The 56,408-nt window shown below is 69.4% G+C and carries 56 protein-coding genes and 1 pseudogene (2 of these 57 running past the window's edge); 12 read left to right on the top strand and 45 right to left on the bottom strand.

Going from position 1 to position 56,408, the window contains the following annotated elements; genetic code table 11:
* The 4 genes in view from JNO54_RS04900 to rarD are tightly spaced (at most 47 nt apart) and all read left to right on the top strand, a layout consistent with a single transcriptional unit that may run on beyond the window.
* A protein-coding gene (locus tag JNO54_RS04900; protein WP_204142891.1) for a 2-oxoacid:acceptor oxidoreductase subunit alpha crosses the window boundary here: on the top strand, positions 1-112 show its 3' portion. Its footprint begins 1,790 nt before the window's first position; 112 of the gene's 1,902 nt are visible here — the last part of the coding sequence; its start codon lies beyond the left edge, outside the window; it ends in the stop codon at positions 110-112.
* Complete coding sequence (locus JNO54_RS04895) at positions 109-1,254, top strand: 2-oxoacid:ferredoxin oxidoreductase subunit beta (RefSeq protein WP_204142890.1); 1,146 nt, start codon at positions 109-111, stop codon at positions 1,252-1,254. The genes JNO54_RS04900 and JNO54_RS04895 overlap by 4 nt, the downstream gene beginning before the upstream one ends.
* A gap of 47 nt (positions 1,255-1,301) precedes the next feature.
* Entirely contained in the window at positions 1,302-1,982 is a 681-nt protein-coding gene (locus tag JNO54_RS04890) for a class F sortase (protein ID WP_204142889.1), read from the top strand.
* A 43-nt stretch (positions 1,983-2,025) separates the two neighbouring features.
* The gene (gene rarD, locus JNO54_RS04885; protein WP_204142888.1) at positions 2,026-2,961 is read left to right on the top strand and encodes an EamA family transporter RarD; all 936 of its coding nucleotides are present in this window, start codon (positions 2,026-2,028) and stop codon (positions 2,959-2,961) included.
* On the opposite strand, the gene JNO54_RS04880 is transcribed toward rarD, so the two are convergent.
* The 18 genes from JNO54_RS04880 to JNO54_RS04795 form a co-directional block, all read right to left on the bottom strand.
* The gene (locus JNO54_RS04880; RefSeq protein ID WP_204142887.1) at positions 2,931-4,091 is read right to left on the bottom strand and encodes an amino acid deaminase/aldolase; all 1,161 of its coding nucleotides are present in this window, start codon (positions 4,089-4,091) and stop codon (positions 2,931-2,933) included. The two genes, rarD and JNO54_RS04880, sit on opposite strands and share 31 nt — an antisense overlap.
* Before the next feature lie 143 nt (positions 4,092-4,234).
* Entirely contained in the window at positions 4,235-5,239 is a 1,005-nt protein-coding gene (locus tag JNO54_RS04875) for a polyprenyl synthetase family protein (RefSeq protein ID WP_204142886.1), read from the bottom strand.
* Positions 5,240-5,244: 5 nt separating this feature from the next.
* Positions 5,245-6,825 (bottom strand): NADH-quinone oxidoreductase subunit NuoN, encoded by a 1,581-nt coding sequence (nuoN, locus tag JNO54_RS04870; protein ID WP_204142885.1) that lies wholly within the window; start codon positions 6,823-6,825, stop codon positions 5,245-5,247.
* Entirely contained in the window at positions 6,825-8,459 is a 1,635-nt protein-coding gene (locus JNO54_RS04865) for an NADH-quinone oxidoreductase subunit M (protein WP_204142884.1), read from the bottom strand. The genes nuoN and JNO54_RS04865 overlap by 1 nt, the downstream gene beginning before the upstream one ends.
* Positions 8,459-10,387, bottom strand: a complete 1,929-nt coding sequence (nuoL, locus tag JNO54_RS04860; RefSeq protein WP_233703470.1) for an NADH-quinone oxidoreductase subunit L — start codon at positions 10,385-10,387, stop codon at positions 8,459-8,461. The genes JNO54_RS04865 and nuoL overlap by 1 nt, the downstream gene beginning before the upstream one ends.
* 21 nt (positions 10,388-10,408) lie before the next feature.
* The gene (gene nuoK, locus JNO54_RS04855; RefSeq protein ID WP_204142882.1) at positions 10,409-10,708 is read right to left on the bottom strand and encodes an NADH-quinone oxidoreductase subunit NuoK; all 300 of its coding nucleotides are present in this window, start codon (positions 10,706-10,708) and stop codon (positions 10,409-10,411) included.
* Positions 10,705-11,478, bottom strand: coding sequence for an NADH-quinone oxidoreductase subunit J (locus tag JNO54_RS04850; protein WP_204142881.1), 774 nt, complete (start codon positions 11,476-11,478; stop codon positions 10,705-10,707). Before JNO54_RS04850 ends, nuoK begins: the two co-directional genes overlap by 4 nt.
* Positions 11,475-12,083, bottom strand: a complete 609-nt coding sequence (gene nuoI, locus JNO54_RS04845) for an NADH-quinone oxidoreductase subunit NuoI (RefSeq protein ID WP_204142880.1) — start codon at positions 12,081-12,083, stop codon at positions 11,475-11,477. Before nuoI ends, JNO54_RS04850 begins: the two co-directional genes overlap by 4 nt.
* Positions 12,076-13,494 carry an NADH-quinone oxidoreductase subunit NuoH gene (gene nuoH, locus JNO54_RS04840; protein WP_204142879.1) on the bottom strand — a complete coding sequence of 473 codons (1,419 nt, stop codon included), beginning with the start codon at positions 13,492-13,494 and terminating at the stop codon, positions 12,076-12,078. The genes nuoI and nuoH overlap by 8 nt, the downstream gene beginning before the upstream one ends.
* Complete coding sequence (locus tag JNO54_RS04835; protein WP_204142878.1) at positions 13,491-15,881, bottom strand: NADH-quinone oxidoreductase subunit G; 2,391 nt, start codon at positions 15,879-15,881, stop codon at positions 13,491-13,493. The genes nuoH and JNO54_RS04835 overlap by 4 nt, the downstream gene beginning before the upstream one ends.
* The gene (nuoF, locus tag JNO54_RS04830) at positions 15,878-17,197 is read right to left on the bottom strand and encodes an NADH-quinone oxidoreductase subunit NuoF (RefSeq protein ID WP_204142877.1); all 1,320 of its coding nucleotides are present in this window, start codon (positions 17,195-17,197) and stop codon (positions 15,878-15,880) included. The genes JNO54_RS04835 and nuoF overlap by 4 nt, the downstream gene beginning before the upstream one ends.
* Position 17,198: 1 nt before the next feature.
* Entirely contained in the window at positions 17,199-18,116 is a 918-nt protein-coding gene (gene nuoE, locus JNO54_RS04825; RefSeq protein ID WP_204142876.1) for an NADH-quinone oxidoreductase subunit NuoE, read from the bottom strand.
* Positions 18,113-19,468 carry an NADH-quinone oxidoreductase subunit D gene (locus JNO54_RS04820; RefSeq protein WP_204142875.1) on the bottom strand — a complete coding sequence of 452 codons (1,356 nt, stop codon included), beginning with the start codon at positions 19,466-19,468 and terminating at the stop codon, positions 18,113-18,115. The genes nuoE and JNO54_RS04820 overlap by 4 nt, the downstream gene beginning before the upstream one ends.
* Positions 19,468-20,301, bottom strand: coding sequence for an NADH-quinone oxidoreductase subunit C (locus JNO54_RS04815; RefSeq protein ID WP_204142874.1), 834 nt, complete (start codon positions 20,299-20,301; stop codon positions 19,468-19,470). The genes JNO54_RS04820 and JNO54_RS04815 overlap by 1 nt, the downstream gene beginning before the upstream one ends.
* On the bottom strand, positions 20,298-20,885 hold the full coding sequence (locus tag JNO54_RS04810) for a NuoB/complex I 20 kDa subunit family protein (protein WP_204142873.1): 588 nt from the start codon (positions 20,883-20,885) through the stop codon (positions 20,298-20,300). The genes JNO54_RS04815 and JNO54_RS04810 overlap by 4 nt, the downstream gene beginning before the upstream one ends.
* Before the next feature lie 18 nt (positions 20,886-20,903).
* A complete protein-coding gene (locus JNO54_RS04805) occupies positions 20,904-21,266 on the bottom strand; it encodes an NADH-quinone oxidoreductase subunit A (protein WP_204142872.1) in 363 nt (120 codons plus the stop codon).
* A 71-nt stretch (positions 21,267-21,337) separates the two neighbouring features.
* Entirely contained in the window at positions 21,338-22,663 is a 1,326-nt protein-coding gene (locus tag JNO54_RS04800) for a geranylgeranyl reductase family protein (RefSeq protein WP_307818066.1), read from the bottom strand.
* An 84-nt stretch (positions 22,664-22,747) separates the two neighbouring features.
* A complete protein-coding gene (locus tag JNO54_RS04795; RefSeq protein ID WP_204142871.1) occupies positions 22,748-23,446 on the bottom strand; it encodes a demethylmenaquinone methyltransferase in 699 nt (232 codons plus the stop codon).
* Between the two features lie 79 nt (positions 23,447-23,525).
* Here JNO54_RS04795 and JNO54_RS04790 point away from each other — a divergent pair, with 79 nt between their 5' ends.
* Positions 23,526-24,842 carry an isochorismate synthase gene (locus JNO54_RS04790; protein WP_204142870.1) on the top strand — a complete coding sequence of 439 codons (1,317 nt, stop codon included), beginning with the start codon at positions 23,526-23,528 and terminating at the stop codon, positions 24,840-24,842.
* A gap of 13 nt (positions 24,843-24,855) precedes the next feature.
* Here the strand turns inward: JNO54_RS04790 and JNO54_RS04785 are convergent.
* The 4 genes and pseudogenes from JNO54_RS04785 to JNO54_RS04770 form a co-directional block, all read right to left on the bottom strand.
* Positions 24,856-25,434 (bottom strand): annotated as a pseudogene (locus JNO54_RS04785) (carbohydrate ABC transporter permease); the annotation flags it as partial.
* 3 nt (positions 25,435-25,437) lie between these two features.
* Positions 25,438-27,198 carry a 2-succinyl-5-enolpyruvyl-6-hydroxy-3-cyclohexene-1-carboxylic-acid synthase gene (gene menD, locus JNO54_RS04780; protein ID WP_204142869.1) on the bottom strand — a complete coding sequence of 587 codons (1,761 nt, stop codon included), beginning with the start codon at positions 27,196-27,198 and terminating at the stop codon, positions 25,438-25,440.
* A gap of 34 nt (positions 27,199-27,232) precedes the next feature.
* Positions 27,233-28,771 carry a hypothetical protein gene (locus JNO54_RS04775; RefSeq protein WP_204142868.1) on the bottom strand — a complete coding sequence of 513 codons (1,539 nt, stop codon included), beginning with the start codon at positions 28,769-28,771 and terminating at the stop codon, positions 27,233-27,235.
* The gene (locus tag JNO54_RS04770) at positions 28,768-29,073 is read right to left on the bottom strand and encodes a hypothetical protein (protein WP_204142867.1); all 306 of its coding nucleotides are present in this window, start codon (positions 29,071-29,073) and stop codon (positions 28,768-28,770) included. Before JNO54_RS04770 ends, JNO54_RS04775 begins: the two co-directional genes overlap by 4 nt.
* Before the next feature lie 104 nt (positions 29,074-29,177).
* On the opposite strand from JNO54_RS04770, the gene JNO54_RS04765 reads away from it, so the two are divergent.
* Positions 29,178-29,774 (top strand): LURP-one-related family protein, encoded by a 597-nt coding sequence (locus tag JNO54_RS04765; protein ID WP_233703180.1) that lies wholly within the window; start codon positions 29,178-29,180, stop codon positions 29,772-29,774.
* 1 nt (position 29,775) lies between these two features.
* Here JNO54_RS04765 and JNO54_RS04760 read toward each other — a convergent pair whose 3' ends face one another.
* Genes JNO54_RS04760 through JNO54_RS04750 form a run of 3 tightly spaced genes read right to left on the bottom strand, consistent with a single transcriptional unit; the run spans position 29,776 to position 31,558 of the window.
* On the bottom strand, positions 29,776-30,762 hold the full coding sequence (locus JNO54_RS04760) for an o-succinylbenzoate synthase (RefSeq protein ID WP_204142865.1): 987 nt from the start codon (positions 30,760-30,762) through the stop codon (positions 29,776-29,778).
* Entirely contained in the window at positions 30,759-31,163 is a 405-nt protein-coding gene (locus JNO54_RS04755; RefSeq protein ID WP_204142864.1) for a VOC family protein, read from the bottom strand. Before JNO54_RS04755 ends, JNO54_RS04760 begins: the two co-directional genes overlap by 4 nt.
* 53 nt (positions 31,164-31,216) lie before the next feature.
* Positions 31,217-31,558 carry a DUF2200 domain-containing protein gene (locus tag JNO54_RS04750; protein ID WP_204142863.1) on the bottom strand — a complete coding sequence of 114 codons (342 nt, stop codon included), beginning with the start codon at positions 31,556-31,558 and terminating at the stop codon, positions 31,217-31,219.
* Positions 31,559-31,614: 56 nt separating this feature from the next.
* Here JNO54_RS04750 and JNO54_RS04745 point away from each other — a divergent pair, with 56 nt between their 5' ends.
* On the top strand, positions 31,615-32,991 hold the full coding sequence (locus tag JNO54_RS04745) for an MFS transporter (protein WP_307818065.1): 1,377 nt from the start codon (positions 31,615-31,617) through the stop codon (positions 32,989-32,991).
* Positions 32,992-33,112: 121 nt separating this feature from the next.
* Here JNO54_RS04745 and JNO54_RS04740 read toward each other — a convergent pair whose 3' ends face one another.
* Both JNO54_RS04740 and JNO54_RS04735 read right to left on the bottom strand, forming a co-directional pair.
* A complete protein-coding gene (locus JNO54_RS04740; protein ID WP_204142862.1) occupies positions 33,113-34,042 on the bottom strand; it encodes a hypothetical protein in 930 nt (309 codons plus the stop codon).
* A gap of 155 nt (positions 34,043-34,197) precedes the next feature.
* Entirely contained in the window at positions 34,198-34,698 is a 501-nt protein-coding gene (locus JNO54_RS04735) for a thioesterase family protein (RefSeq protein ID WP_204142861.1), read from the bottom strand.
* 57 nt (positions 34,699-34,755) lie between these two features.
* On the opposite strand from JNO54_RS04735, the gene JNO54_RS04730 reads away from it, so the two are divergent.
* Positions 34,756-35,283 (top strand): thioesterase family protein, encoded by a 528-nt coding sequence (locus tag JNO54_RS04730; protein WP_204142860.1) that lies wholly within the window; start codon positions 34,756-34,758, stop codon positions 35,281-35,283.
* 4 nt (positions 35,284-35,287) lie between these two features.
* Here the strand turns inward: JNO54_RS04730 and JNO54_RS04725 are convergent, their stop codons facing one another.
* Positions 35,288-36,205, bottom strand: a complete 918-nt coding sequence (locus JNO54_RS04725; protein ID WP_204142859.1) for an EamA family transporter — start codon at positions 36,203-36,205, stop codon at positions 35,288-35,290.
* 102 nt (positions 36,206-36,307) lie between these two features.
* On the opposite strand from JNO54_RS04725, the gene JNO54_RS04720 reads away from it, so the two are divergent.
* From JNO54_RS04720 to JNO54_RS04710, 3 genes are read left to right on the top strand one after another with little or no spacing between them, the layout of a single operon-like run.
* Complete coding sequence (locus tag JNO54_RS04720) at positions 36,308-37,102, top strand: enoyl-CoA hydratase-related protein (RefSeq protein ID WP_204142858.1); 795 nt, start codon at positions 36,308-36,310, stop codon at positions 37,100-37,102.
* A 6-nt stretch (positions 37,103-37,108) separates the two neighbouring features.
* Positions 37,109-38,245, top strand: a complete 1,137-nt coding sequence (locus JNO54_RS14925; protein WP_204142857.1) for an acyl-CoA dehydrogenase family protein — start codon at positions 37,109-37,111, stop codon at positions 38,243-38,245.
* 26 nt (positions 38,246-38,271) lie between these two features.
* Positions 38,272-39,168 (top strand): SDR family oxidoreductase, encoded by an 897-nt coding sequence (locus JNO54_RS04710; protein WP_204142856.1) that lies wholly within the window; start codon positions 38,272-38,274, stop codon positions 39,166-39,168.
* Positions 39,169-39,272: 104 nt separating this feature from the next.
* On the opposite strand, the gene JNO54_RS04705 is transcribed toward JNO54_RS04710, so the two are convergent.
* From JNO54_RS04705 to JNO54_RS04625, 17 genes are all read right to left on the bottom strand, one after another.
* Positions 39,273-40,232, bottom strand: coding sequence for a phosphotransferase family protein (locus tag JNO54_RS04705; protein WP_204142855.1), 960 nt, complete (start codon positions 40,230-40,232; stop codon positions 39,273-39,275).
* A gap of 69 nt (positions 40,233-40,301) precedes the next feature.
* Entirely contained in the window at positions 40,302-41,129 is an 828-nt protein-coding gene (locus JNO54_RS04700) for an enoyl-CoA hydratase/isomerase family protein (protein WP_204142854.1), read from the bottom strand.
* A 5-nt stretch (positions 41,130-41,134) separates the two neighbouring features.
* The gene (locus JNO54_RS04695) at positions 41,135-41,941 is read right to left on the bottom strand and encodes an enoyl-CoA hydratase/isomerase family protein (RefSeq protein WP_204142853.1); all 807 of its coding nucleotides are present in this window, start codon (positions 41,939-41,941) and stop codon (positions 41,135-41,137) included.
* Entirely contained in the window at positions 41,938-43,164 is a 1,227-nt protein-coding gene (locus tag JNO54_RS04690; protein WP_204142852.1) for a CaiB/BaiF CoA transferase family protein, read from the bottom strand. The genes JNO54_RS04695 and JNO54_RS04690 overlap by 4 nt, the downstream gene beginning before the upstream one ends.
* Positions 43,161-43,862 (bottom strand): ABC transporter ATP-binding protein, encoded by a 702-nt coding sequence (locus JNO54_RS04685; RefSeq protein ID WP_204142851.1) that lies wholly within the window; start codon positions 43,860-43,862, stop codon positions 43,161-43,163. The genes JNO54_RS04690 and JNO54_RS04685 overlap by 4 nt, the downstream gene beginning before the upstream one ends.
* Complete coding sequence (locus tag JNO54_RS04680; RefSeq protein WP_204144552.1) at positions 43,859-44,560, bottom strand: ABC transporter ATP-binding protein; 702 nt, start codon at positions 44,558-44,560, stop codon at positions 43,859-43,861. The genes JNO54_RS04685 and JNO54_RS04680 overlap by 4 nt, the downstream gene beginning before the upstream one ends.
* On the bottom strand, positions 44,557-45,600 hold the full coding sequence (locus JNO54_RS04675; RefSeq protein ID WP_204142850.1) for a branched-chain amino acid ABC transporter permease: 1,044 nt from the start codon (positions 45,598-45,600) through the stop codon (positions 44,557-44,559). Before JNO54_RS04675 ends, JNO54_RS04680 begins: the two co-directional genes overlap by 4 nt.
* 97 nt (positions 45,601-45,697) lie before the next feature.
* Entirely contained in the window at positions 45,698-46,549 is an 852-nt protein-coding gene (locus JNO54_RS04670) for a branched-chain amino acid ABC transporter permease (RefSeq protein WP_204142849.1), read from the bottom strand.
* Positions 46,550-46,630: 81 nt separating this feature from the next.
* Positions 46,631-47,863 (bottom strand): ABC transporter substrate-binding protein, encoded by a 1,233-nt coding sequence (locus JNO54_RS04665; protein ID WP_204142848.1) that lies wholly within the window; start codon positions 47,861-47,863, stop codon positions 46,631-46,633.
* Between the two features lie 178 nt (positions 47,864-48,041).
* Positions 48,042-48,839, bottom strand: coding sequence for an enoyl-CoA hydratase/isomerase family protein (locus JNO54_RS04660; RefSeq protein WP_307818064.1), 798 nt, complete (start codon positions 48,837-48,839; stop codon positions 48,042-48,044).
* Positions 48,840-48,892: 53 nt separating this feature from the next.
* On the bottom strand, positions 48,893-49,642 hold the full coding sequence (locus JNO54_RS04655) for an SDR family NAD(P)-dependent oxidoreductase (protein WP_204142847.1): 750 nt from the start codon (positions 49,640-49,642) through the stop codon (positions 48,893-48,895).
* A 48-nt stretch (positions 49,643-49,690) separates the two neighbouring features.
* Complete coding sequence (locus JNO54_RS04650; protein WP_204142846.1) at positions 49,691-50,605, bottom strand: hydroxymethylglutaryl-CoA lyase; 915 nt, start codon at positions 50,603-50,605, stop codon at positions 49,691-49,693.
* 46 nt (positions 50,606-50,651) lie between these two features.
* Complete coding sequence (locus tag JNO54_RS04645; protein WP_204142845.1) at positions 50,652-51,899, bottom strand: acetyl-CoA hydrolase/transferase family protein; 1,248 nt, start codon at positions 51,897-51,899, stop codon at positions 50,652-50,654.
* On the bottom strand, positions 51,899-53,095 hold the full coding sequence (locus JNO54_RS04640) for a thiolase family protein (RefSeq protein ID WP_204142844.1): 1,197 nt from the start codon (positions 53,093-53,095) through the stop codon (positions 51,899-51,901). Before JNO54_RS04640 ends, JNO54_RS04645 begins: the two co-directional genes overlap by 1 nt.
* A gap of 1 nt (position 53,096) precedes the next feature.
* Complete coding sequence (locus tag JNO54_RS04635; RefSeq protein WP_204142843.1) at positions 53,097-53,849, bottom strand: SDR family NAD(P)-dependent oxidoreductase; 753 nt, start codon at positions 53,847-53,849, stop codon at positions 53,097-53,099.
* Positions 53,849-55,015, bottom strand: coding sequence for an acyl-CoA dehydrogenase family protein (locus tag JNO54_RS04630; protein WP_307818063.1), 1,167 nt, complete (start codon positions 55,013-55,015; stop codon positions 53,849-53,851). The genes JNO54_RS04635 and JNO54_RS04630 overlap by 1 nt, the downstream gene beginning before the upstream one ends.
* Positions 55,016-55,134: 119 nt before the next feature.
* Entirely contained in the window at positions 55,135-56,220 is a 1,086-nt protein-coding gene (locus JNO54_RS04625; RefSeq protein ID WP_204142841.1) for an acyl-CoA dehydrogenase family protein, read from the bottom strand.
* Positions 56,221-56,300: 80 nt separating this feature from the next.
* On the opposite strand from JNO54_RS04625, the gene JNO54_RS04620 reads away from it, so the two are divergent.
* Positions 56,301-56,408 carry the 5' end (the start) of a FadR/GntR family transcriptional regulator gene (locus JNO54_RS04620; RefSeq protein WP_204142840.1) on the top strand. It continues 660 nt past the right edge of the window, so only the first 108 of its 768 coding nucleotides appear in the window; its start codon is at positions 56,301-56,303; the stop codon falls past the right edge of the window.

The raw sequence follows: 56,408 nt of genomic DNA, 5'->3' as shown, positions 1-56,408 counted from the left end.
CGACGTCCAGTCGTACACCTCGGTCCGGGGCCTGCCCTTCCGGATCGCCGACCTCGTCGAGGTCATCACCACTGCGCTGGACGAGACCACGACGACGGAGGCCCCCGCATGAGCATCGAGCTCGGCATCCCCACCACCCGCGGCACCGACGGCGTCCCGGCGCTGCCCGAGGGCCAGACCCAGACCCGCAAGGACTTCGCCTCCGACCAGGAGGTGCGCTGGTGCCCCGGCTGCGGCGACTACGCGATCCTCGCTGCCGTCCAGGGCTTCCTGCCCGAGCTCGGGCTGCGCAAGGAGAACATCGTCTTCGTCTCGGGCATCGGCTGCTCCAGCCGATTCCCGTACTACCTCGACACCTACGGCATGCACTCGATCCACGGCCGCGCGCCGGCAATCGCGACCGGCCTGGCGACGAGCCGGGGGGACCTCTCGGTGTGGGTCGTCACCGGTGACGGCGATGCGCTCTCGATCGGCGGCAACCACCTCATCCACGCGCTGCGCCGCAACGTCAACATGACGATCCTGCTCTTCAACAACCGGATCTACGGGCTCACCAAGGGCCAGTACTCCCCCACCTCGCAGCCGGGCCTGGTCACGAAGTCCTCGCCGATGGGTAGCGTCGACGCACCCTTCAACCCGATCTCGCTCGCGCTCGGCGCCGAGGGCACCTTCGTCGCCCGGACGATGGACTCCGACCGCAAGCACCTCACCGCGGTCCTCAAGGCCGCCGCCGCGCACCGCGGCACCTCGATCGTCGAGATCTACCAGAACTGCCCGATCTTCAACGACGGCGCCTTCGAGCTCATCAAGGACATCGAGGAGCAGCGGGCCCGCCTCGTCCACCTCTCGGACGGCGAGCCGGTCGCGGTGGGCGAAGGGGAGGACCGTCAGGTCCTCGTCCGGGACGAGCGCGGGGCGCTCGGCTTCGTCGCCGAGGGCGAGATCAGCGCGAAGGGGTGGGCCGACCGGGTGGTCGTCCACGACCCGGGCAACCCCGACCCGAGCCAGGCCTTCGCGATCAGCCGTCTCGACAGCGAGTCGATGACCCATGTCCCGATGGGGATCTTCCGCTCGGTCGAGCGGCCGACCTACGACGACCTCACCCGGGCGCAGGTCGCCTCGGCGATCGAGACGGCCGGCGGACCGGCGGGCGACGACGACCTCACCGCCCTGCTCCACGGCAACGACACCTGGTCCGTGCTCGTCGACCCGTCGGTGACCTCCACGGACGAGACCCTGCAGGACGCGGACTGAGCGCCGCACGCACCCGCACGAGGACGACGCTCGCCGTCACGGCGGCGATGGTCCTCGTCGCGCTCGCCGTGTCGTTCTTCCTCCTGACCCGTGGGGAGGCGAGGGTCGCCGGATCTCCCGGCACCACCCCTTCGTCCGCCGGTGGCACGACGGCGACCGGCTCCGGACCGACGGTCACGGGCGAGGCCTCCCCCGACCCCGAGGTCGAGGTCACCCGGCAGCCCGACGAACCGCAGAGCGCGGCCGCGCGTGCGGCCGGGCTGCGGGCCGCCGACGCCGAGGCGTCGGCCGTCACCCTCTCGGTCCCCTCCGTCGGACTGACCACCTCGATCGAGCCGCAGGGGCTGCGCGACGGCAAGGTCAACCCGCTCGCCCAGCAGGTCATCTGGTTCACGGGGTACGACCGGGTGCGCCCGGGCGCCGAGGGGACCTCGATCATCGCCGGGCACGTCGTCTCCCGGGGTGGCCCGGAAAAGTTCGCGCCGCTGGAGTACGTGAAGGAGGGCGACGGGGTCGTCCTCACCTACCCGACGGGTGAGACCCTCCGCCTCGAGATCACCCGGACCGACATCGTCGGCAAGACCGACCTCCAGGTCGACCAGGACGTATGGGGCGCCAACGACTCGAGCCGCCGCGTCGTGCTCGTGACCTGCGACGACCGCCTCGGGTTCCGCGAGGACGGGCACCGCGAGGCGAACTTCGTCGCGGTCGCCGAGATCGTCGACTGACGGCCGGTCGGGAGCCGGTCCGGCGCGGTCGTATGCTCGCCCGGTGACCCCAGACGACCCCGACCGCCGCCACCGGCTCGGGCTCCTCGCCGCGTGGGGCGCGTACGGCATCTGGGGCCTCTTCCCGATCTACTTCCACGCGCTCAAGCCCGCCGGTGCCTGGGAGATCCTCGGTCACCGGATCGCCTGGACGCTCGTCCTCTGCGTCGGTGTCATGCTCGCCCGCCGGGAGCTCGGCGCCCTCATCCGACTCCTCCGCCGCCGCCCCAAGCTCGCGCTCGGCGTCACCGCGGCGGCCTACACCATCGCGGTCAACTGGGGCGTCTACGTCTATGCCGTCGGCGAGGGCCGGACCCACGAGGCCGCGCTCGGGTACTTCCTCAACCCGATCGTGACGGTCGCGCTCGGCGTCGTCGTGCTGCGCGAGATCCTCCGGCCCCTGCAGTGGCTCGCCGTCGGGATCGGCGCGCTGGCGGGGCTCTACCTCGCGGTCGTCGCCGGGTCGGTCCCCTGGATCTCGATCGTCCTCGCGCTGTCCTTCGCCCTCTACGGGCTCATCAAGAAGAAGCTTGGTGTCTCGCTGCCCGCGCTCCAGTCGCTGTCCGCCGAGACCATCGCCCTCGCCCCGCTCGCGGTCGCGATCATCGGGTGGCTGACGTGGACCGGGGCCTCGACCTTCACCCTCGACGCCCCGCTGCACCCAGCGCTGCTCGTCGTCTCCGGGCTCGTGACCGCCGTGCCGCTGCTGCTCTTCGCGGAGTCGGCGCGCCGGATCCCGCTCGTGACCATCGGGCTCATCCAGTTCAGCACGCCCGTGATCCAGCTCGTCGTCGGGCTGGCCCTGCTGGGTGAGCACATGCCGAGCTCCCGGTGGGTCGGCTTCGCGATCGTGTGGGTCGCCCTGCTCGTCCTGTCGGTGGACTCGGTGCTCGCCACCCGCCGGGCGCGTCAGCCGAAGCAGGTCCCCTCGCCGCGGTAGGTCGGGACGACGTCGACGACCTCGCCCCCGCGGAGCAGGACGACCTCGTCGAAGCGCTCGCACACCTCGCCGGCCTTGGCGTGACGGAACCACACGAGGTCACCGATCGCGAGCCGGTCTGCGGCATCTCCCTTGAGCGGGGTCTGGACCTCGCCGGTCCCCTCGGTCCCGACAAGCTCGAGCCCGGTGGGCCACACGGGTACCGGCACGCGGTCCTGCCCGGCCGGACCCGAGGCGATGTAGCCGCCCTGGAAGCAGGTGACGTAGCCGCTGGCCGGCCGGCGCACGACGGGCAGGGCGAAGGCCATCGCCGGGCGCGGCTCGAAGCTGTCGTAGCCGTCGAAGAGCGTGGGGGTGAAGAGGCCTGAGCCCGCGGCGAGCTCGGTGAGGCTCGTGTCCTCGTGCGTGACGTGCAGGCTGCCGGTGCCGCCGCCGTTGACGAACTCGAGGTCGGTGACCTCGCGGACCGCCGCGACGACCGCCGAGCGGCGGGTGCGGAGCTCGGCGTCGGAGCGTCGCTTCATGATGCGCACGGCCGGCGAGGAGTCCGGGACACCGGCGATCTGGGCGTCGTAGAACATGATGCCGACGACGGCGAGCCCCCGGTCGGCGGCGGCCCGGGCGACCCGGGCGGTCTCCTCCGGGGCGCGAAGGGGGGAGCGTCTCGCCCCGATGTGCACCGGACCGACCCGCAGGGAGGCATCGACGTCGACGGCGACGCGGACCCCCTTCGCACCGAGGCGGTGGAGGAGGTCGACGAGCTCGATGGAGTCGACGGTGAGGGTGACGCGGGACCGGAGGGTCGCGTCGCCGGCGAGCCGGGTGATCGCCTCGGCGTCGACGCTCGGGTAGGCGATGTAGACGTCCTCGATGCCCTGCTCGGCGAGCCAGAGGCCCTCGCGGATGTTGTAGCCCATGACACCGGCGAAGCCGTCCATGCCGAGGGCACGCTCGACGAGCGAGCGGACGCGCACGGACTTGCTCGCGACCCGGATCGGCATGCCGGCGGCCCGCCGGACGAGGTCGGCGGCGTTGGCGTCGAAGGCGTCGAGGTCGACCGCGAGCAGCGGCGCGCGTCGGCCGACGACGGCGGCGGACCAGGCGGAGAGATCGAGGGTGGGCGTGCTCACGCGCTCAGGCTACGCGCCGGTCACCACAGCTGCCTGGGCACGGTTCACAACCACCCGGGTTCCTGTCCCTCCTGTTCGCACGAGCCAAGGCTCGTGCGAACAGGAGGGGTACGAGCCTTGGCTCGTGCGAGAGGACGGGGTGGTCAGCCGGCGCGGTGGACGACGCCCTCGGCGAGCGCGAGCAGGGCGCTCTTCGCGTCGCTGTCGGGCAGCGGGGCGAGGACCTCCTTGGCTCTCTGGCCCACGGCGAGGGTCTCCTGGCGTGCGTCGGCCATCGCCTGGTGCGGGCGGAGCAGCTCGAGCGCCCGCGCGAGGTCGGCGTCCTCGCGCAGGTCCGACACGAGCAGCCGCTGCAGCTCGGCGTCGGCCGGGTCCTGCGAGGCGAGCGCGTTGAGCACCGGAAGGGTGCGCTTGCCCTCGCGCAGGTCGGTGCCGGGCGTCTTGCCGGTCTCGCCCGACTGCGAGGCGATGTCGATGAGGTCGTCGGCGAGCTGGAAGGCGACGCCGAGGCGCTCGCCGTACTCCGTCGCCATCGCCACGACCTCTGGCGAGCAGCCGCCGAACATCGCGCCGTAGCGGGCCGCCGTCGCGACGAGCACCCCGGTCTTGTCGGCGAGGACGCTGCGGTAGTACTCGCGGGCGTCCGTGCCCTCGGGGCACGGCCGGTCGTCGCGGATCTGGCCGGCGCAGAGCCGGATGAAGGTCTGCGCCTGGATCTTCACTGCGGCCGGGCCGAGGTCGGCGATGATGTCCGACGCGCTGCCGAAGAGCAGGTCGCCGACGAGGATCGCCGTGGAGTTGTCGTACTTCGCGTTGGCGCTCGGGGCGCCGCGCCGCATCTCCGCCTCGTCCATGACGTCGTCGTGGTAGAGGCTCGCGAGGTGGGTCAGCTCGACGCCCGCGGCGGCCGCGACGACGTCGTCGTTGATCCCCTCCCCCAGCTCGGCGACGAGCATGGTGAGCATCGGCCGGAAGCGCTTGCCCCCCGCCTGGGCGAGGTGCAGGTTGGCCTCCGTGATGAAGTCGTCCTCGTGCCGCGTGCGCTCGACGATGACGCGCTCGACCGCCTCCAGCCCCTCGGCGAGACGAGCGCTCAGCGCATCGCTGGCCCCAGGGACCGCGATGACACCGGGCGTCGCGCTCGTCACCGAGGTCACCGGACGAAGACGCTCGAGGACGCCGCGAGGTCGAGGAGCGGACCGGGGAAGACGCCGAGGAGGACCGTCAGGACGACACCGACGGCGACCGCGACGACCGACATCGTCGCCGGCTGCGCCAGGGTGACCTCGCCCGAGGGCTCGGTGAAGTACATGAGGACGATGACCCGGATGTAGACGAAGGCGGTCACCGCGCTCGCGAGGACACCGATGACGACGAGAACGACGCCGGAGAGGCCACCGTGCGCGACGGCCGGGAGGAAGGCCGCGACCTTGGCGACGAAGCCGGAGGTCAGCGGGATACCGGTGAAGGCGAGCAGCAGCAGCGCCATGGCGGCCGCGACCCACGGGTGACGACGGCCCAGGCCCGCCCACTGCGAGAGGTGGGTGGCCTCGGAGCCGCGCTCACGCACCATCGCGACGAGGGCGAAGGCGGCGATCGTCGAGGCGCCGTAGGCGACGAGGTAGAAGAGCACGCCCTCGACGGCCGTGACGTCGAACGCGAGAACACCGACGAGGATGAAGCCGGCGTGCGCGATCGAGCTGTACGCGAGCAGGCGCTTGATGTCCGTCTGCGTCACCGACATCACGGCACCGACGACCATCGTCAGCGCGGCGATGACGACGACCCCCATGCGCCACTCCCAGCGCGTCGCCTCGAGACCGACGTAGACCAGCCGCAGCAGCGCGCCGAAGGCGGCGATCTTCGTGCAGGCGGCCATGAAGCCGGTGACCGGGGTCGGGGCGCCCTGGTAGACGTCCGGGGTCCAGGAGTGGAAGGGGACGGCACCGACCTTGAAGAGCAGGCCGACAAGGAGCATCGCGACACCCGGGAGGAGCAGGCCCTCCATCTCGCCGGTCGACGTGGACGCCGCCTCGGCGATCGCGGAGATCCGCACCGAGCCGGCGTAGCCGTAGAGCAGGCCGGCACCGAAGAGGAAGAACGCCGAGCTGAACGCGCCGAGGAGGAAGTACTTCAGCGCCGCCTCCTGCGAGAGGAGGCGACGGCGACGGGCCAGGCCGGTCATGAGGTAGAGCGGCAGCGAGAGGACCTCGAGCGCGACGAACATCGAGAGCAGGTCGTTGGCCGAGGTGAACATCATCATGCCGCCGAGCGCGAGGAGCGTCAGCGGGAAGACCTCGGTGGTCGAGCGGCCCGCGCGGGCGGCGGCGGCCTCGAGGTTGGAGCCCGGGGACGCGGCACCCATCGGGGTGAAGGTGTCCGGTCCGTCACCGCCGAAACGGTCGGCCATCGCGAGCAGGGCCGCGAGGCCGAGGACGAGGAGCGCCCCCGAGAGGAAGCGGCTCGGCCCGTCGATCGCCAGGGTCCCGGCGACCGTCGTGCCGACGACGTCGGCGGAGTCCGGGAGGACGAGGACCGCGAAGGCAGCCAGGAGGGAGAGCACCGCCAGACCCAGCTGGAGCGGGTAGCGGAGGCGGCGCGGGGCGAAGGCCTCGACGAGGACCCCGATGACCGCACCGGCGAAGACGATGATCATCGGCGCGAGCGCGAGGTAGTTGAAGTCGGCGACCTCGAACTCACCCGCGGCGGGCAGGATGCGCAGCGCGGCGCTCATCAGTGGTTGCTCCCGTCGGTCGAGGCGGCGGTGTCAGCCGGGGCGTCGGGCGCCGGGTCGGTGACACCGACGTACTGCAGGGTCCGCTCGACCGCGGGGTCGAGCACGTCGAGGACCGGCTTCGGGAAGAAGCCGATGACGAGGAAGCTCGCGATGAGCGGCGCCACCACCGCCTTCTCCCGCCACGAGAGGTCGCGCACCGGGCCGATCCGGGCGGGCGTCACCCCGTCGTCAAGGTCGGCACGCACGTACGGCAGGTCCTGCCCGCCCTCGTCGTGACCGATGACCGTCTCGGCGCCCTCGACGATCTCCGGCGGCGGACCGGTCATGATCCGCTTGTACATGAGCATCACGTACAGGGCCGCGAGGACGACACCGAGCGAGGCGATCGCGCCGGCCACCGGGTACCGCTGGAAGGTGCCGGTGATGACGAGGAACTCGGAGACGAAGGACGACAGGCCCGGCAGCGCCAGCGCCGACAGACCGGCGATGAGGAAGGTGCCCGCGAGGACCGGGGTCACCCGCTGCCAGCCGCCGTACGCGTCGATCCGGCGGCTGCCCCGACGGGCGATGAGCATGCCTGCGATGAGGAAGAGCGCAGCCGTGCTGAAGCCGTGGTTGATCATGTAGAGGTTCGACCCGGCGTGCGCCGTCGACGTCAGGGCGAAGATGCCCAGGACGATGAAGCCGAAGTGGCTGATCGAGGTGAACGCGATGAGGCGCATGAGGTCGGACTGACCGATCGCGAGCACCGCGCCGTAGAGGATCGACACGAGCGCCAGGGTGATGACGACCGGCGTCGCCCACTGGCTGGCCTCCGGGAACATCTGGAGGCAGAAGCGGATCATCCCGTAGGTGCCGACCTTGTCGAGCACGCCGACGAGCATCGTCGCGACCGCCGGCCGCGACTCGGCCGCGGCGTCCGGGAGCCAGGTGTGCACCGGCCACATCGGCGCCTTGATCGCGAAGGCGATGAAGAAGCCGAGGAAGAGCCAGCGCTCCCTGCTCTGACCGAGCTCGAGGCCGGTGAGGCGCTCGACGAGGAAGCCGTCGGCACCGCCCGGTCCGTAGACGTAGAGGGCGATGACCGCGACGAGCATGATGAGCCCGCCCGCGAGGGAGTAGAGGAGGAACTTCACCGCGGCGTACTGACGACGCTCACCGCCGTAGAGGCCGATGAGGAAGTACACCGGGATGAGCATGGCCTCGAAGAAGACGTAGAAGAGGAAGACGTCCGTGGCGGCGAAGACACCGACCATGAAGGGGACGAGCGAGAGGAGCAGCGCGAAGTACGTGCTCTCCCGCCGACCGCCCTCGGGGACGTCGTTCCACGCCGCGAGGATGCAGACCGGGGCCAGGACGAGCGCCATGAGGATGAGCGCCAGCGAGATGCCGTCGACACCGAGCGCCCAGGACACACCGAAGGCGGGGATCCACGAGTAGGTCTCGGCGAGCTGGAACTGCTCGCCCGACCCGGTGGAGAACTGCGTCGCGGCGGCGATGCCGAGCGCCAGCGTCAGCACGGACGCCCCGAGGGCGAAGCGCTTGGCGAGGGCGGCCGGCAACGCGGCCGTCACCGCCGCCCCGACGAGCGGGACGACGACGAGCAGCGTCAGCCAGGGGAAGTCGGTCATCAGTTCATCACCCACAGTGCACCGAGGAAGAGGACGACGCCGGTGAGCATCGTCAGGGCGTAGCTACGCGCGAAGCCGTTCTGGACCTTGCGCAGCCGCGAGGACGATCCGCCGATGGTGGCCGCCAGCCCGCTGAAGACACCATCGACCCCGGCCTTGTCGGCGAAGGTGAGGCTGCGGGTCGTGTGGATGCCGGGCCACTGGAGGAAGTTGGCGTTGAGCTCGTCCTGGTAGAGGTCCTTGCGGGCCGCCTGCGTGAGGAGCGAACCCTGCGGGGCGACCTCCGGCACGTCCTCGCGGACGTAGCGGACCCAGGCGAGCGCGAGACCGAGCGCGACGACGATGAGCGTCGCCGCCATGATCACGGGGATCGGGATGACCGGGTCCTCGTGCGCGTGGTGGCCCAGCACCGGCTCGAGGAAGCCCGGGAAGTCGAGCAGGATCATCGCGCCACCGAGGACGGCCGAGCCGACCGCGAGGATCATCATCGGGACGGTCATGACGAGCGGCGACTCGTGCGGGTGGACCTCGTCGGTCCAGCGCTTCTTGCCGTGGAAGGTCATGAAGAACAGGCGCGACATGTAGAAGGCCGTGATGCCGGCACCGAGGAGGGCGATGAGCCCGAAGATCCACGGACGCAGACCCTCGCCGACGAAGGCGGCCTCGATGACCTTGTCCTTGGACCAGAAGCCGGAGAAGGGCGGCACACCGAGGATCGCGAGCCAGCCGAGCCCGAAGGTCACCCAGGTGATCTTCATGGCGGTCGAGAGCCCACCGAAGCGGCGCATGTCGACCTGGTCGTTCATGCCGTGCATGACCGAGCCGGCGCCGAGGAACATCCCGGCCTTGAAGAAGCCGTGGGTGATGAGGTGGAAGATCGCGAAGGCGTAGCCGACCGGGCCAAGACCCGCGGCGAGCATCATGTAGCCGATCTGGCTCATCGTCGAGGCCGCGAGTGCCTTCTTGATGTCGTCCTTGGCGCAACCGACGATCGCACCGTAGAGGAGCGTGATCGCACCGACGATGGCGACGACGAGCTGCGCGTTGGGCGCCCCGTCGAAGATCACGTGGCTGCGGACGATGAGGTAGACGCCGGCGGTGACCATGGTCGCGGCGTGGATGAGCGCCGAGACGGGCGTCGGGCCGGCCATGGCGTCGCCGAGCCAGCTCTGGAGCGGGAACTGCGCAGACTTGCCGCACGCGCCGAGCAGGAGCAGCAGGCCGATGGCGGTCAGGGCCGCGGTCGAGGCCTCGCCGACGGCACCGTTGACGCTCGCGAAGTCGACCGCGCCGAAGGTGGCGAACATCAGGGCGATCGCGAGGATCATCCCGACGTCACCGATGCGGTTGACGACGAAGGCCTTGTTGGCGGCGGTGGCGTAGGCGCTCTTCTGGTTCCAGAAGCCGATGAGCAGCCAGGACGCGAGACCCACGCCCTCCCAGCCGACGAAGAGCAGGAGGTAGGAGTCGGCGAGGACGAGGAGCAGCATCGACGCGACGAAGAGGTTGAGGTACGCGAAGAAGCGGCGCTTGTCCGGGTCGTGCTCCATGTACCCGAGCGAGTACACGTGGATCAGCGAGCCGACGAAGGTGATGAGCAGGACGAAGCTGATCGACAGCGGGTCGATGAGGATGCCGGCGGTCACCTCGAAGGCTCCGGCCGGGATCCACTCGTAGAGCTCGAGGCGGCTGGCCCGCTCCCCCGCGTCGGTGCCGATCATCCCGAGGAAGATCACGGCGCCGAGGGCGAAGGAGGCCCAGGACAGGAGGGTGGCGAGGATCGGCCCGAAGGCGTCCGTGGCGCGGCCGCCGAGCAGGAGCAGGGCGGCGCCGGCCAGGGGAAGCGCGACGAGCAGCCAGCCCCAGGCCGTCAGGCCGGTGGCCGCGTGGACGGCGGCGGGCCCTTCGGTCGCGAGGGAGACCAACATCTGGTTGTGCACCATGGCTCCTTACAGCTTCAGCAGGTTGGCGTCGTCGACCGAGGCCGAGCGGCGGGCACGGAAGATCGCCATGATGATGGCGAGGCCGACGACGACCTCGCACGCGGCGACGACCATGACGAAGACGGCGATGGCCTGCCCCTCGACGGTCCCGTGCATGCGCGCGAAGGTGACGAAGACGAGGTTCGCGGCGTTGAGCATCAGCTCGACACCCATGAAGACGACGAGCGCGTTGCGGCGCAGCAGCACCGTGGCGCCGCCGATCGCGAAGAGCACCGACGCGAGGTGGATGTAGTTCATGTAGCTCATCGCGCGCCACCTTCCTCGATCGCGTCCTCGGTGCGCGCCTCGAGGTCGACGTACCGGGTGGGCACGGTGACCTGGTCGCGGGCCGCGAGGACCTTGTTGATGGACAGCTCGGAGATGCTGCCGTCGGGCAGCAGCGCCGGGGTGTCGACGGCGTTGTGGCGGGCGTAGACACCGGGGACGGGCAGACCGGCGAGGTGCTTGCCGTCCTTGAAGCGCCGCTCGCTCCACTCGCGCTGCGTCGGCTTGGGGATGAGCCGCTCGCGGTGCGCGAGGACCATCGCGCCGAGCGCGGCGGTGATGAGCAGCGCGGCGGTGATCTGGAAGAGCCACATGTACGGCCCGAAGATGTAGTACGCCATGAGCGGGACGTTGCCCGGGTCGGCGTTGGGGCCGGCCAGGCTCGGCGTGCCCTCGTAGGTCACCCGGCCGACCGAGCTGACGAGCAGCGCGATGAGGCCGAGCGTCACGACCGCGGTCGCGAGGCGGTGGCCCTTGAGGGTCTCGACGACGCTGTCCGAGTGGTCGACGCCGATGAGCATGACGACGAAGAGGAAGAGCATCATCACGGCGCCGGTGTACACGAAGATGTGCACGACGCCGAGGAAGGGCGCCTCGAGCAGGACGAGGTACATCACGCCGAGGGCGATCATCGTCGTGACCATGCCGATCGCGGCGTGGACCGCCTTGCGGGCGAAGAGCAGCCCGCAGGCTGCGACGACGGCGATGATCGCGAGGATCCAGAAGGTCACCCCTTCGCCGGTGCTGGTCATGCCTGACCCTCCTTGGCGGGTGCCGCCACGTGGTTCTCCTCGGCCCAGCGGGTCTGGTCGGGCGTCGCCGCCGTGACCTTGCCCTGGTAGTAGTCGCGCTCCTCCATGCCCTCGACCATCGGGTGCGGCGCCGCGACCATGCCCTGCTGGATCGGGGCGAGCAGCTGCTCCTTGGTGAAGATGAGGTCGGCGCGGTTGTTGTCCGCGAGCTCGTACTCGTTGGTCATGGTCAGCGCGCGCGTCGGGCAGGCCTCGATGCACAGGCCGCAGAAGATGCAGCGCAGGTAGTTGATCTGGTAGATCCGGCCGTAGCGCTCGCCGGGGCTGAAGCGCAGACCCGACTCGTCGTCGTTGTCCGCGCCCTCGACGAGGATCGCGTCGGCCGGGCAGGCCCAGGCGCACAGCTCGCAGCCGACGCACTTCTCGAGACCGTCGGGGTGACGGTTGAGCTGGTGCCTGCCGTGGAAGCGCGGCTGGGTCGGCCACTTGACCTCGGGGTACTCCTGGGTCGCGACCTTCCGGAACATCGTCGCGAAGGTGACGCCGAAGCCGGCGACCGGTGCGAAGAGGTCCGAGAAGAACCCGCCCTTGCTGTCATCAGCCACGGTGCTGCTCCTCGTCGGTGCTCGTGGTCGGTGTCGTGCTGCTCTCGCCGGTCCGGGCCGGGGTAGCCACGGCCGTGCTGCCGGCCCGGGTGGGCTCGACGAGTCGCTGGCCGGGCAGCGGGGGCACGGGGTAGCCGCCGGCGAAGGGGTCGACCTCGGCCGGGATCGCCTGGTCGGCCTCGGCGGCCTTGGCCTTCTTCTCCGCGCTGCTCTCCCACAGCCAGGTGCCGCCGAGGACGAGCACGGTGATGAAGGCGATGACGATGATCGAGGCGTAGGAGATCTCCAGCGGGCCGACGCTCAGGACGCCGTCCCCGAAGAAGCCGACCTCGGGGCTGGCCGCACGCATGAAGGCGACGGCGACGACCCAGACGATGGCCACCGGGATGAGGAACTTCCAGCCGAAGCGCATGAACTGGTCGTACCGGGTCCGGGGCAGGGTGCCGCGGAGCCAGACGAAGAAGAACATGAAGACCCACAGCTTGGCGGTGAACCACAGGACGCCCCACCAGCCCTCGTTGAGCATGCCGTCGCCGATGGCCGCGATGCCGGGAGGCGCCGCCGGGCCACCGAGGAAGAGCGTGGTCGCCAGGGCCGCGACGGTGAACATGTTGATGTACTCGCCGAGGAAGAACATCGCGAAGCGCATGCCCGAGTACTCGGTGAAGTAACCACCGACGATCTCGCCCTCGCCCTCGGCGAGGTCGACGGGGAGTCGGTTGGTCTCGCCGACCATGGTGACGACGTAGATCACGAAGCTCACGCACGCCGGGAGGATGAACCACAGGTCGCGCTGCGCGTAGACGATCTGGCTCGTGCTCATCGACCCCGCATAGAGGAAGACGGCGACGAGCGAGAGGCCCATGGCGATCTCGTAGCTGATGATCTGGGCGGTCGCGCGCAGGCCACCGAGCAGCGGGTAGGTCGAGCCCGAGGACCAGCCGGCGAGCACGATGCCGTAGGCGGCGACACCCGCGGCGGCGAGCACGAGCAGCGAGGCGACCGGGAGGTCGGTGAGCTGCAGCGGGGTGCGGTGGCCGAACATCGTCACCTCACCACCGATCGGCATGATCGCGAAGGAGACGAAGGCCATCGTCGCGAAGAGGGTCGGCGCGATGGTGAAGATCAGCGCGTCGGCGGCCTTGGGCCGCACGTCCTCCTTGAGCATCGACTTCATGCCGTCGGCGAGGGTCTGGAGCAGGCCGAAGGGGCCGTTGCGGTTCGGGCCCGGACGCTGCTGCATCCGGCCGATGACGCGCCGCTCGAACCAGATGACGAGGAGCACCTGCAGGAGCAGGTACACGAAGATCATCAGCGCCTTGACGAGCGAGAGCCACACCGGGGTGTCGCTGAAGTCCGCTCGAGGCACCGAGGGCGGCACCTCGGCGATGAGGAAGGCGAGGTTGCTCACGCGGCACCACCCTTGGTCACGGTGACGACGGCGCCCGGCTGGGCGGCCAGCGAACGGAGGTCGCAGCTCTCGGAGTTCGTCGGGAGCCAGACGACGTGGTCGACCATCTCGACGATGTGGACCGGGGCGGTGACCCGGACCCCGTCGGCGGTCACGGTGACGAGGTCACCGGGGACGACCCCGATGGCCTCGGCGCTCACCGGGGAGAGGAGGGCCTTGGGCGTCGGCGCGGTGCCGGCGAGGAAGGGCTCCCCGTCCTGCATAGAGCCGCGGTCGAGGAGGTGGCGCCAGGTCGCGAGGACGAACTGGCCCGGGCCCGGCTGCGGGACCGCCGCCGGATCCCCCGTCGTCCGGGGCGAAGGGGTGGGGGCCGGGCGCGCCGGCAGGCCGGCGAGCTCGGCGCGCACCTCGGCGACCGTGCGGGTGCCGAGGAAGACGCCCATCTCGTCGGCGATCATCGACAGGACCCGGTGGTCGCCCACGGCGGTCGTGTCGAGCGCGACGGCGAAGGGGCGCTCGCGGCCCTCCCAGTCGAGGAAGGTGCCTTCGTTCTCGGCGTGCGGCGCGACCGGGAGGATCACGTCGGCGTGCTCGGTCACCGAGCTCGGCCGGATCTCGAGGGAGACGACGAAGGAGCGGCGCAGCGCCTCGACGGCGTCCGGGTGGCCGATGTCGTCGATGTCGACGCCGCCGACGAGGAGGGCACCGACCTCGCCCGCGGCGGCGGCGGAGAGGATGCCGGAGGTGTCACGACCGCCGGACTGCGGCAGGGCGCCGGCCTCGAGCGCACCGCGCTCGCCCGCGCGCCGGGGGATCCAGGCGAGGCGCGCACCGGTCGCGGCGGCGAGGTCCGCGGCGGCGGTCAGCGCGCCGGGGACGGTCGCGAGGCGCTCGCCGACGAGGACGACGGCGCCGGGCTGGCGCAGGGCGGTCCGGGCGGCGGCGACGGCGTCGCCACCCACCTGCTCGGTCGTGCCCTCGCCCGCGAGGGCCTGGAGGACCTCGGTCTCGGTGCCGGGGGCCGACGGGATGAGCGTGCCGCCGAGCTTGCTCAGGCCGCGCGTGGTGAGCGGGGCGACGGAGAAGACGGCCGTCTTGGCTTTGCGGTAGCCGTGCCGCAGGCGGAGGAAGACGATCGGGCTCTCCTCCTCCGGCTCGAGGCCGACGAGCACGACGCTCTTGGCCGAGCCGAGGTCGTCGTAGGTGAGGCCGCCGGTCTCGGGCGTGGTGCCGAGGACGTGCTCGGCGAGGAAGCTGGCCTCCTCGGCGGAGTGCGGGCGGGCGCGGAAGTCGATGTCGTCGGTGCCGAGGGCCTCGCGGGCGAACTTCGCGTACGCGTAGGAGTCCTCGACGCTCATCCGGCCACCGACGAGGACACCGGCTCCGGCGGCGGCCCGCAGGCCGTCGGCGGCGGCGTTGATCGCCTCGCGCCAGGAGACGACGCGCAGCTCGCCGTCCTCGCGGACCATCGGCAGCTCGAAGCGGTCGCCGGTACTCGCGTAGGTGAAGGCCCAGCGACCCTTGTCGCAGTTCCACTCGTCGTTGACGGCCGGGTCGGCGATGGCCATGCGGCGCATGACCGAGCCGCGGCGGTGGTCGGTGCGGATCGCGCAGCCGCTCGCGCAGTGCTCGCAGGCGCCCGGCGTCGAGACGAGGTCGAAGGGGCGCGCGCGGAAGCGGTAGGCCGCACCGGTCAGCGCCCCGACGGGGCAGATCTGGACGGTGTTGCCGGAGAAGTAGCTCTCGAAGGGCTGCTCCTCGTAGATGCCGACCTGCTGCAGGGCGCCCCGCTCGACGAGCGCGATGAAGGGGTCGCCGGCGATCTGGTCGGAGAAGCGGGTGCAGCGCGCGCAGAGGACGCAGCGCTCACGGTCGAGCAGCACCTGGCTGGAGATGTTGATCGGCTTGGGGTAGGTCCGCTTGACGTCCTCGAAGCGCGAGGTGGCCCGGCCGTTGCTCATCGCCTGGTTCTGCAGGGGGCACTCGCCGCCCTTGTCGCAGACCGGGCAGTCGAGCGGGTGGTTGACGAGGAGCAGCTCCATGACGCCCTGCTGCGCCTTGTCGGCGACGGGCGAGGTGAGCTGGGTCTTGACCTCCATGCCGGGGGCGACGGTCATCGTGCACGACGCCTGCGGCTTGGGCATCGGCTTGACGTTGCCCTCGCGGTCCGGCATCGCGACCTCGACGAGGCACTGCCGGCACGCGCCCACCGGGTCGAGGCCCGGGTGGTCGCAGAAGCGCGGGATCTGGATGCCGACCTGCTCGGCGGCGCGGATGATCAGGGTGTTCTTGGGCACCGAGACGGCGACACCGTCGACGGTGAGGTCGACCATCTCGACGGCCGGCTTCTCGGCCGTGCCGTCCGCGGGCTGGGCGGGGGCGGTCATGCGTCCACCTTCTCGTTCTGGGTGAAGAGCGCCGAGGCAGCCGGCGGGAAGAGCTCGGCGGCCGGGGTGTGGCAGCCGGCCTCGAACTCCTCGCGGAAGTAGTTGACGGCCGAGGTGACCGGGCTCGTCGCGCCGTCACCGAGGGCGCAGAAGCTGCGGCCGAGGATGTTGTCGCAGATGTCGACGAGCTTGTCGATGTCCTCGGGAGTGCCCTTGCCGTACTCGAGCCGCTCCATGATCTGGGCGAGCCACCACGTGCCCTCGCGGCACGGGGTGCACTTGCCGCAGGACTCGTGCTTGTAGAAGTCGATCCAGCGCGAGACCGCCCGGACGACCGAGACCGTCTCGTCGAAGATCTGCAGCGCTCGGGTGCCGAGCATCGAGCCGGCCGCTGCGACCGACTCGAAGTCGAGCGGCACGTCGAGGTGCTCGTCGGTGAAGATCGGGGTCGAGCTGCCGCCCGGGGTCCAGAACTTGAGCTTCTTGGACGGGTCGCGCATGCCGCCGGCCATGTCGATGAGCTCACGCAGCGTGATGCCGAGCGGCGCCTCGTACTGGCCGGGGTTCTTCACGTGGCCGGAGAGGCTGAAGATGCCGAAGCCCTGCGACTTCTCGGTGCCCATGTCGGCGAACCAGTCGGAGCCGTGGAGCAGGATCGGCGGGACCGAGGCGATCGACTCGACGTTGTTGACGACGGTCGGGCGGGCGTAGAGACCCGCGACGGCCGGGAAGGGCGGCTTGAGGCGCGGCTGGCCGCGGCGACCCTCGAGCGAGTCGAGGAGCGCGGTCTCCTCGCCGCAGATGTACGCGCCCGCGCCGGCGTGCACGGTGACGTCGAGGTCGAAGCCGGAGCCGTGGATGTTCTTGCCGAGGTGCCCGGCCGCGTAGGCCTCCTCGACCGCGCGCAGCAGGCGGCGGTAGACGTGGACGACCTCGCCGCGCAGGTAGATGAACGCGTGGTGGCAGCCGATCGCGTAGGAGGTGATCGCCACGCCCTCGACGAGGAACTGCGGCGCCGCCATCATGAGCGGGATGTCCTTGCACGTGCCCGGCTCGGACTCGTCGGCGTTGACGACGAGGTAGCGGGGACCGCCGTCGGACGGGGGCAGGAAGCCCCACTTCATGCCGGTCGGGAAGCCGGCACCACCACGACCACGCAGGCCGGAGTCCTTCGTCATCTGGACGAGGGCGTCCGGGTCCATCGACAGCGCCTTCTTCAGCGCCTGGTAGCCGTCGTTGGCCTCGTAGGTCTCGAGGGTCCAGGACTGCGGGTGGTCCCAGAACTTCGTGAGGATCGGGGTCAGCTGCGTGGCCATGTCACTTCCCCTCGCCGTCGGGGGTCTCGCCCTTGTTGTCGTCGTCGGCGATCTTCGTCGCCTCCGCCGCCTGGGCGTCCTCCCCCTTCGGCTTCTCGTCGGGCTCGTTGGTCGGCGCGTTGACCGAGTCGTGGCGGCCGGCGGCCATGCCGTCGACGGACTCGCCGGCAGGCGAGGCCTCGGTCTCGGTTCCCTCGGACTGCGAAGGGGGAGCCGTCCACCCTTCGCGCTTGGCGATCTCCACCCCGCGCAGGGAGGCGGGGCCGGCGCCGACACCCTCGTCGGCGAGGCCGTCGGAGAAGCCCGCGAGGACCCGCGAGACCTCCTTGAAGGTGCAGACGCGGCTCGGGCCGCGGGTCGGGGCGACCGGCTTGCCATCGCGGAGGTCGTCGACGAGCTGGATCGTCGACTCGGGGGTCTGGTTGTCGAAGAACTCCCAGTTCGTCATGACGACGGGCGCGAAGTCGCACGCGGCGTTGCACTCGACCCGCTCGAGGGTGATCTTGCCGTCGGCGGTCGTCTCGTCGTGGCCGATGCCGAGGTGGTCCGAGACCCGCTCGAAGATCTCGTCGCCGCCCATGATCGCGCAGAGCGTGTTGGTGCAGACGCCGACGGTGTACTCGCCGTTGGGGTGGCGCTTGTACTGGGTGTAGAAGGTCGCGACGCCCGAGACCTCGGCCGTCGTGAGGTCGAGGGTCTCGGCGCAGAAGGTGATGCCGCGGCCGGTGATGTAGCCGTCGACGCTCTGGACGAGGTGGAGCAGCGGCAGCAGCGCCGAGCGCTTCTGCGGGTAGCGCGCGATGACCTGCTCGGCCTCGAGCGACAGCCGCTCGAGCACCTCGGCCGGGTACGGCTCCTTGCTCTCGCTGCTGACGTGCAGGTGACCCGAGACCGTCACCTCTCCGAAACCGCCACTCATCGGTCAACGCCTCCCATCACGGGGTCGAGGCTCGCCACGGCGACGATGACGTCGGCGAGGTTGCCGCCCTCGCACATCGCCGAGGCGGCCTGCAGGTTGTTGAAGCTCGGGTCGCGGAAGTGCGCCCGGAAGGGGCGGGTGCCGCCGTCGCTCACGACGTGGCAGCCGAGCTCGCCCTTCGGGGACTCCACCGCGACGTAGGCCTGGCCGGGCGGGACCCGGAAGCCCTCGGTGACGAGCTTGAAGTGGTGGATCAGGGCCTCCATCGAGGTACCCATGATCGTGCGGATGTGCTCGAGGCTGTTGCCCATGCCGTCGCCGCCGACCGCGAGCTGCGAGGGCCACGCGATCTTCTTGTCGGCGATCATGACCGGTCCCGGGTTGTGCTGGAGCTCGTCGGTCACCTGCTCGATGATCCGCAGGCTCTGGTGCATCTCCTCGATGCGGACCGCGAGCCGGTCGTAGGCGTCGGCCCCGGTGCGGGTGACGACGTCGAAGTCGTACTTCTCGTAGCCGCAGTAGGGGTCGAGCTTGCGCAGGTCGTGGGGCAGGCCCGCCGAGCGCAGGACCGGGCCGGTGATGCCGAGCGCCGTGCAGCCGGTGAGGCTGAGGTAGCCGACCTTCTTCATGCGGCCCTTGAGGATCGGGTTCTCCATGAGGAGCTTCTCGAGCTCCTGGATGCCCTTGCGGACCTGCGGCATGTTCTCGCGGATCTTGTCGATCGCGCCGTGCGGGAGGTCCTGCGCGACGCCGCCGGGACGGATGTACGCGTTGTTCATCCGCAGGCCGGTGATGTTCTCGATGATCGAGAGGATGCGCTCACGCTCGCGGAATCCGATCGTCATGATCGTCGTCGCGCCCATCTCCATGCCACCGGTGCCGAGGCAGATGAGGTGGGAGGAGATCCGGGTGAGCTCCATCATGAGCACGCGGATCGCGCTGGCCCGCTCGGGGATCTGGTCCTCGACGCCGAGGAGCCGCTCGATGCCGAGGCAGTAGGCCGCCTCCTGGAACATCGGGGTGAGGTAGTCCATGCGGGTGCAGAAGGTCACGCCCTGGGTCCAGGTGCGGAACTCCATGTTCTTCTCGATACCCGTGTGGAGGTAACCGATGCCGGCGCGGGTCTCGGTGACGGTCTCGCCGTCGAGCTCGAGGATGAGACGGAGCACGCCGTGGGTCGAGGGGTGCTGCGGACCCATGTTGACGACGATCCGCTCCTCGGGGTGCATCCCGAGCTCGCCGATCTGCTCGTCCCAGTCTCCGCCGGAGACGTCGACGACGTAGCCCTGGCTGATGTCGCCGTCGGCGTCGTTCGCCCCAGGGGTTGCGTGGAAGGTGGTGGACGCGCTCATCAGCTGTACGACCTCCGCTGGTCCGGCGGCGGGACGGTGCCGCCCTTGTACTCGACGGGTACGCCGCCGAGGGGGTAGTCCTTGCGCTGGGGGTGGCCCGGCCAGTCGTCCGGCATGAGGATCCGGGTCAGGTCGTGGCGGTCGGTGAAGACGATGCCGAACATGTCCCAGGTCTCGCGCTCGTGCCAGTCAGCGGCCGGGTAGACGCCGACGACGCTCGGGATGCGGGCGTCACCGTCGGGCACCGCGACCTCGACCCGCACGCGGCGACCGCCGTGGGTGATCGAGAGCAGGTGGTAGACGGCGTGCAGCTCCTTGCCGGTCTGGTCGGGGTAGTGGACCCCGGAGACCGAGACGCACATCTCGAAGCGCAGCCGCGGGTCGTCGCGCAGGGTCTGCATGACCTGGACGAGGTGCTCGGGGTCGACGTGCATCGTCAGCTCGCCCTTGTCGACCACGACGCTGCTCAGCAGCGAGCCGCCCGTGGCGTCGGCGAGGGTGTCGACGACGTCGTCGAAGTAGCTGCCGTAGGGCCGCTGGGCCTCGCCCGGGAAGAGGATCGGCGACTCCAGCCCGCCGTAGCCGCTGGTGTCGCCGCCCTTGGAGGCGCCGAACATACCCTTGCGGTGACCGACGACGACCGGGTCGGTCCCCTGGTCGGCGGCGTCGCCGGCGTCTGCCGGGCGGACGTTGCGGTACTCGACCGGGAGGTTCTCACCGGTGAGACCCGCGGTGGACGGGAAGCCCTTGTTGGCGGTGCCGCCGAGGCCCTCACCGACGGGGTGGACACCCTCCGGCTCGGGAGCCGCGGGCGTGGGGGTCTGGTCGCTCATGCGAGGAGGTTCCTTCCGACGAGACCCTCGTGGTCGTGCGTGGCCGGCATGAGCTCGGTCGGGGTGGCGCGCAGCGCCGCCGCCTCGGCGGCGCGGGCCGCGGCGACCCGGTTGACGCCGAGCTTGCTGCCCTGGATCTGGCCGTGCAGCTCGATGATCGCGTTGAGCAGCATCTCCGGCCGCGGCGGGCAGCCCGGCAGGTAGATGTCGACCGGGATGATGTGGTCGACGCCCTGGACGATCGCGTAGTTGTTGAACATGCCGCCGGAGCTGGCGCACACGCCCATGGAGATGACCCACTTCGGGTTGGCCATCTGGTCGTAGACCTGGCGCACGACCGGGGCCATCTTCTGGCTCACGCGGCCGGCGACGATCATGAGGTCGGCCTGGCGCGGGGTCGCGGCGAAGCGCTCCATGCCGAAGCGGGCCAGGTCGTAGTGCGGGGTGCCGACGGCCATCATCTCGATGGCGCAGCAGGCCAGGCCGAAGGTGGCCGGCCAGATCGAGGCCTTGCGCATGTAGCCGACGACGTTCTCGAGCGTCGTCAGGGCGATGCCGGCAGGCAGCTTCTCCTCAAGTCCCATGTGTCAGTGGCTCCTAGATCAGTCCCACTCGAACCCGCCGCGACGCCACACGTAGGCGTCCGCGACGAAGAACGAGTTGAGGAGGAAGAGGACGACGGCCATCAGCGTGAAGAGACCGAGCTGGTCGAAGGCGACCGCGAAGGGGAAGAGGAAGAGCGCCTCGATGTCGAAGATCACGAAGAGCATCGCGGTGATGTAGTACTTCACCGGGAAGCGACCTCCCTCGGCCGCCTGGGGCGTCGGCTGGATGCCGCACTCGTAGGCCTCGGACTTCGCGGCGTTGTACCGCGCGGGCCCGACGACCAGGCTCGTGCCGACGGACAGGAGGGCGAAGCCAAGGCCCAGGGCCATGAGGATGCCGAGCGGGAGATACGGGTTCACGCTAAGACCTCGCTTTCGGTCAGCTCGCTGTGACGCATGTCATTCATCCTAGGGGTCGTCATCTCGTGGCCTCAGGCGCTCGGCGCGAGTCGTGTCATCGCGTGGATGATCCGGTCGTCGAGGCCCCCGCCGCGCTCCTCCGGGAGGTTGGCCATGAGCTTGAGCATGAACTTCATCAGGGTGGTCCGCGGCAGGCCGTACTTCGTGGCCAGACGCATGATCTCGGGCTTGCCGATGAGCTTGGCGAACTCGGCACCGAGGCGGAAGTAGCCGCCGTGCATCTGCTTCATCCGCAGGGCGTAGCGCTGGAGCACCGCGTCACGGGCGACGAGGCTGCTCGCGCGCAGGGCCTCGTCGATGACCTCGGCCGCGACGAAGGCCGCCTCGAGGGCGTAGTCGATGCCCTCGCCGTTGAAGGGGTTGACCATGCCGCCGGCGTCGCCGACGAGGATCAGACCGTTGTCGTAGAGCGGCTGCCGGTTGAATGCCATGGGCAGGGCCGCGGACTTGATCGGGCCGGTGATCGTCGCCTCGGAGATGCCCCACTCCTGCGGCATCGACTCGACCCAGCGACGCATGACGTCCTTGTAGTCGGTCTTGCCGAAGGCCTCGGAGGTGTTGAGGATGCCCAGGCCGATGTTGGAGCGACCGTCGCCGACGCCGAAGAGCCAGCCGTAGCCGGGCATCAATATGTCCTGGCCGGACTCCCCCTTCGTCCACAGCTCGAGGTGCGACTCCATGTAGTCGTCGGTGTGGCGGGGGGTCTCGTAGTAGGCGCGGACCGCGACGCCCATGGGGCGGTCCTCGCGCTTCTCGCGGCCCATCGCGACGGCGAGGCGGCTGCTCACGCCGTCGGCGGCGACGACGACGGGTGCGCGGTAGGTGATCCGCTCGCCGGTGGCGCGGCCGCTGTCGCCCATGACCTTGGCGACGACGCCGACGATCCGGCCGGTGTCGTCGAGGACCGGCTCGGTGACGTTGCGCCGCTCGACGAGCCGGGCGCCGCAGCGCTCCGCGTGACGGGCGAGGAACTCGTCGAGGTCCTCGCGGCCGCGGACCATGCCGTAGCTCGGGAAGGAGTCGACCTCGGGCCAGTCGAGCTGGAGGCGCATGCCGCCGCCGATGATCCGCAGGCCCTTGTTGCGCGCCCAGCCGTCGGTCTCCGCGGTCGGGACCTCGAGCTCGATGAGCTGGCGGACCGCGCGCGGGGTCAGGCCGTCGCCGCAGATCTTGTCGCGGGGGAAGGCCGACTTCTCGAGGAGGACGACGTCGCGGCCGGCCTTGGCCAGCCAGGCCGCCGTGGCGCTGCCGCCGGGGCCGGCGCCGACGACGACGACGTCCGCGTGCACGACGGTGGCGTCGGCACGCGCGGTGGTGGCGTCAGCAGGGGTGGTCACGCTCGTCCTCAGAGTGCTTGTGAAGGGATTCACGAACCTCGGCAGCCTACTCAAACGCCCTGACGGGCGTTGAGTGAGGCTTACCTAAGCAGCGGGCTTCGTCGCTCGGTGCAGCGCGACGATGCCGGCGCTGAGGTTGCTCCACGCGACGTCCCGCCAGCCGGCGACGGCGATGTCCGTCGCGAGCTCGCGCTGCGCGGGCCAGGCCTGGATCGACTCGGCGAGGTAGACGTAGGAGTCGGGGTTGGAGGAGATCCGCCGGGCGATCCGCGGCAGCGCCGCCATGAGGTAGTTCTTGTAGATCTGCCCGAAACCGGGGACGACGGGGTCGCTGAACTCGCAGATGACGAGCCGGCCGCCCGGCCTGGTGACCCGGAGGAACTCCTCGAGCGCGACGTGCCGGTCGGCGACGTTGCGCAGGCCGAAGCTCATCGTCACGGCGTCGAAGGTATCGTCGGCGAAGGGGAGCCGCATGGCGTCCGCGGCCGTCAGGGCGAGCGCGGGGTTGCGTCGGCGGCCCTCGCGGAGCATCCCGAGGGAGAAGTCGGCCGGGACGACGTCGACGCCCGCCTGGACGAAGGGCTCGCTGGAGGTCGCCGTGCCGGCCGCGATGTCGAGGACCCGCTCCCCGACCCGCGCCCCGACGGCCTCGACGACGGCCTTGCGCCACAGCCGGTCCTGGCCGAGGGAGAGCACGTCGTTGGTCACGTCGTAGCGCTTGGCGACGTCGTCGAACATCGACGCGACGTCCTTGGGGTCCTTCTCGAGGGAGGCACGGATCATGTGCTCATCCTCGCACCCGTCGCCGGGACGGGCAGGGGAGCCCGGGCGCCGCGTCCCCCCGGCGTAGGCTGTCCCGGCGATGACCACCCTCGACCCTGGCCCCGAGCAGCTCGACGGCACCGGCGACCCCGCGCCGGGGACGGCCCACCTCGTCTCCCGCACCGTGCGCGTCCCCGCCGCCGAGGTCGCCGACCTCCTCGCCCTGCTGCCGGCCGGCGACCCCGGGCGGATCGTCTCGTGGGTCCGCCGCGGCGAGGGGCTCGTCGGGTGGGGCGAGGTCGCCTCCTTCGCGACGACCGGCGCCGACCGCTTCGAGCAGGCCCAGCAGTGGTGGCTCGGCACGACCGCCGACGCCGAGATCGACGACGAGGTCGGGGTGCCCGGCACCGGCCCGGTCTGCTTCGGCTCGATGGCCTACTCCCGCCGCTCGGCCACCCCGTCGCGTCTCGTCGTCCCGGAGGTCGTCGTCGGACGACGGGGGGACGACGCCTGGGTGACGACGACCCGGCGGGCCGGCGGCCCCCCCTTCGCCCTGCCGACGCTCGAGCCGACCCCCTCCCCCGAGGCGCCCGGATCGATCCGCTTCAGCGACGGCGAGCTCTCACCGACGTCCTGGGCCGGCATCGTCGAGGAGGCCGTCGACCGGATCTCCGCCGGCGACCTCGACAAGGTCGTCCTCGCCCGCAGCCTCGACGCCGAGTCCGACACCCCCGTCGACCCCCGGTGGGTGCTGCGCCGGCTCGCCGAGGACTACGACACCACCTGGGTCTTCGCCGTCGCCGGTCTCGTCGGCGCCACCCCCGAGATGCTCGTCCGGCTCGAGCGGGGCCTCGTGACCTCCCGCGTCCTCGCCGGCACGATCCGCCGCACCGGCGACGACGGGCACGACCTGGCGCTGGCCGGCTCGCTGGCCCGCAGCAGCAAGGACCTCGAGGAGCACGAGTACGCCGTGCGCTCCGTCGCCGACGCCCTCGCCGAGCACACCTCGTCGATGAACGTTCCGGAGGCCCCCTTCGTGCTCCACCTCAACAACGTCATGCACCTCGCGACCGACGTCGCCGGGGTCGTCAACGACACCTCGACCTCGCTGGCCCTCGCCGCCTCGCTCCACCCCTCCGCCGCCGTCTGCGGCACCCCGACGCCGCTCGCCGACGACCTCATCGCCGAGCTCGAGCAGATGGACCGCGGTCGCTACGCCGGGCCCGTCGGGTGGATGGGCGTCGGCGGCGACGGCGAGTGGTGCATCGCCCTGCGCTGCGGCATGCTCACCTCGCCGACGACGCTGCGCCTCTACGCCGGCTGCGGCATCGTCGCTGGCTCCGACGCCGCGAGCGAGGTCGCCGAGAGCGACGCGAAGTTCCTCCCGATGCGCGAGGCCCTCGCCCCGCGCACCTGACCCTCCAACCGGCCTACTTCACCGAGCCGGACATCAGGCCGCTGATGAAGTAGCGGCCGAGCAGGATGTAGACGAGCAGCGTCGGCAGCGACGCGAGCAGCACGCCCGCCATGATCTGCGCGTAGTCCGGGTTCTGCCCGCCCGCGAGCTCGTTGAGCGCGTAGGTCACCGGCCCGTTGTTGCGGTTGGTGAGGAAGAGCGCGAAGAGGAAGTCGTTCCACGCGCTCGTGAACTGCCAGATGAGCGTGACGACGAAGGCCGGCGCCGAGACCGGCAGGACGACCGAGCGGAAGATCCGCCACATACCCGCGCCGTCGATCGTCGCCGCCTCGAGGATCTCCTTGGGCACCGCCGTCGCGTAGTAGTTGCGGAAGATCAGCGTGCAGATCGGGATGCCGAAGATCGTGTGGACCGCGATGAGCTTCCAGATCCCCTGGAACCACGGGAGCGCCTGCTCGACGTCGATCATCATCGCCTGGTACGGGATGAACATGCCGAAGAGGAAGAGGGTGAAGACGGTCTGCGCCCCGGGGAAGCGCCACCGGGCGAAGACGAAGCCGTTCATCGACCCCAGTGCCGAGGAGAGCACCGCTCGCTACAGACCGCTCACGGCATCGGTGAGTGCGAGCTGCTGGCCGCGGCGCTGGGCGAGGTCGAGGGGGACGACGACGACCCGAGGTCCGGACGGGGCTGCAGCGACGGTCTGGCGGAGGTCCTCGAGGTCCTCCGCACGCTCGGCCTGCCACCCGTGGGCGCGCGCGAGCGCGACGAGGTCGGTGGTCGTCGGGGTGGCGAAGACCCGGCCGAAGGGCGCCTCGCGTCCCGCCTCGCCGTACTCGAGGGTGGCGAAGATGCTGCCGCCCCGGTCGTCGAGCACGACGACGGTGAGGTCGGGGCGGGGCTCGTCGGGGCCGAGAACGAGGGCGCCGGAGTCGTGGAGGAAGGTGAGGTCCCCGACGAGCGCGTACGTCGGGGTCCCGGGGTCGGCGAGGGCGAGGCCGGCCGCGGTGGAGACGCATCCGTCGATGCCGGCCAGACCGCGGCTCGTCACGACGTCGACGTCGGCCCGTGGGCGAGCCAGGCCCAGGTGGTGGTCGCGGGCGACGCTGCTGCTGCCGAGGAGGACCCGGGCGCCCTCGGGGAGCGCGACGTCCACGGCGCGGACGACATCGACCCCGCCGACGCTGCGGCTGCCGGCGCGGAGGTGGTCGGTGACCGTCTGCTCGAGGCGCCGGCCGAGCTGCTGCCAGGCGTCGAGCCAGGAGGTCGGCGTCGCGCGCGACCCCTCGGTGACCGCGAGGGCGGCGAAGGGGTGGACCGTCGCCGCGGCATGGGTCGGGTCGGCCCAGTCGGCGCGGTCGGTCACGAGGTGGACCTCGTCCGTCTGCCGGACGAGAGCGGGGACGGCCCGGCCGAGGGTCGGCCGCCCGACGACGACGACCCGCCGGGGTCGATGGGCCTCCAGCCAGGTCTCCGCGCGCAGCGCGAGAGTGCCGTAGGGCACGACGACGTGGGCGTGCTCCGGCGCCGGTGGGGCGCCGGGCTCCGCGAGGACGGGCAGCGCGTGGTGGGCAGCCCAGGCGAAGGCGGCACGCCGGTGCTCGGCCGTCGGCAGGTCACCGAGGACGACGAGGGTGCCCTCGTCATCCGGGATCGCGGTGTGCCCCGGCGACCCGGCGGCCGGGGTGACGGGTGCCGGGACGACGGAGGCCGGTGCCGGCAGCGCGACGAGGCGGGCGGATCCCCCTTCGTCCTCCGTCACCGCAGGGTCCGAGCCGTCGAGGACCGGGGCGAGGGGGTCTCGGTACGGGAGGTTGAGGTGGACCGGGCCAGGGGCGCCGCCGAGCGCACCGGTGGCCGCCGCGGTGGCGCGGGCAGCGGTGGTCCGCACGGCCCGGACCTGCTGCTCGAGGCGGTCCGTCGCCGGGGTCTCGAGGTCGACGACGAGCCGGCACCGACCGGGGGCGAAGATCCCGACCTGCTCCGTGGCCTGGTTGGCCCCGACCCCGCGCAGCTCGGGTGGCCGGTCGGCCGTGAGGAGGATCAGCGGGACCTGCCCGTGGTCGGCCTCGAGGACGGCCGGGTGGAGGTTCGCGACGGCGGTGCCGCTCGTCGTGACGACGGCGGCGGGCACCCGGGTCGTCTTGGCCAGCCCGACGGCGAGGAAGGCGGCCGACCGCTCGTCGATCCGCACGTGCAGGGTGAGCCGGCCGGCGCGGTCCAGCGCCTCGGCTGCGTAGGCGAGCGGCGCGGACCGGGAGCCGGGCGCGAGCACGACGTGGCGCAGCCCGAGCCGGACGAGCTCCTCGAGGAGGGCTCGGGCGGCGACGACGGAGGGCGGCTGCTCGCTGGGCACGAGGTGATGGTGCCATCCCGCGGCGCTCGAGCGCCTACCCGCCTCGAGGCACCCGGCGCACGTCGTAGTCGACCACGACGACCGGTCGGCTCGGGTCGACCTCGCCCCCCGCGCCACCGAGGAAGGGCCCGGCGCCCTCGCGCCAGGCGCGCAACGACGGGTCGTCGGCGGCGGAGCGGTCGATCGTCTCGGCCGTGCCGACGTAGAGCTCGCTCGCGTGCGCCCCGCTGGCGCGGCCCTCGGCGCCCGCCGGCTCCGGGAGCGCTCTGCTCACCGTCACCCAGTCGCCGTGGGCGGGGTTGCGTCGGCCGTCGAGCGCGGGGACGAGGTCCTGCCGGTGCTCGACCGAGAGGACGCGCACCCCTCGCGGGACGGCGATGCCGCCGATCGGGGCGCCCGTCGTCGTGACGTGCGAGATGCCGGGGTGCCTGGCCCGGAAGAGCGAGTCTGCGCTCAGCGCGGCGGCGGTGATGCCGCCCTGGCTGTGACCCAGCGTCATCACCGGGTCGTCGCGGCCGCTCACACCTCGGCCCGCACGACGCTTGGCGTCGCTGAGGGCACGGGTGACCGCGGTCATCGTCAGGGTGCGCTCCCCCGCCTCGAGGAGCTGGTTGCTCGTCTGGTCGAAGGGGTTGCTGCCGGGCACGGGGGTGAAGGTCTGGGTCCCAGGGATGTCGACGACCCAGACGTACCTGCCGTCGGTGAGCGGCACGCCGCTCACCCGGACGGCGCCCTGGCCTGACACCGCCGCGTCCTCGCCGACGAGGTCGGCGAGCGACCCGGGCCGCCGCCAGCCGGTGGTGTCGACGGGGCGTGGGGTCGTCACGACGTCGAAGGCCGACTCGTCGAAGAAGTGCCCGCCACCGGCGGCGTTGATCACGGCGACCGCGCCCTCCTGGGTCGTCGGCGGGTAGGCCACCCCGCCCTGCCGGGACGCCCACGCGAGGTAGATGCCGCCGGGCGGGAGGCCGAGCCCGAGACCGACGACGGCCCCCTCGGCCCCCGCAGCCGCCCGCTCGAGCAACCACGGGTGCTCGAAGAGCGCCTCGTCGACCGTGCCGCCGACGTGCCGCGGTGCCGCGCGGGCGAGACCGATGACGTGCCCGAGGAAGCCGGCGGTCCCGGACGGCGAGAGCGGGGGTGAGCGCAGCACCGCAGCGCCGAGCACAACCGTGGTGAGCGCGGGGAGGACGACGGTGGGCACCGCGAGACCCAGGGCGAGACCCGTCGCCCGGTCCACCCGCTCGACGAGGTGCCGGGCGCCCGCCTCCCCCGCCCGGTAGAGGTCGGTGGCGAGATCGACGGTCTCGGCGAGCGTCCGGAGGGAGGCCGCCTCACCGAGCAGGCCCGACGGCCCGGCCAGCCGCAAGATCTCCCCCTCGACGGCGAGGGTCTCCCCCGGCGCGAGGACCGCGGTGGGCGCGAGCGCGGGGTGGACGCCCAGGGCGGTCAGCGTGGCCGCCAGGTCGAGCACGTCACCGGCGAGCGAGCGCAGGCGGCTCGCGGCGAGCGCGAGGTCGTCGAGCGCGACGGCGATGCCGCCCGCTCCCCCACGGACCTCGATGTCGCTCACGGCAGCATCCCGACGACCGGGTCGCGCGCCAGGAGGAGCTGGAGGCGGTCGTCCGCGGTCCGGCCGAGGGCGTCCAGCTCGTCGGCCAGGCGTTCGACCTCCGCCCCGAGCCGGAGGAGCGCCGCCACCCGCTCGCCGACCTCCTCCTCGTACCGGGCGGCTGCCGCTGCCTCCCAGGCGAGCTCGCCGCACGCCCGCACGGCCGAGGCGGTCGCGAGCACATCGGCCGCGACGGCCCGTGCCCGCGCGGCGACCTCGCCGGTCGCCACCTCGAGCCCGAGGACGCGTGGGTCGATCTCCATGCCCGTATCCCACCCGTCGCGCCCCGGCCCCGCGCCCGTGGCGACCCGGCTGTGGAGCGCGGCGGTCCCCCTTCGCCCGCTGTGGAGGAGGCACGATGGCGCTCATGACCGTTCACCCCGTCGAGCAGCTCGTCATGCGCCAGCGGATCACCCTCATGATCAACCGCTACGCCTTCACGCTCGGCGACGACGGACCCCTCGTGGCCTTCGCCCAGCAGAAGCGGATGGCCTTCAAGGAGCAGGTGACCTTCTACGCCGACGAGGCGAAGACCCAGCCGATCTTCTCCTTCAAGGCCCGCCGCAAGCTCGACCTCGGCGCGGTCTACGACGTCTTCGACGCCGACGGACAAGCGATCGGGTGGTTCAAGAAGGACTTCAAGAAGTCGCTGCTCAGCTCCACCTGGCACACCGGGGTCATGCACCAGGGCCTCGAGGCGAGCGGCCAGGAGCGCAACCGGACCGTCGCGGTCCTGCGCCGGCTGTGGGACCTCGTGCCGATCATCGGCGAGATCCCGGTCCCCTGGCAGTTCCACTTCGACTTCGCCACCGCGGACGGCACGCCGGTCCTCTCCAGCCAGAAGCGCATCGCCCTGCGCGACACCTACGACGTCACCTTCCCCGCCGCCCCGAACGGTGCGCGCATGGACTGGCGGGTCGGCGCCTGCATCGCCGTCGCGCTCGACGCCCTGCAGAGCCGGTAGCTCAGAGCCGCGCCCACGCGGCGCGGACCCGGTCCCGCCACCAGTCCTGCCGGTCCTCGGGGGCCGCGTGCTCGTCGAGCAGCGTCTCGTCGACGTCGACGGGCCGCACCGGCACGTCCCCGCCCACGGGGACGAGCGGCTCGGTCGTGACGTCGCCGGCGAGCAGCCCGACGGTGCCCAGCCCGCAGGCGTGGGGCAGCTCGGGCAACGCCGCCGCGAGCGCGACCCCGGCCCGGATGCCCACGCTGGTGTCGAGCGCCGAGGAGACGACGGCAGGCAGGCCGCACTCGGCGACCACCTCGAGGGCCCGGGCGACACCGCCGAGCGGGGCGACCTTGACGACGACGAGGTCGGCGGCTCCCTCGCGGGCGACGCGGAGGGGGTCCTCAGCCTTGCGGATCGACTCGTCGGCAGCGATGGGCACGTCGATCCCGTTGCGCTGCAAGGCCGTCCGCACGGCCCGCAGCTCCTCCACGGTCGCGCAGGGCTGCTCGACGTACTCCAGGCCGAAGGGGGCGAGCCGGGTGATGGCGTCGACGGCCTGGTCGACGGACCAGCCGCCGTTCGCGTCGAGGCGGACGGCTCCCCCTTGGCCCATGACGTCACGGACGGCGGCGACCCGCTCGACGTCGTCGGCGAGGGACTGGCCGCGCTCGGCCACCTTGACCTTCGCCGCCCGGCACCCGTCGAAGCGGGCGATGACCTGCGGGACCTCGGCGGCGGTGACGGCGGGGACCGTCGCGTTGCACGGGATCTCGGCACGAAGGGGGTCCGGCCAGCCGACGTGGGCGGCCTCGATCGCGGCCGCGAGCCAGCGGCTCGCCTCGGCCGGCTCGTACTCGAGGAAGGGCGCGAACTCGCCCCACCCCTTCGGCCCGTGGATCAGCGCGGCCTCGCGGTGCTCGACGCCTCGGAACCGGACCCGAAGGGGGATCGAGACGACCCGCAGGCCGTCGAGGAGGTCGTCGAGGGAGGGGCGCACGCTCACCGGTCGCGGCTGGAGAGGACGCAGAACTCGTTGCCCTCGGGGTCGGCGAGCACCGTCCACGTGACGTCCTCGGACTGACCCACGTCGACCCTCGTCGCGCCCCGGGCCTCCAGGGCCGCGATCTCGGCGTCCCGGTCCTGGGTGCGGTGGGGGGCGAGGTCGATGTGCAGGCGGTTCTTGACGCTCTTGCCCTCCGCGACGGGGACGAAGACCAGCCCGGTCCGCGAGCTCATCCACGTGCCGAGGTCCTCGACGACGTCCTCGCTCATGTCCCGGGGGATGACGGCGACCTCGTCGTCGTCCTCGAAGACGATCTGCCAGTCGAGGGTCTCGGCCCACCACCGCGCCTGGGCGGCGATGTCGTGGCAGTCGATGACCGTGGTGTACCAGCGCAGAGGCATGCCCGTGACGCTACCGCCCGCGGCCGAAGGAGCGACGGGTTGGACGCTGCGGATCAGGCGCGGAGGATCTTCTCCATCGGCCGGCCCTTGGCGAGCTCGTCGACGAGCTTGTCGAGGTAGCGGATCTGGCGCATCAGGGGGTCCTCGACCTCCTGGACCTTGACCCCGCACACCGACCCGGTGATGAGCGAGACGGCCGGGTTGAGCTCGGCCGCGGCGAAGAAGTCCGCGAAGGTTGTCCCGTCCGCGAGGTGCTGCTCGAGCTCGGCCTGGTCGAGCCCGGTGAGCCAGCGGATGACCTCGTCGACCTCGGCCTGCGTGCGTCCCTTCCGCTCCGCCTTCGTCACGTAGTGCGGGTAGACGTCGGCCACGCTCGTCGTGAAGATCCGGTGCATGGCGCCAGCGTAGGCCGATTGGTGGGCACGGCCCGGACGGGCGCACACTGTCCTGCGTGCCTGTCTCCCCCGCCCCGACCGAGGGGATCCTCGGCAGCACGTACCGGGCGAGCACGATCGGCGCCTTCACCCTCATCGTCATCGCCGCCTTCGAGGCGCTCGCCGTCACGACGGTCATGCCGACGATCAGCCGCGAGCTCGACGGGGTCTCGCTCTACGCCCTGAGCTTCTCCGCACCGCTGGCCTCCGGCGTCATCGGCATGGTCGCCGCCGGGCAGTGGAGCGACCGGCACGGACCGCGCCGCGCGCTCGAGGTGGCGATCGTCGTCTTCTCGCTCGGCCTGCTCGTGTGCGGGCTCGCGCCGACGATGGAGGTCTTCGTCGGCGGGCGGCTGCTCCAGGGCCTCGGCAGCGGCGGGCTGATCGCCGCGCTCTACGTTGTCGTGGGCGAGGTGTACCCGTCGGCGCTGCAACCCTCGGTCTTCGCGAGCTTCGCGGCGGCGTGGGTGCTGCCCGCACTCTTCGGCCCGGCGCTGGCGGCGCTGGTCGCCGACGCCGTCGGGTGGCGCTGGGTCTTCCTCTCCGTCATCGTGCTCGTCGGCGTCGCGACGATCTTCGTCGTCCCGGCGCTGCGGATGCTGCGGCCCAGAGAGGCACTGGCCGGCCCTCCGGACCCGGCTGTCGAGCGACGGTCACGGAGTCGCATGCTCCTGTGGGCAGTGGTCGCGGCGAGCGCCGCACTCGCCCTCGACCTCATCGGGTCGCTCGAGGGTGCCCAGGCCGCGCTCGTGGTGGTCCCGCTCGTCGCACTCGTCGTCGCGCTGCGCCCGTTGCTGCCCGGCGGCACCCTGCTCGGTCGTCGTGGGCTGCCCTCCGTCATCGGCACCCGCGGGCTGCTGTCGGCCTCGTTCTTCTGCTCGGAGTCGTACATCGTCTTCGTCCTGCAGGAGCAGTGGCAGCTCAGCGCGGTGCGGGCCGGGCTGGCGCTCTCGGTCGTCGGAGTCGTGTGGGCGCTCGCGAGCCAGGCCCAGGCCCGGCTGAGCACGACGCTCGGCCACACCGCGGTGATGTCGATCGGCTCCGTCCTGCTGCTCGTCGGCGCCGTCGTGCTGCTCGTGGCGGTCGTCGCGGACATCCACCCGGTGCTCGCGGCCGCCGGCTACGGCATCGGCGGGGCGGGCATGGGATTCGCCTACCCGCGCACCGGGGTCGCGACGCTGGCGGCATCGACGGACGCGGACCGGGGCTTCAACTCCTCCGCCGTGACGATCGCCGACTCCCTCGGCGGGGCGGTAGCCCTCTCGATCAGCGGGGCCCTCTTCGCGGTGTACCACCGGGGCGACGGGGACCCCTTCGTCGCGGTCTTCGCCCTCGCCACGGTGCTCGCCATCGGGTCCGTGGTCGTGGCGCTGCGGACAGAGCAGCCCGGCTGACCGGGACGCCCTCGCCGAAGACCTCACCCACGTGGGGCGCACGTCCTGCTCGAGTCGTTCAGCGTCCTGACGCGACTTCCGGCTCCCCACCGGAGCACCTACGAGGTCCTGCGCCGACCGCTCACGGCTGCTGCTCCGCGAGCCGCTCGGCGCGGTCGCGGTAGCGGACCAGGTCGCGACGGAAACGACTGACCAGCAGGCCGCTGTCGCCGAGGACATAGACGTCCGGAGCCTCCCGTGGGTGTCGGCCGTGCGGCCACGACGCACCGCCGAGCAACCCGGCGAGCCGGCGCGACCGGTCGGTCGGGTACCCCTTCGTGCCGACGCCCTGGAGCAGGATCTTCATGGCGAAGGGGTAGCCGTCGGCACTGAGGTCGTTGGCCTTGACCGCGCAGTGCAGCACGGTCCCCGCCAGCGCCTCGGGCCTGACCTCGCGCCACATCTCGAAGGCGCCCACGCCCGCCGCCCGGACGAGCAGCCGACGGCAGGCCGTGAGCAGCTCGGGGCCGACGAGGTCATGGGCGAAGGCGCCCTGCACGTGCTCGTCGACCAGGCGGGCACGCTCACGCGCCCACGAGGGGATCGCCGACAGGTCGAGATCCTCCCCCGCCGGCAGCGGCGACGCGTCGAGATCGGCGAGCGACTCCTCTCCCCCGACGACCCGAGCGAGCCAGTCGAGCATCGCCTCGTGCGGCTCCTCCCGGACCCGTAACGTCCGCTCTACGACCGTCGGACCACGCAGCAACCCGCGACCCTCGAGCTCGTAGGCGGCGCACTCGTACCCGCTCCCCTGGACCGGCCGTCTGCGGACGTCCACGAGCTGGCCGTCGATGAGCACGACCTCCGTCAGCTCACCGGGCGCCCCGCCCCCGCCCCCGTCGCCCCAGTCCGGGTCGGACACGCCAGGGTGCGGCGGGACGGTGCCGGAGATGATCGCCGCCACGCAGTCGTCGCACGAGCAGTCCTCCCCTCCGGCGGTTCCGCCGTACCGGCTGGTGGACCGGCCCCCTTCGTCGTACGACTCGACCGCACGCAACCACCGCTCACCCATCACTGGCTCCCTTCGCCCCCCGGGCTTGCCCCGACGTCCCGCCCAGCGAAGCGCGCTGATCAACCGGACCGAAGGGATGCCCGCCGGCTGTGGACAGACCGGTGTGGAAGGCAACGGCTGTGGACCGTCGCACCTCGATGGTGTTCGGCAGGCCCTCAGGCCCGCAAGCCCATGTCAGAACTGCCTAGGAACTCCCAGTCCAGCGCCTGATCAAGTGCCAGCTGGGCATCGAGAGCCTCGGTGACGTGGGGCGGGAAGGGCGCAACGCGTCGGGTCGCCAGGTCGACTCCCAGACTGATGATCTCGAGAGTGTTGGCCACTACGTCGGTGGTGTCGTCGACGATCACCTGGACTAGGTGCAGGGCCTTCGTCGTTCGTTGAAGGAGCCTCACATGAACCGTCAATTTGTCCCCGACCACGACCTCGGCGAGGTAATTGATGTGATGCTGGACGTCGAAGGAGGCCGCGCTGCCCTCACGGGCATGACGCTCCCCCAGACCGAACCGCTCGACGTAGCGCCAGCCGGCGTCATTGTGGACCTGCATGTGATGGACGATGTTCATGTGGCCGTTGGCGTCGGCGTACGTGTCCGGCACGATCAACGACATCGCAGCAGGCAAGGTCCGCGCCTCTGCGACCGCCATCCGCTTGCTCATACTGGGACCTCTCGACATGTGTGGCTGAAACCCAACTTTGGTCCTATCATTCGTGCGATGGAGCTATCGCGCAATGCCCACGCCGCTCTCCCCACCTTCGATCAGCTGGCCTCTCTCCGCCAGTACGTCGAGCCGCTGACGATCCCGACCCACTTCGAGGACGAGAACGGTCACGTCAACGTCCGGCACTACTTCGACCTGGGGTCGAGGGCCATCGCCATCGTCTACGACGAGATGGGCATCTCAGACGATTACCGCCAGGACCGCGGACTCGGCTTCTTCACCGCCGAGCAGCATCTGCGCTACTACGCCGAGATGCATGTGGGCCACGAGACGTCGGCGACCATGACGGTCGTGGAGCGCTCCGACAAGATCGTCCACAGCATCGCCTACGTACTGAATCGGACCACGGCATGCCTCGCAGCCACACTCGAGAGTGTGGCGCCGCACGTCGACCTCACGACCCGACGCGTCACCCCAATGCCCGACGACGTCGCGCGGAACGTGGATCGGCAGATCGCCAGCCAGTCCACGTCCTGGGTGGCACCCGTCTGCGGCGCCATGGGGGTACGGCGAAGGCGGTGACCGCTCAGGAACGCACCTCGGCGCCCGTCCTGTCACGGGCGTGGATCCTAGTCTCCGCCACGACAGTCAGCACGACCGACAGCACGACCGCGCCGCCGCCCAGGATCACTGCCGGGCCCAGAGTCTCACCGAGCACCATCGCCCCGAGCGCCACAGCGACGACGGGGTTGACGTAGGTGTGTGTCGCGACGAGCTCGAGCGGCGCGTGGCCCAGCAACCACTGGTACACGGTGAAGCTGACGATCGACCCCACGATGATCAGGTAGACCAGGGCTCCCCACGCCGTAGCACCCATATCGAGGTCTAGAGGCTCCCTCATCACCCGCGACAAGACGACGAGGAAGAGTGCCGCACCGAGGAGCTGATAGGTCGTGCTGGCCAAGACATCCGCGGGCCTCCAGACCCTCGGCTGGAAGTAGGACCCCAGCGACCATCCCAGTGCCGCGGTGAGGACAGACAGAACCCCCCAGGCCGGCAAGCTTCCTTCGCGCACCGCCCCGTCCCCGAGGATGAGATATGCCACCCCGCACATTCCGACGACCACACCGAGCAGGCTCAGGGCGTGAGGTCGACGACCACTCATCACTCGGAGCACGGTGACGAAGAGCGGAACAGTGGCGCACAGCAGCGCGGTGACCCCTGACGGAACCCCGAGGACCTGGCCGAAGGCATTCATCCCGTTCCCGACGCCCAGGAGCAGGGCTCCGAGCCCGAATGCCCCGAGCACCTGACGACGAGAGGCTCGGAGGCGCCTGACGTCCCGCGCGGCAAGGAAGGCGAGCATCACGGCGCCGGCGCCCGCGAAGCGAAGCGCCATCGACACCATGGGCGGCGCGTCCTCGACGACGAGCCGGATACCGAGGTAGAGCGACCCCCAGGTGAGGTAGATCAGGCCCAGTCCGAGCCAGACCTTGCCGCGCACCGCAGCCGTCATAGAGGGGTCCGGGAGTCATGGAGGCGCATCACTGGACGAACGCTAGCAGCATGTGTTTATGATTGGACCAAACTTCGAGAGAGGACCACCATGAGTGACTTCACCGACATCACCTACGAGATCGAGAACGGCCTCGCCTGGATCACCATCAACCGCCCGGACCGGTACAACTCATTCCGCGCACGCACGGTGGATGAACTTGTCAAGGCCTTCAAGATGGCCTGGGTCAGCTCCGACGTGGGCGCGATCGTGCTCACCGGCGCCGGCGAGAAGGCGTTCTGCACCGGCGGTGACCAGAAGCAGCGGATGGAGACCGGTGACTACGGACCCTCCGACAGCGGCATGCTCGAGATTGACTCGTTGCACCGGGTCATTCGCGACGTCCCCAAGCCGGTCATCGCGGCTGTCAACGGGTTCGCCATCGGCGGCGGTCACGTCCTCCACGTTCTCTGCGACCTGTCGATCGCCTCCGACACCGCGGTCTTCGGTCAGAACGGCCCCCGCGTCGGTTCCTTCGACGCCGGTTTCGGCACCGCCTACCTCGCCCGCGTCGTTGGTGAGAAGCGGGCTCGAGAGATCTGGTTCCTTTGCCGCCGGTACACCGCCGAGCAAGCCTGTGACTGGGGCCTGGTCAACAAAGTCGTGCCGGCCGACCAACTGCGAGCCGAGGTCCAGGCCTGGGGCGAGGAGATCGTGCAGCTTTCCCCCACTGCCCTGAAGATGCTCAAGCAGTCCTTCAACATGGACACCGAGCAGTTTGCCGCCATGGGTCAGATGGCCATGACCGGTCTGCACATGTTCGGCGAGTCCGACGAGGCCAAGGAAGGCATCACCGCGTTCAACGAGAAGCGGCTGCCGGACTTCTCAAACTACCGGGGCAACTGAGCCGTCGTGCGCTTCACGCCTGAGCAGGATGAGTTCCGTCGCGAGATTCGCCGATTCGCGGACACTCACTGCAAGACCATGTCCCAGCGGGACGCCCTGACCGAGGGTGGCACCCTGGCCAATGCCCCGGAGATGTTCCGCAAGCTCGCCGACCTCGGCTGGTTTGCCGTGTCGCTCCCGGAGGAGTACGGCGGCGGCGGGGCTGGGATGGTCGAGGAGTGCATCTTCCTCGAGGAGACCGCCCGCGGTCTCGTGCCGATCAAGGCATACTCGACCGGCCTCACCGCCGTCCAGACCTACCTCAAGTACGGCACGGAGGACCAGAAGAAGAAGATCGTCACCAACCTGGCCGAAGGCCGGATCGAGGCGATCTCGCTCAGCGAGCCGGGCTCGGGATCGGATCTCGCCAGCGTCCGCCTCAAGGCGACGAAGGACGGCGACGACTACATCCTCAACGGCCAGAAGACGTGGTGCTCGGCGGCACACGTTGCGGAACACATGCTCGTGCTGGCGCGCACCTCGACGGGTGAGCGGAAGCACCAGGGTCTCACGCTGTTCATGGTCCCGAGGGACACCCCCGGCATCGAGATGCGCGAGATCGTCACGATGGAGCCGCGGACGGTCAACGACGTCTTCTACTCCGACGCACGTATCCCGGCGGCGAACATCGTCGGGCAGGTCGACGGTGCCTGGCGTCACCTGACCCGAGGACTTGCCGTCGAGCGGCTCATCATCGCCACCATGTCGACGGGCGCGGCGGTGCGAGCACTCGACGACGTGCTTGCCTACGTCAAGGAGCGAGAGCAGTTCGGTCGCTCGATCGGTTCGTTCCAGGCGGTGCAGCACCGTCTCGCAGAGCTCGCGACCGAAATCGCCTTCTGCAGGGCCTTCGTCTACGAGATCGCCGACAAGATCGATCACGGCCTCGAAGAGTCGATCAACGCTGAGGCGGCCATGGCCAAGCTCAAGTGCACCGAGGTGGCCAAGAAGGCCGTCCTCGAAGCGATGCAGCTCATGGGCGGTTACGGGTTCGCCCGCGAGTACGGCATGGAGGAACAGGTCCGGTTCAACCTCGCGCCCACGATCTACGGCGGCGCAAACGAGGTCCAGAAAGACATCATCGCCAAGTCCCTGGGCCTCTGACGCCCACGATCGACAGGAGACCGTCAATGACGACGAGCCCGTTCACCCAGCAGTCGCTCGAAGGCAAGCGCATCCTCATCACCGGGGGTGGAACCGGGCTTGGGCGCGGCGTCGCCGCCCATCTGGCCGCTCACGGGGCCCAGGTCCATCTCTGGGGTCGGCGCCCGGCAGTCCTCGAGGAGGCCGCGACCGAGGCCGCCGACGGGCGCGATGGGGCGGTGCACTTCCAGACCGTCGATGTCCGACAGTACGACCTCGTCGACGCCGCGATCCAGGAGATCTGGGACGAGTACGGCCCCCTCACGGGAGTCATCAACAACGCTGCTGCGAACTTCATCGCTCCCACCGAGTCGCTGAGCGCCCGCGCGTACGAAGCTGTCTCATCCACAGTCATGGACGGGTCCTTCAACACCACACACGCTGCGGGCAAGCGCTGGATCGAGCAGGGCCTCAAGGGGTCGGTGCTCTCGACCCTCACCACGTGGGTGTGGACCGGCTCCGCCTTCGTCGTGCCGTCCGCGATGGGCAAGGCGGCAGTGCATGCCATGACGATGTCCTTGGCGGCCGAGTGGGGTCGCCATGGCATCCGCATCAACGCAGTCGCCCCGGGTCCGATCCCGACCGACTATGCCTGGGACATGCTCAACCCGACCGACAAGTCCTCCTCGGGTGCGACCCAGGCAGAGGCTGTTCCGATGCAGCGTATGGGCACGATCGAGGAGCTCGCGAACCTCACGATCTTCCTCATGTCTGACGCGTGCGACTACCTCACCGGACAGACCATTGCCATGGACGGCGGGCAGATGCTCGCAGGTCCGGGCACCTTCGCCAGCCTGACCTCGATGTCCCCGGAAGACTGGGCTGAGGCTCGGGCGAAGAGCCAGGCCGCCAGCGAAGCGGCGAAGGCCCAGCGGGGCGTCTGAGCCTCGTCGGTAGGTTGTGGGCGCATAACCGCGCCAAGCCAAGCACGAAGGGTGGTTGCCGATGACGGCAACCACCCTTCGTTCGTCTGCACCAGACGACTGCGTCAGAGCCCAGCGGCTCTGTGGGCAGCTGTTAGGAACTCCTCAACATGGGTGCCGTCGGCGTAGTAGTCGTCCCCGCCGCCATTGACGGCGCGCCGCCGACCGTACTCGTACAGGACGGCCAACTTCCACAGGGCCATCGCCTCGTACCACTGCAGGTCACTGAGGTCGGCACCTGTGTGCTCCGCATAGCGCTTCGCAAGGTCGTCACGGGTGGGCCAGCCGTCCTCGAGCATCGCAAGTCCGAGCGCCTCGGTCGGCGTCCTTCCTCCGTCCTCCTCGGGGATCGAGGTGAGGAAGTACGCAAGATCGCAGAGTGGGTCGCCGACAGTGGCCAGCTCCCAGTCCAGGACCGCGCGAACCCGACCGGGCCGCTTCTCGTCGAGGATGACGTTGCCGAGCCGGAAGTCGTTGTGGATGATCGCGTCGCCCGACTCGCCCGGCACGTTCTCCTTGAGCCATGCATCGATGGCGGCAAACTCTGGCGGGGGGTTGCCGTCGTCGTCGACGATGAGGGCTCCCATCCGCCGCACGTGGCGCGCGTTGAACCCTTCGGGCTTGCCGATGTCGCCCAGCCCAGCTGCTCGCCAGTCGACCTGATGGAGAGCAGCCAGGGTGTCCACGAGTGCTTCGCCGAGCTGACGACGAGTCGCCGGGTCGGCTAGGGCAGTCGGCGTCTCCGTAGTGGCGACCGGTCCAGGTACGTAGGTCATGACGTAAAACCCGACGTCCAGCACCTCTCCCTCGGGCACCTTGGCGAGAACTCTTGCTACCGGGACATCGGTGTCGTGCAGAGCATCGAGGAGCCGCGCCTCACGGAGCATGTCGTGCGCACCTGGTGGTGTGGGAGGGGGCGGAGGTCGACGTACGACGACCTGCTTCCCTTCTGTATCCGTGACCAAGAACGTGAGGTTGCTGTGCCCGTCGCCGATCGGCCGTGACGTGACCTGGCCGACGGTCACACCGCGCTCCTCCAGGTATGACGACAGGCCGCCGAGCTGCTCAGGGGTCCAGTCCCACATGGAGTCTGATCACTCCCCCGTGAAGACGGGGTCGCGCTTCTCCAGGAAGGCTGCAAGGGCTTCGGGCATGTCCGCGGTGCGGGTCATCAACGCCTGGCCACGGTTCTCCAGCTCGAGGGCAGCCGCGTAGGACACGTTCTCCTGGTTGCGCTGCATCGCGGTCTTGCTGAGCCGGACACCGCCCGGACTGTTCCTGCAGATCTGCTCGGCAAGCGCGACGGCCTCGTCCATGAGCGACTCAGCGGGGTGCACGTGGTTGAGGAGGCCGATCCTCAGCGACTCCTCAGCATCGACCATCCGTGCCGTGTAGCAGATCTCAGCAGCACGGGCAGGACCGATAAGCCTGGTGAGGTTGTAGGAGGTCCCGAGCTCACCGGCGGAGAGACCCACCTTGACGAAGGCGGCACTGAACTTCGTTCGTGGATCACCGAGCCGGATGTCCGCCGCGAGTGCGAGCGCCAATCCCCCACCGGTAGCCGGTCCGTGGATGGCGGCGATCACCGGGAACGGCAGGAAGCGAAGGGCCTGGATCCCCCCGGTGGCGGTCTCTTGAAACTTGAGGAACTCGCGAACGCCCATTGTCGTGATGACGTTGATCTCGTCGAGGTCGAAGCCAGCACAAAACACCTTGTCGCCGGCACCCCGCAAGATGAGGGCGCGAGCGTCGGTGTCCCGCAGCGCCCTCGCAGCCAGGCCGAACTCGGTGAACATCCGCACCGTGTTGGAGTTCATGCGGTCAGGCCGGTTGATCGTCAGCACCACGATCTTGCCGGGCAGCACGTCGATCGTCAGCGTCTCGAGGCCGGGGTCCGTGTAGTTCGTCAGTGACTCGGTCATCTGGATCAGGCTCCTGTGAACTTCGGGGCGCGCTTCTCAAGGAAGGCGGCGAGCGACTCGGGCATGTCCGGGCTGCGGGTGAGCAGCGCCTGGCCTCGGTTCTCCAGCTCGATGGCTGCGGCGTACGAGGCAACCTCTTGGTTCGCCATGAGCGCCCTCTTGGACAGCTGGACTCCGCCAGGGCTGTTGGCGCAGATGAGAGCGGCCATCGCCAGGCACTCGTCCATGAGAGCGTCAGCGCCGACGACCTTGTTGACCAGGCCGATCCGCTCGGCCTCTTCCGCGTCGACAAGGGCGCCGGTGAAAGCGATCTCGTTGGCCACGGCCGGACCCACGAGACGCGGCAGCAACCACGAGACACCCAGGTCGCCCGCAGTGAGGCCGATCCTCACAAACGCTGCGTTGAACTTCGCCGAGGGAGACGCGATCCGGATGTCCGCGGCCAGAGCCAGTGAGAAGCCACCTCCGGCGGCTGGCCCGTTCACAGCGGCGATCACCGGAACCCGCATGCTTCTGAACGCAAGCAGAGCGCGCGCAGCGAGCTCCTGCTGGCTGAGCATCCCGAGCGCGCCGAGCGAAGGGAGGTTCTTGGCGTCATCGAGATCGAAGCCCGCACAGAACGCTCGGCCAGCGCCGGTGAGGATGACGACGCGCAGGTCGTCCTCGTCGTTCAGAGCCCAGGCAATCTCCTCGATCTCGCGGAACATCGTGTTGTTCTGAGCATTGAGCTTGTCGGGCCGGTCAAGGGTGACGACGGCGACCCCGTCGACCGGTCGGTCGATGCGGATCGTCTCTAGGTTGAGCTCGGTCATGATGTGGCTCCATCCTTCGAGGTGGGCTCGGACTGAGTCAGGTTCTCTTCGCTGCGGTCTGCGATCGCTCCGGTGGCGAGCCAGCCCTCCACACGTCCAGGGTCGATGCCCCAGTCGTGCAGCGAAGGGATGGTGTGCGCACCGGGCAGTGGTGGTGGCATGTCAACGGTGGCAGCGGTCCGACTGAACTTCGGGACCGGCGCGGGCTGGGCAAGCCCGTCGACGGTGACGAAGGCGCCCCGGGCCACGTGCTGCGGATGGCTGGGGACCTCGTCGAGGGCCAGGACAGGGCTCAGGCACGGGGTACGGCCCTCCGCGAGGTCGACCCACTCGTCGCGGGTTCGCTGCCGGACTGCGTCGGCAAAGATCTCCTTCATCCGAGGCCACTGCGCCTGGTCGTTCTGGTCGGGCAGGTCGCTGGGCAGGGCGAGCAGATCGATGAGGTCGGCATAGAAGTGCGGCTCCATCGCCCCGACGGAGATGTACCTCCCGTCTGCGCACTCGTACGCGTCGTAGAAGGGGGCACCCGTGTCGACGACGTTGGTACCGCGTTCAAGGTTCCATGTCCCGCTCTGGGCGAAGCCGTAGAACGCGGTCGCCAGGACTGCTGCACCCTCGGTCATCGCCACGTCCACGACCTGGCCCTTCCCAGACTGTTGTCGTTCCCAGAGCGCCGCGAGGATGCCCATGACGAGGAAGAGTCCACCCCCGCCGAAGTCCCCGACGAGGCTCAGGGGGACGACCGGGGCTCCTCCCCGCCGTCCGATGAGTGAGAGCACGCCCGAGAGCGCGACGTAGTTGATGTCGTGCCCCACCTCCTGTGCCATCGGGCCGTCCTGACCGTAGCCGGTCATCCGGCCGTAGATGATGCCCGGGTTGCGTTCGATGCAAGCCTCAGGCCCGATGCCGAGGCGTTCTGCAACACCCGGCCGGAACCCTTCGAAGATCACGTCGGCGCGCTCAACGAGGTCAAGTACGACCTCCGCGCCATCGGGATTCTTGAGGTCCACTGCGATCGAGCGGCGACCACGGTTGAGCAGCTCGGCGCGATTGTCCGCGTTCGGTCCCACGAGACCGTGTCCCGTGGTGCGATCGACGCGCACGACGTCGGCGCCGAGGTCCGACAGCAGCATCGCTGCGAAGGGCCCTGGCCCAAGTCCTCCGATCTCGATCACCCGCAGGCCGACGAGCGGACCGGTCCGGTGGACGTCGTCGGTCCTCACAGTGCAATGACCTCCTGCACCTCACGGGTGGCCAGCTCTTCGACCGGGCCGGAGAGCACCAGCTCACCCTGCTGCAGCGCCAGGTAGCGCTCTGCGACCTTCTGGATCATGCCGATGTGCTGCTCGACGAGGAGCAACGCAGTCCCCGTCTCTTTGATAGCGAGGAACGCCTCGGTCAGCTGGTCGATGATGACCGGGGCCAACCCCTCGGTCGGCTCGTCAAGCATGAGCAGGGTGGGTTCGGCGAGGAGCGCGCGCCCGATGGCCAGCATCTGCTGCTCACCGCCGCTCAGACCGGTGCCGTGGCGGTCCTTGCCCTTGGCCAAGTTCGGGAGCAGCTCGTAGACCCTCCCCAGCGTCCAGGTGCCCTCACGCCGGGACGCCCGTCCGAGCAGGAGGTTCTCCTCGACGGTGAGGTTGGGGAAGATCCGCTTGCCCTGCGGCACGAGGGAGACGCCGTGAGTAGCCGGCAGGTACTTGGCCCGCCCGAGCGCCTTTCCGTTGACGAGGATTCGGCCCTGCACGTTGGGGACGCCATAGACCGACATCAAGGCAGTCGTCTTGCCCGCGCCGTTCCGGCCGACGAGGCCCACTGTCTCCCCTGCGTGAATCTCGAAGGACACGTCCTGCAGGACACGCGCACCCTCGTACGACGCGCTGACATTCTCGAAGGCCAAGACTGGGGTCGAGTCACTCATGCTGCACTCCCGAGGTAGGCCCGGATGACGTCTGGGTGGGCACGAACCTCTGCCGGGTCACCAGATGCGAGGACCTCACCGAGGTTGAGCACGGTGACCTCGTCACACGTGCGGAAGACTCCGTCGACGTCGTGCTCCACGAGCAGTGCTGCGACCTCACGCTCACGGGCGATCTCCTTGACGTGCCCGAGCATCCGGACTGATTCGTCCTCGACCAGGCCGGCACACGGCTCGTCGAGCAGGATGACCTTCGGGTCCCCCACGAGGGCCAGCGCGAGGTCGACCGATCGCTGGGTGCCGTAGGCGATCTCGGAGCACACGCGGTGCATGACCGGACCCAGCCCCAGGGTGTCGACGATCGAGCTGAGGTCCTTCTCCCCCGTCTGCTTGGCGACCATCTCGAGCTGGTGCTGGACCGTCATCGAGTTGAAGACACTCGTCCGCTGGAACGACCGGGCGATGCCCTGCCTGCGACGCCACCGAGGATTGCGCTTGGTGATGTCCTCCCCCTGGAAGGTCACGGTGCCGCTGGTGAGCTTGGCGCGCCCCGACAGACCGTCGATGAAAGTCGACTTGCCGGCGCCGTTGGGACCGATCACGCCATGGACGCGGCCGGGGGTGAGGGCGATGTCGACGTCCGTCAGGGCCTTGACGGCCCCGTACCGGACAGACACCCCCTTGCCTTCGAAGATGCTCATCCGGTCATTCCCTTCTCCCTTGAGGTCTCGCTCGGTCCGCCGTCGGCCGTACGATCGGGCTCCGAGCCCGACGACTCGCGGCGACGACGAGGCAGCAGCTTCCGGATGACCTTGTCGATGCTGCCGAAGATGCCCCCAGGCAGGAACATGAGGATGAGGACCAGGGCGGTCCCGGTGTAGAGGTGCAGGTTCCCCGAGGTGTTGAAGCGTGCCTGGGCAAAGATGTAGACGATGGCACCCAGGATCGGTCCGAGGAGGATGCCGAGCCCTCCGACGATCGCCGCTGTCAGGGCGTCACCAGCCTTGACGAAGCTCAGCAGCTCGGGGCTGACGTAGCTGGCGTTGAGCGCGAAGAGCGCACCACCGATCGAGGCGACGAACCCGCTGACGACGAAGGCGATGAGCCGCGGGACGAAGGTGTCGAACCCAGAGAAGCGCATGCGCTCCTCGTTCTCCCGGATCCCCTCGAGCATCGTCCCGAAGCTGGAGCGGCCGATGAGCCACATCAGTACGGCGCACGCGATAAGAGCGGACCACGCGACCGGCCAGAAGAGCGCCGCGTTCATCAGCGAAGCACGGTCGAGGCCTAGGAAGGACGCGCCAGAGGCGTAGGTGATCTGCAGACCGTCGTAGGCGCCAGTCCATGGCGCGGCAGCCCGCTGTGTGGAGAACTGGTACAGCGCCTGGCCGAGGGCGAGCGTGAGCATGAGGAAGCCCATGCCCGTGGCACGGACGACGAGGAGGCCCATGATCAACGCGATGAGGGTGCCGATGGCTACAGCCACCACGAACGCGACGGGCGGGCTCATCTCCCACCGAGTGATCGCGATCCCAACTGCATATGCAGCGCCACCGAAGAAGGCCGTGTGTCCGAGACTGATCAGACCGAGGTGACGCGCGAGGAAGCCGATCGACAGGGCCAGGATCGCGAGGATCACACCGTCGAGCAACAGCCCCATGTAGTAGCGAGATGAAACGACATAGGGCACCACGAGGCCAGCAGCAAGGATGGCGACCCCTAGCCCAAGGCCGACAGCCATGTGCCGATGACGGGCCTTCGCGCCAAGACGGGTCTGAGCTGCCGACGGCCTCGCGAACTGAGTCTGCGGCTCGTGGGTCTGTGGTTCGGTGGTCATCTCACACCCGCTTTCCGGCGATGCCCTGAGGCCGCCACAGCAAGACGACGACGAGCGCCGCGTAGGGCACTAGGACGGATAGGCTCGGCGCCCAGATCGAGCCGACGGTCTGGACCACGCCCAGACCCATGCCGGCGATCATCGCGCCACCGATCGACCCCTGGCCGCCGACAACGACGACGATGAGGACGACGATGAGGATGGTGGTGCCCATCGCTGGGTACACGGACACGTAGGGGGCCGCAAGCGTGCCCGCCAGACCCGCTAGCCCGGCACCGAGGCAGACGACCATCAGCGAGACTCGGTCGACGTTGATACCTAGGATGCCGGAGGTCTCGACGTCATGGCTCGCGGCCCTGACGTGCAGGCCGGACGTCGTGCGGTTGAGCCACCACCCGAGGGCGAGTGCGAGGGCGATCGCTACCGCGATCACGGCCAGTCGGTACGTCGGGTAGCCCGTGCCGAAAACATTGGTGGTGCCCTCGAGCAGCGCGGGGGGGGCCACTGAGTGCGTCTCCTCCCCCCAGATGAGCACCACCGCACGCTCGAAGATCATGGCCAGCCCGAAGGTGATCAGGCCGACCTCGATGTGGTTGCGGTGCTGCAGACGCCGGAAGAAGACCAGCTCGAGCACCGCTCCGATGATGGCGAGCCCGATCGGCGCGACGACGAGGGCGAACCAGAAGGACGTTGCCTTCGCAACCGAGAAGGCGATGTAGGCGCCTGCCATGTAGAGCGCGCCGTGGGCAAAGTTCGTCACCCCGCGTAGTCCGAAAATCATCGCGAGTCCCGAGCTGAGGATCATCAGCAGCGAGCCGAAGGCGATGCCGTTAAGCAGTTGAGTCAGGTCCACCGTTGCCTCCTCTGACCGAGGCGGCCGTCCCGGAGGACGGCCACCGCGGGCCTGGCGTTGGTCAGGTCAGGTCAGGTCAGGTCAGAGCTTGCAGGCCGGGTCGGGCTCGCCGGCGACGTCCTCGCCGGACGCTTCGTGGATGATCTCCCAGCCCAGGCCGCCGACGCCCTCATCGTCCTTGACGATCTGCCCCAGGTACGACGGGCGGATGAGCTGGTGGTCGGCGCCCCGCATCGTGACCTCACCGACGATGCTGTCGAATGAGAGGTCGTTGAGCGCCTCCTTGACCTTCTCCGGGTCGTCGGTGCCTGCCTTCTTGATGCCCTCGAAGAGGGTCTGCGCGGCCAGGTAGGTGTCTGCGATGACGTAGTACGGCTTCTTGCCGTCGTGCTTCGCGGCGAAGTCCTCGACGAACTTCTTGTTGAGCTCGTTGTCGGCCTTCTGGTCGTAGCCGAGGTTGTTGTAGAAGCCGTCGACCTTGCTCCCCAGAGCCTCGAAGAGCGGCTCCGAGACCATGTTGAAGCCGAGAACCACGTCGTACTTCTCGCCCAGCTTGAACTGACTCATCTGGTTGACGAAGGCGACACCGTCGGCGCCGTACTCGACCGCGAAGAGACCCTTGCTGTCGGAGTTGCGCAACTTGGAGATGTAGGTGCCGAACTCGGTGGTGTTGAGAGGGGCGAACTGCTCGACGTTGACCTTGTTGCCGGCCTCGTCCGCAGACTTCTTGAACATCTCCGCCGAGTTGTGGCCTGTGGCGTAGTCGACGGCCTGGATGTCCCAGGAGTCGGCCGGCAGCTTGGACACGCTCTCGCCGACGGCGCGCATGTCCATGCTCGTGGACTGGACGACACGGAATGCATTGGCGTTGCAGTCCTTGCCGGTCAACGCGTCGTCCTTGCCGAGGCTGTTGAAGGACAGGACCCCGAGACCCTCAAGCTGAGCGTTGAGGGCTCCGTGCTCGGTGGAGGTCATGACTCCCCCGATGAACTTCGCGTCCTTCTGGTTGACGGCCTCACGGACGGCCCGGAGCGTGGTGGCGGGCGTGGCGTCGGTGTCCATCTTGATGAGCTCGACCTTGCGGCCGTCGATGCCGCCCGCCTCGTTGACCTCGTCGGCGGCAAACTGCCACGCGTCGGCGGCGTCACTGCCGAACTGAGCGAGGGCTCCGCTGCTCGGGGGGATGATCGCGATCTTGATGGGCTGGTCGCTGTCGGGCCCGGAGCCCTCGCTGGCGCTGTCGGGCGTCCCGCAGGCGACGAGGGCGAGCCCCGCGACGGAGCAAATAGTCAGGGCAGAGAGTCGGATGCGCATCGTTGGACACCTTCGTTTGTGGAGGCCGATTCGGCCGTCACTTCGTCGTGACCCCTGAAGCATCTAACTGTTGGACCAAAAAGTCCAACCCCCCATTGGGTGGAGCTTTACCTCACCCGATGGGGGGATGAGCTGGAGGGCGTCACCCTCGGGGTGACGCCCTCCGACCATGCACGGATCACGCGAAGTTGGGGCGGCGCTTCTCGATGAACGCGGTGAGGCCTTCCGCAGCCTCTCCATCGTCGAAGAGCTCCTGCTCCTGAGACACCTCATACCGGAAGCCCTCATCGATCGCCATGTCGAAGGAGGCATCAACCGTGCGAACGATTGCTCGCAGAGCCGGCATAGACATGGAGCAGAGCTCCTTGGCTAGCCGGACCGCTGCGTCCTTGGCAGCGCCGGGGTCGACGAGCCGATCCACCAGCCCCATCGTCTGCGCCTCGTCCGCCGGGACCTGGCGTGCGGTGAGCATGATGTCCAGCGCCCGCCCCCGTCCCACCACGCGAGGCAGGCGTTGAGTTCCGCCGGCCCCTGGGATCAGGCCGAGCTTCACCTCGGGCAGTCCTAGCCGCGCCTCGCGCCCCGCGACACGCATGTGGCAGGCAAGCGCGAGCTCAAGCCCACCTCCGAGAGCAAGCCCATCCACGGCAGCGACTGTGATCCACCGGTCCGACGCGAGACGGTCGAGCACACCCCGGAGCATGTCCCCGTACGCGGTGAACGACTCCGAGTCGATGCCGTTCATGTGCTTGATGTCGGCACCGGCGGCGAAAACTCCCGGCAGGCTGGAGGATACGACGACGACCTTGATGCGGCCGTGCCGCTCAGCCTCGTCGAGCGCCGCGCCGATCCCCGCACAGATCGAAGGACCCAGCGCGTTGGCCGGCCCTCGCTTGAGGTCAAGGACCATGACTTGGTCGTCGGCGATCTCCCAGCCGACGGCATCGGCAGCTTCCTCAGCTGTCACATCAACCACTGTTTCTCCTCTGCTCGGTTGCTGTCGTGATCTGGTGGGCCGTTTGGACACGCTCACGCCATCGTCAGGCCACCGCTGACGGACAGGGTCTGCCCTGTGACGAAACCCGCGCCGTCAGACGCGAAGAAGGCCACCGCGGGTCCCACGTCTGCAGGAGTGCCCAACCGCTTCATCGGCACCGCCCGGGTCATCCCGGCAATGACCTTGTCGGCATCCTGGCCAGAGCCCTCGGTGAAGGCACGCAGGGCCGGGGTGTCGGTCGGTCCCGGACACACCGTGTTGCACGTGACGCCCTTGGTGGCCACCTCGCGCGCCAGCGTCTTGGTGAAGGCGATGATTCCACCCTTCGCTCCGGAGTAGACCGCCTCCAGGGACGATCCGACACGGCCAGCGTCTGATCCGATGTTGATGACGCGACCGAAGCCGCGCTCGATCATGCCGGGGACGGTGGCCTGGATGACACGCAGGTGACCCTTGTAGTTGATGTCAACGATCTTGTCCCAGAAGTCCTCGTTCGTCTTGACGAACGGCATGAAGTCGTCCCAACCGGCATTGTTGACGACGACCTCGATGGGGCCGAGCTTCTCCTCCACCTCGGCGACGGCGGTCTTCACCGACTCGGTGTCGGTGACATCCATCCGGACGGCGATCGCCCCGCTCCCGATCTCCTCAGCGGTCTTGGTCGCGACCTCGAGGTTGAGATCGGCGATGGCGACCTTGTGGCCCTCGGCAGCGAGTGACTCGACGATGCCCCGGCCGATGCCCTGGGCCCCTCCGGTGACGATGGCGACGCGTGCAGTCATGGCTTCTCCTGTGGTTGTGTGTTGTGCTTGCTACGGTGGCGGGTCACGTCAGTTGTTCCAGGTGACTGGTCCAGCGATGATCGAGTGGCTGGTCAACGTACGACCCAGGACGGCCTGCGCCTCACGAGCGGCATCGATGACCTTGCCGAGGTCGAGGCCGGTATCAACCCCCATCTCGTGGAACATGCTCACGAGGTCCTCCGTGGCGATGTTCCCGGTCGACCCCGCGGGGACGGGACAACCGCCCAGCTCGCCGAAGCTGCTCTCGAAGCTGTCGCACCCCGCCTCGAGGGCGGCGTAGGCGTTGGCTAGCCCCTGTCCCCGGGTGTTGTGGAAGTGCGCGGTGACCTCCACACCGTCGAGCCGTTCCATCGCCGCGGTAAAGAAGGTGGAGGCGTAGGCGGGGTTGCACATGCCCGTGGTATCTCCAAAGCCGATCTCGTCGACACCCATCGCTTTGAACTGATCGGCGAGGGCGAGGACCCGTTCCAGCGGCACCTCACCCTCGTATGGGCAGCCGAAGGAGGTGGCGATGACCGCAGAGCAGTAGAGACCCGCTTCTTTGATCCGTCTCGCCATCTCGGCATTGTCGGCCATGGTCTCGGCGACGCTGCGACGCACATTCTTGCTGTTGTGGGTCTCCGAGGCGGACACGAAGATCACAACATCATGGAAGAGATCCCGATGCTTGAGAGCGTTCTCCAAGCCCTTGCTGTTGGGCACGAGGACCATGAGTCGGCAGTCGTCCGGCACCTCGACGCCACGGAGGACCTCGACGCCGTCCGCCAGGTTGGGGATGACGTCCGGCCGCACGAAGCTCGCGACCTCGATGCGCTTGAAGCCAGCCCTTCCGAGGCCGTTGATCAGCCGGATCTTGTCCTCGGTCGGGATGTTCTCCGGCTCGTTCTGGAAGCCGTCGCGAGGGCCGACCTCGCGGATCTTCACGCTCTGGGGGCGAGCCATGGTGGTCCTTTCGTTGACTGTAGGAAGAGTCGAAGGGATAGGGCGGTCAGTCGACCGCCGCATGGGCGAGTGCCGAGAAGGACTGGCGTTCAAGGGACTCGCGGTGCTCGGGTGCAGCAACCGCGATGAGGCGCCGAGCCCGCTCGCGCAGCGTGCACCCGGTCAGGTGCGCAACGCCATGCTCGGTGACGACGCAATCGACGTCCGCGCGCGAGGTCGTCACCGGACCGTGCACCAGGGTCGGGACGATCGTCGATGCCCCCCGCGCGGTTGAGCGCAGCGCGATGATCGAGAGTCGACCCGTCGACGAGGCCGCGCGGGCGAAGTCGGTCTGGCCCCCGAGTGCCCCGACGAGAACCGCGTCCGCGTACTCAGCCCCGACGTTGCCGGCGAGATCGACCTCGATCGCGCCGTTGACCGAGACCAGCGAGCTGAGGCGGCTCAGGATGCGCGGGTCGTGGGTGTGGCTCACAGGTCGGAACTCCAGCGAGAGGTCCGGGATGGTCGTGTACAGCTCCTCGGACCCGAGTGCGGCACCCGTGACGAGGGTGCCTGGTTCAAACTCGGCGCGGGCGCCCGTCAGCACGCCCGAGCGGATCAACGGGAGGACGGAGTCGGACACGATGCCGGTATGGAGACCGAGGTCCTTGTGATTACCGAGCGCTGCGAGTACCGCCGAGGGAAGTGTGCCGACACCGACCTGCAGCGTCGAGCCGTCATCGATGAGGGCAGCCACGTGCTGGCCGATCACCCGCTCCTCCCAGGAGCTGTCGCGCGCCGGGGTGGTGATCAGCGGTCGGTCGGTCTCGAGAGTGGCTGCGAAGCGAGAGAAGTGAATGCGTGGCGACCCGACCGTCGCCGGCATCTGCTGGTTGATCTCAGCGATGAGGGTGCGGGTCGCCGGGACGGCGTCAGCCGCGTAGTCGACCCCTGTGCCCAGAGTGACGTAGCCGTCGGCATCTGGCGGGGAGACCTGCACGAGGCCGACGTCTGCGGCGATCGCCCCGGTGCTGAAAAGACGAGGGATCGTCGAGTAGTGGCTCGGGACGATCTCGAGGCGGCCCGACCCACTGAGGGTGCGCAGCAGGCCCAGACCCCCGTAGGAGATCACGGTGAGGTCCTGGGGGAGGTTGTCGACCAGCCGACGGTTCAGGGTCATACCGACGAAGGCATCGACGGGACCGATCGCTGGCAGCTGCTCGAGCAACGCGTCGACGAGCGGTGTGGGCTCAGCGCTGGTCTGGCTCCACCAGACACCGTCACCGGCCCGAACCAGAGCCCTGAGGTCCAGCATCAGTCGACCCGCTGCACCAAGGTCGCGGTCCCCATGCCTCCGCCGCAGCACATCGTCACGAGCCCCAGCTCAGCATCCCGACGTTCCAGCTCACCGACGATCGTTGCGAGCAGGCGGCCTCCGGTCGCACCCACGGGATGGCCGAGGGCGATCGCGCCACCGTTGACATTGACCTTGCTCATATCAGCACCCAGCTCGCGCTCCCAGGCGATGACGACCGAGCTGAACGCCTCGTTGACCTCGAAGAGGTCGATGTCGGCCATGCTCAGACCGTTGCGCTCAAGGATCTTCTGGGTGGCGGGGATCGGACCGGTCAGCATGATAATCGGGTCGACCCCCACCGTCGTTTGATCGACGATGCGAGCCCGGGCGCGAAGCCCGTGATCGTCCGCAGCCTCGCGCGAAGCGAGCAGCACCCCCGATGCCCCGTCGCAGAGGGGCGAGGACGATCCGGCCGTCACGCGGCCGTCCTCCCTGAATACGGTCTTCAGGCCACCGAGTGTCTCCATCGACGTCCCCGGCCGGACAGTCTGGTCACCGGCGCGCATCTCGCCGTCGAGGTCCATGGCGGTGATCTCTTCGGCGAACCTTCCGGCCTCGTGCGCCTCAGCAGCGCGTCGGTGTGACTCGACCGCGAGAGCATCCATGTCCTCCCGGCTGATACCCCACCGGTCGGCGATGAGCTCGGCACTCTCACCCTGGGTGACGAAGGAGTACTGCTCCCACATCTCGGGCGTCCACGGCTCGCCGTAAAGCTCCGAGATCTTGGCCGGGGAGTTCATGGGGACGTGCTGCATGTGCTCGACACCCGCTGCAATAACGAGGTCGTGAGTGCCCGTGCCTATGAGGCCAGCCGCGGTCTCCGCGGCGGTCTGGGCCGAACCGCACCGTCGGTCCATCGTCACGGCCGGGACCTCGGGCGGGTAACCCGCATGCAGCCACGCGTTGCGTCCGATGTTGCGTGACTGCTCTCCGAAGACCGCAGTACAGCCTACGTGGAGGTCCTCGACGTGGCCCGGCTGGACCCCGGACCGGCGAAGCAGCTCACGGTAGACCGTGGCAAGCATCTCGTTGGGGTGGACGTCCTTGAACCATCCCTTGTCGGCGTGCGACCGGCCGAAGGGGGTCCGGACGGCTTCGGTGATGAGGACCTCGCGCGCAGTCCGGGCGAAGGGGCCAGAGATCTGACGAACCATCTCAGATCACCAGCCCGCCATCGACGGGGAGGACCTGACCGGTGACGTACGACGCGGCGTCCGAGGCGAAGAATACGAAGACCGGAGCGATCTCTTCGGGCTCCGCCCAGCGGGCCATCGCTACCCGCGCCAGGTTTGCGCTGGAGAGCTTCTCGTCAGTCCGCACCTTGTGGGTCATCGCGGTCGCAGCGAGTGGCGCAACGGCGTTGACCGTCACCTTCTGACGGGCGAGCTCCTTGGCGAGGGACTTCGTAAGTCCGACGATGCCCGCCTTCGCCGCGCCGTAGTTGGCCTGACCGATGGTCCCGGTCAGGCCGGCTGCAGAGGTCACATTGATGATCCGGCCGGTGCCATCCTCGGGCAGGTGCGGCAGCACGGCCTTGCTGCAGACCCAACTGCCGATGAGGTGGATGTCGATGATGCGACGGAAGGCCTCCTCCTCCATCTTCGAGAACATCGCGGGTGCAATGGCACCTGCGTTGTTGACGAGGATGTGGACTGAGCCATCGCCCATGGCCGCGGCCTGCGTCACCGCGGCGGCTGCCTGCTCGGCACTGCGCACGTCTAGCGGAGCCGACTCGGCCCGTCCGCCAGCATCAGCAATCTCCCGTGCGACGCAAGCGGCAGCATCAGCGTCGATGTCGGTAACCAGTACGTTGGCGCCGGCCTCGGCGAACGCCCGTGCTGCAGCGGCGCCGAGTCCCGCGCCCGCGCCAGTGACGATCGCGGTGCGTCCGGTGAGGCTGAAGGTCATCAGTAGCTCCTGGGCATGCCGAGCACGTGCTCGCCGATGTAGTTGAGGATCATTTCTTGGCTCAGCGGCGCGATCCGGGTCAGGCGCGCCTCGCGGAAGTACCTGGCGACGTTGTACTCCTCGGAGTAGCCCATGCCGCCGTGGGTCTGGAGCGCTCGATCGGCGGCGTCGAAGCCGGCGTCAGCGCACAGGTACTTGGCAGTGTTCGCCTCTCGCGCGCAGGGCATGCCGTTGTCGTACAGCCACGTCGCCTTACGCAGCACGAGCTCTGCAGCATCGAGACGAGCAAGCGAGTCTGCGAGGGGGAACTGGATGCCCTGGTTCATCCCGATCGGGCGCCCGAAGACCTCTCGGTCCTGGCCGTACTTCACACCTGCCCGGAGGGCTGCTCGCCCGATGCCAAGTGCCTCCGCGGCCACGAGCATCCGTTCGGGGTTAAGCCCGTCGAGGATGTAACGGAACCCGCTTCCCTCCTCGCCAACGCGGTCCTTGGCCGGCACGCGGAGATTGTCGATGAAGAGCTCGTTAGACGTGACCGCGTTCCGTCCCATCTTGCGGATCGGTCGGATGTCGACGTGGTCTGGGTCGAGGTCGGTGAGGAAGAGCGTCAGACCGTCGGTCTTCTTGGTGACCTGGTCGAACTTGGTCGTGCGCGTCAGCAGGAGGACCTTCTCAGACTCGACCGCCTTGGAGATCCACACCTTCCGGCCGTTCACGAGGTAGTCGTCACCATCGCGCTCGGCAAAAGTGGTGATGCGCGTGGTGTCGAGCCCGGCGCCCGGCTCCGTCACCCCGAAGCAGACGTGCAGGTCACCGTTGACGATGCGCGGCAGCGTACGCGCCTTCAGATCGTCGGATCCGTGCTTGATGACGGGGTGCATGCCAAAGATGGACAGGTGCATCGAGCTCGCGCCGTTCATGCCCGCCCCGGATGCCGCGATCTCCTCGAGGACGATCGATGCCTCCGTGATCCCCATGCCATGACCGCCGAACTCCTCGGGGGTGGTGATGCCGAGCCAGCCGCCCTGGGCGAATGCGTTGTAGAACTCCGTGGGGAACTCGTGAGCCGCGTCCTTCTCCTGCCAGTACGTCTCTGGGAAGGACCCGGCAAGATCCCGGACAGCCTTGCGGATGTCCTCCTGGTCCTCGGTCAGATCGAAGTCCACAACGGCTCCTCGCTCGCACATCGGTGAGTTAACGCATCAAACCTTATATTGGTTGGACCAATATGTCCACGGGCCCGCGCAACGCAGGCCTGCCGCCGCGATCGAGGACACGGGCATCCTCACGTCGACGGCACAAGATCGAGCATCTCGGCGATCCGCTCGTTCCACTCCTCCACGGTCCCGAAGAGCGTCGCGTCGAGCTTCGCACGCTTGTAGTGCCGGTGGAGATCGTGCTCCCAGGTGTAGCCAATGGCGCCATGCATCGTGAGCGCCGAGTCAGCGGCAGCGATGCCAGAGGCGCCGATCTGCGCCTTCGCAGCACTGGCCCAAGCCAGCGCCATGTCGTTCCCCTGGTCTACGGCCGCCGCCGCGGGGAAGACCACAGAGCGCGCCGCCTCGACCCCGACGAGGATCGTGGCCGCAGCATGCTTCATCGCCTGGAAGGCTCCGATGGGCTGACCGAACTGCTCACGCTGACCGCTGTACTCGACGGCGAGGTCGAGCATCCTCTGGCTGACACCAAGCGCATCCGCGGCCACGAGGACACCAGCACGGAGGGCGCACTGCTGCAGCACTGCCGGAGCGTCGACGTCGAGCGCCTCCGCAGGCGTCGAGCCAAAGCTGACGTCCGCCGCCCGTCGGGTCCGGTCGAGGAGTGCCCGGTCCCGGAGCTCGAGGCCAGAGGCACCAGGCTCGACCAAGGCAAGGAGAACGGCGTCGCCCTGCACGGCCGGGACCACGAGCCTAGACTCGTGAGTGACACCCAGGACGAGCGACACACCCCCGTCAAGCACGCCGCCCTCCATGGACGGAAGCCGCTCCCGCCCCCTCAGGACCTGGTCTGGCGCGGACCCGGCTGGTACGGCAACGGCAACCTGAGCCCCTTCGGCCATGCCGGCGAGGAGCGCTCCTCGACCCGCGATCGCCGGCTGAGCGACCGCACCCGCCAACCAGGTCGAGCTCGGCACACCGAAGGCACCCATTGCCTCGGACAAGAGGGCAAGCTCCAGCAACCCCCCGCCGGCGCCGCCCTCGCCCTCGGGGACACCGAGCGCGGACCACCCGGCCTCGACGAAGGCCGCCGCGAACTCAGCAGGACCTTCGTCGTCCCATCGTCGGATGTCCTCCGCCCCGGCAACGTGCCGAAGCCAGCCGACGAACTCGTCACGAATCTCGCCTTGTTCTTCGGTGAGCTCCCAGCGCATGTCCTCGCCCTGCCCTTTCGGTCAGCAGTTACACTTCCTTCGAAAGATACATTAGGTCAGACCAAAAGAGGGCGCACACCATGCCGAAGAAGTCGATCACTGAGCCCCCACGGCGCTCAACGATCCAGCTCTCCCCGATGGCGGTGCCCAAGGCGTCGGACGTCCTCGCGGACGACCTGCGCGAGAAG

The organism is Janibacter endophyticus, assembly GCF_016888335.1.
GTDB classification, from domain to species: Bacteria; Actinomycetota; Actinomycetes; order Actinomycetales; family Dermatophilaceae; genus Marihabitans; species Marihabitans endophyticum.
Note: the sequence above shows the minus strand (reverse complement) of the source record. Positions and strands in the feature narration are given on the sequence as shown.

Bases quoted from the DNA above. Each gene is read 5' to 3' on its own strand.
- JNO54_RS04895 (WP_204142890.1), top strand. From the start codon at position 109: ATGAGCATCGAGCTCGGCATCCCCACCACCCGCGGCACCGACGGCGTC.
- JNO54_RS04890 (WP_204142889.1), top strand. From the start codon at position 1,302: ATGGTCCTCGTCGCGCTCGCCGTGTCGTTCTTCCTCCTGACCCGTGGG.
- nuoN (WP_204142885.1), bottom strand. From the start codon at position 6,825: ATGAGCGCCGCGCTGCGCATCCTGCCCGCCGCGGGTGAGTTCGAGGTC.
- JNO54_RS04865 (WP_204142884.1), bottom strand. From the start codon at position 8,459: ATGACCGACTTCCCCTGGCTGACGCTGCTCGTCGTCGTCCCGCTCGTC.
- nuoL (WP_233703470.1), bottom strand. From the start codon at position 10,387: ATGTTGGTCTCCCTCGCGACCGAAGGGCCCGCCGCCGTCCACGCGGCC.
- nuoK (WP_204142882.1), bottom strand. From the start codon at position 10,708: ATGAGCTACATGAACTACATCCACCTCGCGTCGGTGCTCTTCGCGATC.
- JNO54_RS04850 (WP_204142881.1), bottom strand. From the start codon at position 11,478: ATGACCAGCACCGGCGAAGGGGTGACCTTCTGGATCCTCGCGATCATC.
- JNO54_RS04835 (WP_204142878.1), bottom strand. From the start codon at position 15,881: ATGACCGCCCCCGCCCAGCCCGCGGACGGCACGGCCGAGAAGCCGGCC.
- nuoF (WP_204142877.1), bottom strand. From the start codon at position 17,197: ATGGCCACGCAGCTGACCCCGATCCTCACGAAGTTCTGGGACCACCCG.
- nuoE (WP_204142876.1), bottom strand. From the start codon at position 18,116: ATGAGTGGCGGTTTCGGAGAGGTGACGGTCTCGGGTCACCTGCACGTC.
- JNO54_RS04820 (WP_204142875.1), bottom strand. From the start codon at position 19,468: ATGAGCGCGTCCACCACCTTCCACGCAACCCCTGGGGCGAACGACGCC.
- JNO54_RS04815 (WP_204142874.1), bottom strand. From the start codon at position 20,301: ATGAGCGACCAGACCCCCACGCCCGCGGCTCCCGAGCCGGAGGGTGTC.
- JNO54_RS04810 (WP_204142873.1), bottom strand. From the start codon at position 20,885: ATGGGACTTGAGGAGAAGCTGCCTGCCGGCATCGCCCTGACGACGCTC.
- JNO54_RS04795 (WP_204142871.1), bottom strand. From the start codon at position 23,446: ATGATCCGTGCCTCCCTCGAGAAGGACCCCAAGGACGTCGCGTCGATG.
- JNO54_RS04790 (WP_204142870.1), top strand. From the start codon at position 23,526: ATGACCACCCTCGACCCTGGCCCCGAGCAGCTCGACGGCACCGGCGAC.
- JNO54_RS04770 (WP_204142867.1), bottom strand. From the start codon at position 29,073: ATGGAGATCGACCCACGCGTCCTCGGGCTCGAGGTGGCGACCGGCGAG.
- JNO54_RS04765 (WP_233703180.1), top strand. From the start codon at position 29,178: ATGACCGTTCACCCCGTCGAGCAGCTCGTCATGCGCCAGCGGATCACC.
- JNO54_RS04755 (WP_204142864.1), bottom strand. From the start codon at position 31,163: ATGCCTCTGCGCTGGTACACCACGGTCATCGACTGCCACGACATCGCC.
- JNO54_RS04750 (WP_204142863.1), bottom strand. From the start codon at position 31,558: ATGCACCGGATCTTCACGACGAGCGTGGCCGACGTCTACCCGCACTAC.
- JNO54_RS04740 (WP_204142862.1), bottom strand. From the start codon at position 34,042: ATGGGTGAGCGGTGGTTGCGTGCGGTCGAGTCGTACGACGAAGGGGGC.
- JNO54_RS04735 (WP_204142861.1), bottom strand. From the start codon at position 34,698: ATGAGCAAGCGGATGGCGGTCGCAGAGGCGCGGACCTTGCCTGCTGCG.
- JNO54_RS04730 (WP_204142860.1), top strand. From the start codon at position 34,756: ATGGAGCTATCGCGCAATGCCCACGCCGCTCTCCCCACCTTCGATCAG.
- JNO54_RS04720 (WP_204142858.1), top strand. From the start codon at position 36,308: ATGAGTGACTTCACCGACATCACCTACGAGATCGAGAACGGCCTCGCC.
- JNO54_RS04710 (WP_204142856.1), top strand. From the start codon at position 38,272: ATGACGACGAGCCCGTTCACCCAGCAGTCGCTCGAAGGCAAGCGCATC.
- JNO54_RS04700 (WP_204142854.1), bottom strand. From the start codon at position 41,129: ATGACCGAGTCACTGACGAACTACACGGACCCCGGCCTCGAGACGCTG.
- JNO54_RS04695 (WP_204142853.1), bottom strand. From the start codon at position 41,941: ATGACCGAGCTCAACCTAGAGACGATCCGCATCGACCGACCGGTCGAC.
- JNO54_RS04685 (WP_204142851.1), bottom strand. From the start codon at position 43,862: ATGAGTGACTCGACCCCAGTCTTGGCCTTCGAGAATGTCAGCGCGTCG.
- JNO54_RS04680 (WP_204144552.1), bottom strand. From the start codon at position 44,560: ATGAGCATCTTCGAAGGCAAGGGGGTGTCTGTCCGGTACGGGGCCGTC.
- JNO54_RS04675 (WP_204142850.1), bottom strand. From the start codon at position 45,600: ATGGCTGTCGGCCTTGGGCTAGGGGTCGCCATCCTTGCTGCTGGCCTC.
- JNO54_RS04665 (WP_204142848.1), bottom strand. From the start codon at position 47,863: ATGCGCATCCGACTCTCTGCCCTGACTATTTGCTCCGTCGCGGGGCTC.
- JNO54_RS04655 (WP_204142847.1), bottom strand. From the start codon at position 49,642: ATGACTGCACGCGTCGCCATCGTCACCGGAGGGGCCCAGGGCATCGGC.
- JNO54_RS04650 (WP_204142846.1), bottom strand. From the start codon at position 50,605: ATGGCTCGCCCCCAGAGCGTGAAGATCCGCGAGGTCGGCCCTCGCGAC.
- JNO54_RS04645 (WP_204142845.1), bottom strand. From the start codon at position 51,899: ATGCTGGACCTCAGGGCTCTGGTTCGGGCCGGTGACGGTGTCTGGTGG.
- JNO54_RS04640 (WP_204142844.1), bottom strand. From the start codon at position 53,095: ATGGTTCGTCAGATCTCTGGCCCCTTCGCCCGGACTGCGCGCGAGGTC.
- JNO54_RS04635 (WP_204142843.1), bottom strand. From the start codon at position 53,849: ATGACCTTCAGCCTCACCGGACGCACCGCGATCGTCACTGGCGCGGGC.
- JNO54_RS04625 (WP_204142841.1), bottom strand. From the start codon at position 56,220: ATGCGCTGGGAGCTCACCGAAGAACAAGGCGAGATTCGTGACGAGTTC.